The organism is uncultured Bacteroides sp., assembly GCF_937912035.1.
In the GTDB taxonomy this organism is placed as follows: domain Bacteria; phylum Bacteroidota; class Bacteroidia; order Bacteroidales; family Bacteroidaceae; genus Phocaeicola.
Genome location: NZ_CALDPF010000031.1, coordinates 230,687 through 288,357 on the forward strand (window position 1 = coordinate 230,687; position 57,671 = coordinate 288,357).

Genomic DNA, 57,671 nt, shown 5'->3' on the forward strand with positions numbered 1-57,671 from the left:
CATAGAGATAACACTTACCATAAAAAAATAACATATTTCCAATAATATTTCGTATCTTTGACCACATATATCATTAAAATTAAATCTCACCTTATGGAAAAAAACACTTTTCGTCTTGGACTGATTTCTGCTGCGGCATTGCTTGGAGCATGTTCAGGAGGTACAAAAAATCAATCTGAAACTAAACAGAAAAATCCTAATGTAGTATTTCTGATAGCTGATGACTTGGGAATTGGCGATCTCAGTTGCTATGGAGCGACTAAAATACAGACTCCAAACATCGACCGTCTGGCAAGTCAGGGACTGCAGTTTGCAAATGCTTATACAACTTCGTCTATAAGTACACCGTCTCGTTTCGGAATCCTTACAGGGATGTATCCTTGGCGTCAGGAAAATACAGGTATCGCACCGGGTAATTCTGAATTGATTATCAATACAGAGTGTACTACTATGGCCGATATGTTCAAGGCTGAGGGTTATGCCACAGCTGCCATAGGCAAATGGCACTTGGGACTTGGCCCAAAAGGCGGAACAGACTTCAATACTCTTATCAAGCCAAACACTCAGGATATAGGTTTCGACTATGAATATATAATTCCTGCGACAGTTGACCGTGTGCCGTGTGTGTTTGTAGAAAACGGTCGTGTTGACGGGCTTGATCCAAATGATCCCATCACTGTAAGTTATAAAGAAAAGGTAGGTGACTGGCCTACAGGTAAGGAAAATCCTGAACTTGTAAAATTAAGACCAAGTCAGGGACACGATAATACTATCATCAACGGTATTCCGCGTATCGGATGGATGACAGGTGGTAAGTCTGCGCTTTGGGATGATGAAATGATTGCTGATGTCATTACCCAGAAGGCCAAGGATTTTATAGTAAGCAACAAGGATACAACATTCTTCCTTTATATGGGAACTCAGGATGTACATGTCCCTCGTGTTCCTCATCCTAGATTTGCTGGAAAGAGCGGTATGGGCGACCGTGGCGACGTAATACTTCAGTTGGACTGGACAGTAGGCGAGATAATGAACACTCTAGACAGTCTGAATATTGCCGACAATACTATCTTCGTATTCCTGAGCGACAATGGTGCCGTGATTGACGATGGTTATCATGACCGTGCGGCAGAGCTACTGAACGGACATACTCCTATGCTTCACTACCGTGGCGGAAAGTATAGTGCGTTCGAGGCTGGTACACGTACACCGCTGCTCGTCAGATGGCCTGAAAAGATTAAGCCTGCCGTACAGGAAGGTATGTATTCAGCTATTGACTTCTTCGCATCGTTTGCCGGTCTGTTGGGCTATGAAATACCTGAAGGACAGGCGCCTGACAGCCGTAATTATCTGAATACTCTTATTGGAACAGATACCAAAGGATGCGACTATGTAATACAGCAGAATCTTAACAATACTCTTTCAATCGTTAAGGACGGTTGGAAATACATTGAAACAAGTGATAAACCTGCCATTGAGTACTGGACCAAGACTGAACTCGGCAACAATAAGGAGGAACAACTATACAATATAGTGGACGATCCTTCTGAAAAGAAGAATGTGGCTAAGGATAATCCTGAGAAGACACAGGAACTTGAAAAACTGCTAATGGCCGAAAAAAACAAAATTGAGAAGACAAAGATGTAAAATAATCTTTTAATTTCGAAGAAAATAACGCCCGATAAACGTTCATTATACGTTTGTCGGGCGTTTGCTACATATAAGAACTATATTGTAAGAAACAGTGAGATTATTTATTTTTGTATCGGATTTGAATATTGATATTATAAATGAAACGCATCACCTGGAAAAAACATCATAAATGGTTCGGCTTAATATTTGCATTCTTCATGCTTATGTTCTGTCTGAGCGGAATAGTTCTAAATCATCGTGAGCTGGTAGCAGATATAAATGTAGGTAGAGATTACCTACCAGATGATTACAGCTACCAGAACTGGAATCTTGGACTTCTTCGTGGCTCTGTCAGATGCAATGATAATAATGTATTTATCTATGGAAACGGCGGAATCTGGAAAACTGATTCAACCGGACAGTATATCTCAGATTTCAATGCAGGGCTACCAATAGGTGCAGACCTCCGCAATATCAAGGCTATGGTTCAGACTCCTGACGGCTCTCTTTTTGCAGCAGGACAGTTTGGCCTGTACAGGAACGATGGAAAAGGTTGGGAGAGTACTTCTCTGATGCTTTCGTCTCACGAACGTATATCTGATCTGGTATTAAAGGGAGATACTCTGGTGGTAGTAGGACGTTCGTATCTATACACTTCTGTGAGCCCGTACAAAGAATTTCACAGATTGCAGATAAAGGCTCCTGCCGGATATGATAGCAAAGTTTCACTTTTCCGTACCGTATGGCTGATGCATAGCGGAGAGATGTTTGGAACAGTTGGAAAACTGGTTATGGATGCTGTGGCAGTGATACTTATAGTGTTGTGTTTTACAGGGATTGTCTACTGGATTCTTCCTAAATATATCAAAAGAATCCGTAGGAGCGGTAAAACAGCCAAAGGAAGTACTCTATTAATGAAGTCATCACTTAACTGGCATGATAAACTTGGTAGATATACTTTTATCATACTTATGTTCGTTGCTTTGACAGGTTGGTGTCTCCGTCCGCCTGTGCTTATAGCGCTCGTTTCTTTCCATACTCCGGCTATACCTTTTACAACTGCTCATAGTGATAATGCCTGGAACGACAGATTGCGCATGCTTCGTTATGATACTGAATTTGGAGACTGGCTCCTTTCTTCCTCCGAAGGTCTTTTCTCTTTGACTACATTGGAATCTGTTCCTGTAAAATTAGAAAATACTCCTCCTGTAAGTGTCATGGGGCTTAATGTGTGGCAGAAAGATACCTGTGGTAATTGGCTTACCGGTTCTTTCAGCGGAATGTATGTGTGGGATAGAAGCAAACAGTTTTCTACTGATTATTTCACAGGTGAGAGGGCAGAAAATGTGGCAGGTCCTCCGTTTGGGAAGTATGCCGTATCTGGCTATTGCGATAATATCGGTAAAGCCCCTTTCGTTGTGGAGTACTATAAGGGTACATCTGTTTTAAGTATGCCGGAAAATCTTTCTTCTTTGCCTATGTCTTTATGGAATTTTGCGCAGGAGATACATACGGGACGTATATATACTATCCTCGGACAAGGAACTCTAGTCTATATCTTTTTTGCCGGACTGGCAGCACTGTGGTGCATTTATACAGGCTTCGTTATAAGGAGGAAAAAGCATGGATAGATAATAGTTTCTGGAGCATATATATAGTGTGTTGTAATGAAAAATCTAAAATTTTATTTGTATGTTTGAATATTATTCGTAATTTTGCGAACAATATTCAAACATACAAATAATGGCGAACAAAAACTATACAGAAGAGCAGGAGAGAATGGCACGTTTTGCCAAGGCCATGGGGCATCCTGCACGTATGGCTATCCTGGAGTTTCTTTTGCGTCAGGAGACATGTTTCTTTGGTGATATCCACGAAGAACTACCTATAGCCAAGGCCACAGTGTCACAGCATCTTAAGGAGCTTAAGGAAGCAGGTCTGATACAGGGAGAGATAGAAACTCCGAAGGTGAAATATTGCATAAACAGAGAGAACTGGGAACTTGCCGGAAAGATGTTTTCTGCGTTCTTCGGTCAGTCTGTTTGTAAGAAAGAGAGTTGCTGCGGATGAGCAGCATCTTTTTTTGATTTCTTTGTTCGTAGTTTGACGAAATACTAATAACATCGATAAACTAAAAGATATATGAAGAAAATTGTATTAATGGCCGTTGCCTGTCTGGCTTTGGTATCGTGCGGAATGGGCACAAAGAATGAATCGTCTGCACAGGGAATGGAAGTGGGAGTTCCTGCCAGCGATTGTGTAGAAGTGTTGTACTTTCATGGCAAGCAGAGATGTGCCACATGTATGGCGATTGAGAAGAATGCTTCAGAAGCAGTATCAAAAGAGTTTGCCGAAGAGATTAAGAAAGGCGATGTGGTATTCAGGGTGATAGATATCACAAAAGAAGAGAATGAGGCTATAGCCGAGAAGTATGAAGTCACATGGTCATCACTCTTCGTGGTAGGACATAAAAATGGCAAGGAAAATGTGGAGAATATGACAGACTTCGCATTCAAGAATGCCAGACAGTCGCCGGATGAGTTCAAGAGCGGAGTAATAGCCAAAGTAAGTGAAATGCTTAAATAACCTGTCATTATGGATTGGCTTCAGAATTTGCTTGATAATAGTTCCACTCCTGTTCTTACGGCTTTCCTTTTAGGATTGCTAACTGCCATTTCTCCTTGTCCGCTAGCTACAAACATAGCGGCTGTTGGTTTTATAGGCAGAAATATCGAAAACAGGAGGCGGGTATTCATTAACGGACTACTATATACTTTGGGGCGAGTACTTTCATACACTCTCCTCGGAGTAGTACTGATAATGATTCTCAAAGAAGGTTCCAGCATGTTCGGCATTCAGAAGACTATTGCTACGTGGGGGGAGCTCCTTATCGGACCGATGCTTCTCATAATAGGAATGTTCATGCTTTTCGGTGACAAACTCAATCTGCCTAAGTTCGGTTTCAACGGTAATGCCGAAGGGCTTGCCAGGAAGGGTGGAGCAGGGGCATTGCTCATTGGGGTATTGTTTGCCCTGGCTTTTTGTCCTACAAGTGGTGTGTTCTATTTCGGGATGCTTATACCTATGTCTGCCACAGCTACCGCAGGCTATCTGCTTCCTGCCGTATTTGCCGTTGCTACAGCCATTCCGGTGCTAATTGTGGCTTGGATACTGGCTTTCAGTGTACAGCAGATGAGCAGCTTTTACGGACATATAAAGACCGTACAGAAATGGTTGAACGTGATAGTTGGGATACTCTTTATCGTAATAGGAATATATTATTGTTTTGTAATGTTTTTTTAATTAATAAATTTATAGAATTATGGAAATTAAAGTATTAGGACCGGGTTGCAGCAAGTGCAAGACAACCTATCAGGTAGTAGAGAAAGTAATCAAGGAAAACAATCTGGATGTGAAACTTACCAAGGTGGATGATATCATGGAAATGATGAACTACAACATCATGACCACTCCTGCCATAGTAGTGGATGAAGTAGTAAAGATAAAGGGTAAGGTTCCTACAGAAAGTGAAGTAAAAGAACTTTTAGGCATCTAAGTATATGATACAGGATTTTGCCGACTGGCTGGTTTATGGCATATTCGGTCTTGATGCCGGAACATCTCTTGGAGTTGCCGTAAACTTCTTCTTTTACGATACGATAAAGATTCTGATACTGCTGTTTTTTATCAGTGTTCTGATGGGAATAATCAACGCTTATTTTCCTATCGAACGTTTGAGAAACTATCTTGTCACACACAAGATGTACGGACTTCAGTATCTGCTAGCCTCAGTATTTGGAGCCATAACTCCTTTCTGTTCCTGCTCGTCTATACCACTTTTTATCGGTTTCGTTAAAGGAGGAATACCTTTGGGAGTGACATTTGCCTTTCTGATAACTTCACCGTTAGTCAATGAGGTGGCAGTTGCCATGTTCTTAGGCTCATTCGGCCTGAAAGTTACTTTGATTTATGTTATCAGCGGTATATTGCTGGGTGTGATAGGCGGTTTCGTATTGGGAAAGATGAACCTTTCTCCATACCTTAGTGATTGGGTAAGGCAGATACAGGCCAACTCGTCCGTACAGGCTGAGGAGTGGGAGAAAGAACATACTACGTTCCTCAAACGCTTGCCTTCAATCGTACGCGATGCCTGGAAAATAGTTAGCGGTGTACTAATCTATATCATCATAGGTATCGGAATAGGAGCCTTTATGCACGGTTTCGTACCCGAAGGTTTCTTCGAGCAGTACATGTCGAAAGACAATTGGTATGCAGTTCCACTTTCAGTGATTCTGGCAGTGCCTATGTATGCCAATGCCGCAGGTATAGTTCCGGTGATAGAGGTGTTTGTGGCAAAGGGAGTGCCTATGGGAACAGCAATAGCATTTATGATGGCCGTAGTTGGTCTGTCATTACCTGAAGCTACACTTCTTAAGAAAGTTATGACATGGCGATTGATAGGTATATTTTTCGGAACTGTAGCCTTTTTTATAATTTTGTCAGGTTATCTGTTTAACTATTTACTATAGAATATAATATGAGAATACTTATACTTTGTACAGGAAACAGCTGCCGTAGCCAGATGGCTCACGGTTTCCTGCAATCGTTCGATGAAACTCTGGAGGTTTATTCCGGAGGAACAGAACCTGCCGCTCAGGTCAACCCTAAGGCTGTAGAAGTGATGAAAGAAGTAGGAATAGACATAAGCAACCACATTCCAACGCATGTAAATACATATCTTGACAGTGAATGGGACTATGTGATAACCGTATGCGGAGGAGCCAACGAGAGTTGTCCGGCATTTACTGGCAAGGTAGGGAAACGCCTTCATATAGGTTTCGATGATCCGTCGCATGCCACAGGCACTGAGGAGTTCATCAACTCAGAATTCCGCAGAGTACGCGACGAGATAAAGAACGGTTTCGCCCGTTTTTATATCACAGAGATAAAGAAACAGGAACTTCCAAAATGTTCTTGCGGTGGTAAGTGCTGATAAAAGATAAAATATGGTGTTACGATGCAGATGTATTACGATTTGTGTCGTAACACTTTTTCTGTAGTATTATTTCAAATAAAATTCAGAACACAGTTCTATCTCCTTATAATTACCGTTACCAAAATTGTCATAGAAAGTCTTTTTTATTCTATATCTACCTGACGTAATCTCATAAATATGTATTGGAAAGCTGAATACCATATATTCAGGGATATTGATTGGCAGAAACTCATCGTCGAATTTCAATACAGGTTTTTTATTTCTGGCTTTAATCCATACGCTGTCTTTCATATACTCCAGTTCCCAGTCGCGTCCGAAACTTAGTTGCCGCTTTTGAGGGTTAAAGACTATGGCATAGACTTCTTTAGTCGATGAATAATAATTCCCTTGAATTGTTTCCATTCTTACTTCCTGTCCTATGCTGTCGCTTATCAGGATTGTAGCATCGCCTGTTGTGCCCTGATATTCAGTTGCTTCCTGGTATTTATTATCTTTACATCCAATGGATAAAAAGGTAATCAAAGTTATTATGAACAGAAAAAATAAATTACAGTTTTTCATATAAAAATATTATTTGATTATTCTAACTTGAATTCTGCCGACATATACCATTCTTTCCTGCTGCCGTCAAAACCTATTCTCTTATAGACCTTATATGTCCCTGGCTTGTTGTCGTTAACCAAGTTGTACATATGAGCCTTGAAATTGTAGTCACGACCTTTCTGTATAAGGATACCAACGGAATTCCAGACGGTGGAAGTGTTCAGAACAAGCCATTCGTCCCCTTCCTTTCGGGCAATTCCATAGTCAAGACCAAAAAATAGCATCCGGTCGTTATTGTTGGATATTTTTACCGGAATTTCTTCTGTACCAACAGGGTAAACAGGCTTTTCCGTTCTCATGCTGATGTCCATAGTGTCCGATGTCGTAGTGAAAGTGAGAGGTTGAGTTGGAGTTATCTTTCCGAAATCAAGGGCAGAGTAGTTCAGTATTCTTCTTCTGAACAATTTCTGATACGGCATGGCATTATTTATCAGACCAACCGATATCGTATCGCCGTCATAGAGCTGACATGCGGTTGAGATGTTTTCACGTATTGTATCTGTGCGTGGAAGGCTCGTAACTTTCTTCCACATACTGTCCATTAGTTTGCGGACACCCTTGTTGTCAACCATTTCAAACTCCGCAAATGCGACTTCCGTATCGTCGTTGAACGGCTTGTATATACGATATTTTCCCGGACTGTTGGGAACGATGTCGGTATAGATGTGTATGGTCTGCATTCTGACATTATGGTATGGCGATATTATCCAGAGCATATCCTCACTAATAGGATTTATAGGTAACGGTTCCCAGGTTTTGTCTTTCTCGTTATAATAGGCTATGCTGTACTCGTCTCCGCAAGTGTACTCCCTGCCTGATTTGTTGGTTATGAACACTGTTATTTCATTTGTCGGGAGAGGGTAGTAGTCGAATTCTGTGCGCAAACTTAAAAGGGTAGGGCTGATTTCCTTGCCTTTGGGGATGTCATTGCAGTAAGGCACGATGACGGGTATGAAAACTTCAGCACTGTCATGTCTGGCGGTATCGGCAAGGATAGTGTCCGCTACAGTTTCTTTCTGCAGCATAACGGTATCTGCTCGCAGTGTGACGGAATCTGCATGGCAGGATTCTGTTTGTCTTTTCCCTGCATTGTTGCAACCTGTCAGTAGCATTATGAGGACAAAGAGTAATGTGGTTGTATTTTTCATCTGGCAACGGATTTTATCTCTTCTAAGATAGATGAAATTTATGATAAATGCAAGATATATATCAAAATGTTACTATCTTTGTCGTTAGAATGATAAAAGAACAAGTGAAATGATTATTATGGAACATACTTTTAGAAATCTCACGGAGGCTGAGATTGATACACTTATTGTACAAGGGTGTTGTGCTGAGAACTGGTCGGATGTAACTGTAGCCGAAAGCTTTGACGCTTCAAAAGTTTGGCATGTAAGGATGTCCGGCAAGATAAGGATAGGGGAGTTGAACGGCGAGTTTACCCTTGCCGGTGGAGTAAAGAAGTCATCTGGAATAAGAAATGCTACTCTGCATAATGTAACTGTAGGCAACGGCTGTTGCATAGAGAATGTAAAGAACTATATCGCGAATTATGTCATTTCGGACAGAGTCTTCATCGAGAATGTTGATTGCATGATTGTGGATAAGCGTTCCACTTTCGGAAACGGTACCGAAGTATCCGTGCTGAGTGAAACCGGTGGTCGTGAGGTTATAATTCACGACAAATTATCAGCTCACGAGGCTTATATAGCGGCCATGTACAGACATCGTCCTGACCTGGCTGCAAAGATGAAGTCACTGGTCATGAAATATGCCGATGAGATAGCTTCGGAATATGGCTATGTAGGCAATGACGCGATGATTGTAGATACAGGATATATCAAGAACGTACGTATCGGAAGTTTCTGCAAGATTGAGAGTGCGGGAAGATTGAAGAACGGTAGCCTTAACAGTAACGAGAGTGCGCCTATTCATATCGGTTTCGGCGTAATCTGTGATGATTTCATCATTTCCAGCGGTTCGCATATCGAAGACGGTACTATGCTGACAAGATGTTTTGTAGGTCAGTCATGCCACATGGGACATAACTATTCTGCATCCGATTCTCTGTTCTTCTGCAACTGTCAGGAAGAAAACGGCGAGGCTTGTGCCATCTTTGCGGGTCCTTTCACCGTTACACATCATAAGTCAACACTTCTCATAGCCGGAATGTTCTCATTCATGAATGCCGGTTCCGGCTCAAACCAGAGCAACCACATGTATAAGTTGGGACCTATCCACCAGGGTATTATGGAGAGAGGCGCCAAGACCGCTTCCGACTCTTATATCCTATGGCCTGCACGTATCGGAGCCTTCTCCCTCGTTATGGGACGCCACGTGGCTCATCCTGACACTACCAACCTGCCTTTCTCATATCTTATAGAAGAGAAGAATACCACATACCTAATGCCAGGTGTAAACCTCCGCAGTGTGGGTACTATCCGCGATGCCCAGAAGTGGCCTAAGCGTGATAACAGGAAGGATCCTTGCCGTATGGATAAGGTGAACTACAATCTTCTGAGTCCATATACCATACAGAAGATGTTCAAGGGACGTGATATTCTGAAAGATCTTGCAAGGGTATCGGGCGAGACATCGGAGACATATTCATATCAGAGTGCCAAGATAAAAAATTCGTCTCTAAATAAAGGTATAAAGTTCTATGAGACAGGTATAACCAAGTTCCTTGGAAACTCTGTGATAAAACGTCTTGAGATAACCGAATTCAAGACAGACGAGGAAATTCGCGAAAGACTCAAGCCTGATACTGCTATTGGTACGGGAGAATGGGTTGACGTTTCCGGACTTATCGCCCCTCGTAGCGAGATAGACCGTCTGATGGCTGATATAGAAAACGGAGTGCTTGATTCTGTAGAAAAGATTGATGCCCGTCTGACAGAGATGCACAATAACTACTATACATACGAGTGGACTTGGGCATACGGCAAGATGCTTGAATTCTTTGGTCTGGATGCCGATAAAATAACAAAAGAAGATATTATAAGTATCGTAGAAAAGTGGAAAGAGGCAGTAATCGGTCTTGACAGAATGGTTTACGAAGATGCCAAGAAAGAATTCTCTCTTTCAGCCATGACTGGATTCGGCGCTGACGGAACCAGAGAGGAACAAAGGCTTGATTTTGAACAGGTGAGAGGCGATTTTGAAAGTAATCCTTTCGTAAAAGCTGTATTGGAGCATATAAAGATAAAGGGCGAGCTTGGAGATGAACTGATAGCCAGAATGAACAAGGTGAAATGAAGGGTTGACTGACCTGTTTCTTGTTTTTTTCATAAACAATGTTTATATTTGTGTATAAGCATTTTGGATTATGGAAATGTACACAGAATTTATTTTAAGGTTGGTTGTAGCCAGCCTTATGGGAGTTATAATAGGTCTGGAGAGGGAATACCGTTCAAAGGAGGCTGGATATAGAACTCATTTTCTTGTAGCCTTGGGAAGTGCGCTGATGATGATTGTCTCGCAATATGGTTTTTCTGATGTGCTTGAGGCTGATCTCGTGAGGCTCGATCCTAGTCGTCTTGCTGCCCAGGTAGTGAGTGGAATAGGTTTTATAGGTGCAGGTACTATAATACTGCTACAGAAGCAGATTGTGCGTGGCCTGACTACTGCTGCAGGGATATGGGCTACATCTGGAATCGGGCTTGCCATTGGTGCCGGTATGTACACTATAGGAATAACCGCCACAGTGCTTTTCCTTATTGGTGTGGAAGTTCTGAATTATTTCTTCAAAGGTATAAGCCTGAGGAGCATGATTGTGGAATTCTCTACACACGATCAGGATTCTCTGAAAAAGATTTCCGCATTGTTCAGCTCCCGTAATTTCATTATCAGTTCGTATGAAATGGAAGATAGGACAGACGGCAGCGGTAACCCCATACATTATGTTACTATGGTCGTAAAAGCCAAAAACATGAATGAGGAAGGCGTATTGCTGATGCTGCTCCATGATTTTCCTGAAATTACAGTTCATAGGATTATATAAACAAGAAAAGTCCGGATTTTCCGGACTTTTCTTGTTTATTGTTTGTTTGAAATGTAAAGTTTTGTTTTACCTTTTTCTGATACTGATGGAGGTATGTCTGACGGCTTAGTGCCTCTCTTGAAATTCGCCTTGTCGCTCATTATAAAATGAACTGTTATTCCATCTTTAATGTCCTCATATTTTAAGTAAGACTTGGTGTATTTTTTTCCGTTGACAAACATTTCCTTGATATAGACATTTTTTTCTGACCAGTTTTCTGTTGTCATCTTGATGTATTTGTCATTACTCAGTTTTACAGTAAGTCCCTTTACGCAAGGTGAACCGATATTGTAAATATTGCTTGACGGTGCTACGGGGTAGAATCCGAGACAGTTGAACATGTACCATGCTGACATTTGTCCGCAGTCGTCGTTTCCACTCAAAGATCCCGGTTCAGTTCCATAGAACCGTCTGGCTATTTCTCTTATCCATTTTTGACAGTTCCATGGCTCGCCAAGGTAATTATAAAGGTATGTCACATGGTGACATGGCTCATTCCCGTGCCAGTATCCTCCTATACGTCCCTGTATGTCGTGTGCACCAGGAATATCATCAGGTAGTTCCAGTGTGAATAAATTGTCAAGGTTTTTCTTAAATGTTTTTTTACCAGCGAGGTTAATATACCCCTGAATGTCATGAGGTACAGTCCATGTGTATTGCATTGTAAATCCTTCCGTGATATCTCCCCAGCCGTTTTCTGAGCCGGGTCCCTGATAGGCTACAGGCGCAAAAGGTGTACGCCATTTGCCATTGATGTCTTTTCCGCGCATGAATTTTGTATCAGGGTCTATCAGTGTCTGATATCCCATAGACCTGTTAAGGAAATATTCGTAATCTTCTGTCTTTCCCAATGCTTTTGCAGCCTGTGCTATGCAATAGTCATCGTAAGCATATTCCAAAGTTTTTGATACCGATTCTGCTTCTTTGTCGAAAGGAACATATCCGTTCATTCTGTATTCTGGCAGGCAGTCATAGTTGTTATTCATGGCTGTAGTTCTCATTGCTTCGTAAGCTCTTTCGTAGTCAAATCCTTTCACGCCTTTCACAATCATGTCCGCAAGTACAGATACTGCATGGTAGCCGATCATGCACCATGTCTCGTTTCCATAGAAAGACCATATTGGGAGCATCTTCTCTACACTTTTGTCGTAGTGTGCCAGCATGGAATTTGCTATGTTTGCATTAAGTTCCTGGTTTACGAGGTTTAGCCATGGGTGAAATGCCCTGTATGTATCCCACAAAGACAGCACTGTATAGTTGGTAAATCCGTCTGCTTTTTCAATGTTCTTGTCCAGTCCTCTGAATTTGCCGTCCGAATCCTGGAATATAAACGGATGCATGGCAGCCCTGTATGCGGCAGTGTAGAATGTGATTTTATCATCTTTTGTTCCGTCAACCATATATTTCGAAAGCTCCTTTTCCCACAGGTCAACACCTTTTTGTCTCAATTCGTCGAAACTTACTCCGTCAAGTTCCCTGAGGTTTTCTTTTGCTCCGTCAGTGCTTACGGCAGAAATTGCTGTTTTCACTGTTACGGTTTCATTTTCTTCTGTTTCGAAAGAGATACATGCCATAAGGTTCTTTCCCCATGCTTCATAACTGCTTCTGAACCTCATGGTATTGTATATCACGGGCTTCTTGTCCTGCATTATTCTGAAGTTCTTCAGCTTTTTCGAGAACACAGCAGTGAAATATATATGTCTTTCAGGTCCCCATCCTTTTACCAACTTATATCCGGTAATTGTAGAGTCATTTTCCATTCTCAGGTTTGACCATTCGCAGTTTTGCCACAGTGTATGGTTCATGTCTATCATTATGAACGATTTGTCGGATTTGGGATATGTAAATCTGAAAATTCCGCTTCTTACTCCCGATGTCATTTCAGCCTTGACATTATAGTCCAGCAGGTTTACCGCATAATAGTTGGGTGATGCCCATTCCTGTTCATGCGAATACCTTGAACGGTAGCTTCCTTTCATGTTTTCCCTCGTTCCCGGATCAAGTTTCATCTCTCCGGTACCCGGTATGAACAGGAAATCTCCAAGATCAGGTATTCCGGTTCCACTCAAATGTGTAAGGCTGAATCCCAGTATTGACGTGTGGTTATATTTATATCCTGCCGCAGCATCATAAAATTTTGCGTCTGTATCCGGGCTTATCTGTATTCCCCCGAATGGAATTTGTGCTCCGGGATATACATTGCCGTAGCCGTCTGTTCCGATGAAAGGATTTACGTAGTCCACCAACTTTTTCGCGCTCATAAGTCCCGGACTGATTGTAAGGATTAAGGTTAGAATTTTTTTTGATAGGTTCATGATAAAGAGGTTTAATGCAGCAAGCTGCGTTCTACATTTTTGTTATTAAGGTTTGTGCAAATATATATAATGTATGGTCATTTATTGTTCTCATGAGTGACAGATTGAAGCTCTGGATAACAACGTCGCATTTGTGTAGTATATCATAAATGTAAAGTTTTGATTATTAAATATTTATATTGTAATATATAAACCCTTGGCATAAAAGAGTACACTAAAATGCATAAATGGATAATAAAATATGCCCAAAAGTTGTATGTTATTTATAAAAATATTAATATTGTACATATTAACCTATAATAACCTTGAAATCATAATGGGAAGAAAAATATTTATATTTGTAGTCTGCTTGGTGTTTACATCATTTGTTTATTCGAATAATAAATATGTAATAAACAGTATAGCCTCTGAAAAAGGACTTTCAAACAGTGCGGTTCTGACGATATTTCAAGATTCCAAAGGTTTGATGTGGTTTGGTACTTATGACGGATTAAATTGTTATGACAGCAATAATATGGAGGTCTTTCGTTCTAAAAGTCCGTATAATGAAGAATTTACTTTCAAGAGTAATATAATCCAAAAGATATCACAGGCAGATAACGAATGTCTTTGGGTCAAGACATTTTTAGGAGTGGCCAGGTTTTCTATTTCCGAGAAAAGCATAAAGGATATTTATCCTAATTCAGAATATTATTCTGTGTATTCCAATTCGAATGGTGACACTTGGATCATAAATTCGTCAGAACTTCTGTATTATAATACTTTCCATAAAGAGTTTGTTTCTTTGGGAGAGATTGTTCCAGATGCAAATAAGATAAGCAACTCGATAGTAACCGGGAGCGGTGAACTGTGGATAATGTATTCCGGAGCATCAGATATAATATCATTCAGGCTTCCATCCTTTAATAATCCGGATAAAGAAACAAATGTCCGAAAGGATATCATACCCTTGCATGGCATGTGTATAGACGAATATTTTGTACAGCCTGACAATACTTTCAGTTTCATCGACGCAGACAAAAATCTTTATTTGTATGATATTGCATCTAACACCAAAGTGTTTGTCAGGAATATTTCTGCTGTGATACAGAAATATGGAAAGATAGAAAATATTGTATCTTTTGATGATGATGTGATATTGGCATTCCATTTGAATGGCCTTGTCAGACTGGACTTCATGTCCGGTTATAGTGAAGAGGCAATTGACAGGAGCATTAGAGTCTTTTCTATGACAAAGGATAGAAATTCTAATATTGCATGGGTTGGAACTGATGGTCAGGGCGTTCTGATGCTTTATAAGAACAATTCAATAGCCAGCACCCTTGAATTGTCTTCTCTTTCTCCATTATTGAAACGTCAGGTCAGAAGTATATCAACAGACAGATATGGAGGCTTATGGATAGGAACCAAAGGTGATGGACTTATTCATTTGCCGGATTACGAAGAAAACTGGAATAAGAAAACGGCTGTAGAAATCTATTCAGGGGCGTCAAGGCAGTCTTTGTCGGATTACGTGCCATGGAAACATGACAAGAGAGTGTTTAGTATTAATGAAAGTAGATTTCATGACGGTATGTGGATTGGCGGAACAAACTCCAATTTGCTTTATTTTTATTCTTTTGCTTTATCAAAGATGATTGAAGTGTCAGGATTTGATACAAAGGGTAAAACAGTAGAAATAAAAGGTGTTTATGAAGAAAATGAGAATACATTATGGGTATCTTCTACATTGCTGGGACTTGTAAGGATAGAGCTGGATATGGAACGTTCTGGGGCTATAAATATTTCAAAACAGGAAGTAAAGGAAATAATAAATGATGATAGGGACACATTATCTGTATTTTATTCGATGATTAATCAGGGAGATTCCATATTATGGTTGGGTGACAGAGGTAAAGGATTGATTATGTATAATATGAAGAATAATACATATAAGGTATTTTCTTTTCAAAAGATTCTGGGACGTCCTGTTGATGATATATTGGCTATTTGTCGATACGATGACTATAAGTTCTATATAGGGACTTCTACTGGTATGGTTTCGATGAAATACATCAATGATAGTGTAAAGAATATAACTTATATAGGTCAGGAACATGGCTTATCTAATGATATGCTTCACGGAATTCTGTCCGATAAGAATGGTTTTCTTTGGATAAGCAGCAATAGGGGATTAAACAAGTATAATCCTATGAACGGCAGGATACATACATTTTATGGAAATGGTATAAATATAAGTGAATTTAGTGATGGGGCATTTTATAAATGTCCATACACAGGTCGGTTATTTTTCGGTGGAGTAAATGGCCTGCTGTATTTGTCAGATAATACAGCAGTTCAGAATGCTCAATTTCAGGATATTGTTTTAAGGGATTTCTGGATTGAAAATGAACGTATTTCTGCTCCCGATTATTCATATGATGGAATGAAAGGCTTTAAACTGGATGTGAGAAAAGGTTATTTCAGACTCAAGTTTATTGTACCTGATTATGTAGGTGGTGAAAATATAGAGTATTCATATCTTCTTGAAGGATATGATACTGACTGGTCACTTTTCAGTAAGAATAATGATGTTACATATTCAAATGTTCCTTCTGGAAAGTATTTATTTAAAGTCAGGTATAAAAAGGATATTAATGAGAATAATGAGAAAATCTTAACTGTACCTATATATATAACCCGTCCCTGGTATATGTCGCCATATACATATATTGTACTCTTGATTATAGTTTTATTATTAGGTGGGCGTTGGTTTTATATGTATTTTCCAATAGAGAAAATGCCAATAGGTTTATTCAACAAACGAAGACGCTCTAATGAAGTATTGTCAGAGAATTTATATAACGATGTGGCTCATTACGGAATAAGGTTCGGCATCAATAACGATGAACAGTATAAGTTCGTTGCGAAACTCGTGTCAATAATTGAGGCTAATTTGAATAATGAATCTTTGGGTATACCATATCTGGCATCAGAATTGAATATGAGTACAAGACAGTTTTATCGTAAGTTCAATGACGTTTCTGCCGATGTTTCTCCTAATGAATTTATTAAAATATGTCGTTTGGAAAAAGCAGCAGATTTGCTGAAAAATTCTGATTTGTCTATTCAGGATATAATATCAAGTGTGGGTATTAATAGTCGTTCGTATTTTTACAAGGAATTTACCAAAAGGTATGGAAATACTCCAAAAGATTTCAGAAAGACTACAGAATAATCATTACTCATCTGTCTGTTATGGATTTTATTGCGACATATATCTGTATGAAGTCATGTCTTAATTCAGCATAAGCTGTGCTTTATTGCGACAAAAGTCTGTATTCTCCTGATAATCAGATGTTGAATTAAGAACATATTATTTTGCTTTCTCATATTACGACTTTCTTTTGCAAGTGTTTCATTTGGCATTATGCGGGACATTTCAGTCGTAGTTTTTTTATTTCTTTGCATTGTCCGAAAGATGTTTCGGATTAGTAACACAAAGAAATGATTTAACTTTAAATTCAGTAGTATGAGAACCATCCTAAAAACAGCAGTTCTGGCTTTGGGTACATGCATAACGGTATCCTGTGCAGACCTCCAGACTAATACTGAAAAGAGTATTATCCCTTTACCAGTTGAGGTAGCCAAAACCGGTGGCGTGTTTACCTTCGAAAATGGAATGTCTCTATACATTAATAATGAGTTGCTGTCGCCTTTACGTTTGCTTATACAGGAAGTGACAGGCAAAATATTCAATTTCTCAAATGACGAAAATACTTCAGAAATAAAAATCTACATTACAGAGAATATTAAAGAAGAAGGCGGATACCGTCTTGATATCAGTAAAGATAATATAGTTATCGAAGCATCCGATTATAATGGTGCTGTATCTGCACTATCTACAATTCGTCAACTTCTTCCTGTTTCAGTACATGATAAAGCCGTAGTTCCATGTGTGGAGATTAATGACTATCCCGAATATCATTGGAGAGGGATGCATCTTGACGTTTCACGTCATTTCTACAATAAAGGAGAAGTAATGAAGCTTCTTGACCTCATGTCGTTATACAAGTTTAATAAGTTTCATTGGCATTTAACTGATGATCAGGGCTGGAGAATAGAGATAAAGAAATATCCTCTTCTTACTGAAAAAGGTGCTTGGCGTAAATTCAATGATCAGGACCGCACATGCATGCGTCTTGAAAAAGAACAGTTTAATCCGGACTATAAAATACCTGAAGATAAGTTATCTGTAATAGAGGGCGACACTATTTATGGTGGATTTTACACTCAGGAAGATATAAGAGAAGTTGTTAAATATGCAGCCGACAGGGGCATTGACATCATACCTGAAATAGATATGCCCGGACATTTCCTTGCCGCTATCAGTCAATATCCTGATGTTGCATGTAACGATTTGATAGGCTGGGGGGAAGTTTTTTCTTCTCCTATATGTGTAGGCAAGGATTCTACACTCGAATTCTGTAAGAATGTATGGCGTGAGGTATTCCAACTCTTTCCTTACGAGTATGTTCATTTGGGTGGAGACGAAGTAGAGAAAGTAAACTGGACAAAATGCAAGTACTGTCAGAAAAGAATTAAAGATGAGGAATTGAAATCTGCTGAAGAACTTCAGGCATGGTTTGTCAGGGATATGGAAGAATTCTTTCATCAGAATGGGAAGTTGATGATTGGTTGGGACGAAGTTGTAGAAGACGGTTTGTCGGACAGAAGTGTTATATCTTGGTGGAGAAGCTGGTGTCCTGACGCAGTGGCAAAGGCTACTGGCAATGGAATGAAAGCCATTATATGTCCTAATTCGTATCTGTATTTCGATTATGAACAGAAATCTGATTATCTCAAAAATATATATAATATGAATGTAATACCAGACGGACTGTCGGGCAAACAGAAAGAACTTGTTTGGGGAGTTCAATGTAATATTTGGACAGAATGGATTCCTACGATTGACAAGCTGGAATATATGGTTTTTCCTCGAATGATGGCAGTAAGCGAAATAGCCTGGTGTGATAAATCAAGATTGAATGATTTCAATGGTTTTGATGACAGGGTTATGGAACATTTCGTTAGGTTGGATAATATGGACGTAAACTATCGCATTCCAGATCTTACAGGTTTCTATGAAAAAAACGTGTTTATAGAAGATGCTATGTTAAATATAGAGTGTGCTTTGGAAAATGTTCAAATAAGATATACCACTGACGGTACCATTCCAGATTCATTTTCTCAACTTTACACGCAACCAATTATAGTGACAAAAGACACTGAGTTCAAATTTAGAGCATTCCGACCTGACGGATCATACGGAAAGTTATATAATGCAGTGTACACTAAGGATGACTATTCTCCTTCTGTTCAGCCGGAAAAAACATTGGAAAAAGGCCTCATGGCTTCATTGTTTGATTTCTCTGGTAATAAATGTAGTGATATCTTTTCTTCTAAACTACACAGCACATATATAAGTGAGAAAATAACTTATCCAGATAAATGTAAAGGTAATCTGGCTGTCGTATATAGAGGATATATTGACATACCTGCAGATGGAATTTATACTTTTTCTTTATTGTCCGATGACGGAAGTCTTTTAAGAATAGATGGTGAAATAATTATTGATAATGACGGATTACATTCGGCTGACGAGAAGAATGCCCAAAAAGCTTTGCGTAAGGGATTACATGAACTTGAAATATCTTATTTCGATTATTATGGGGGCATTTTGAAACTATTTATCATTGACGGAAATGGAGAAAAGACCGAATGTCCAGCTGAGTGGCTTAAACATTAACAAAATAGATTTAACGGTAAACTGGTGACTAATTTTAAAACATTGTATTATGAAAAAACTCGCTAAAGATTTTCTCAGGGAAATGAGAATAGGTGCTTTATCGCTAACGGCTATCGCTGCACCATTTTCTTTTTCTGAACTTAGGGCGGATGTTTTGGAAGTTGATTCTGAGATAGCCCAACAGAGTAATATCACGGTACAAGGTACTGTGATTGATGAGCATGGTGATCCTGTGATTGGTGCTAATGTTCTGATTAAAGGTGTAACAGGTGTAGGTTCTATAACCGATATGGATGGAAAGTTCACTATTGTAGTCCCTTATGCCAATGCTACTCTTAACATTTCATTTATTGGTTACACACCCGTGGAATTGCCATTGAAAGGTGAAACAGTAGTAAAAGTGACTCTTAAGGAGGATACAAAAACTCTTGAAGAAGTTGTAGTAGTAGGTTTCGGTACACAGAAGAAACAGACAGTAACAGGCTCTATGACTTCAGTGTCTGTTAAGGAACTTAGCCAGAGTCCATCGGCTAATGTATCAAATGCTTTGGCAGGACGTTTGCCTGGTCTTACAGTAACACAGTATGGTGGTGGCGAACCTGGTAAGGATGTTGGTTCGTTGACAATTCGTGGATTGTCTACATATAATGGTGGTGCACAAGCTCCCATTGTCATTGTAGATGGTGTAGAACGATCGTTTACAAACCTATCTCCTGATGAAATAGAAACATTCTCCATATTGAAAGATGCTTCCGCTACAGCTGTATATGGTGTAAGAGGTGCTAACGGTGTAATTATAGTAACCACCAAGCGTGGTAATAATTCTGAAAAGCCAACCGTAGAATTCAAGGCACAGATGGGTATAACCCAACCTGTAAAATTCTCTGAATATCTTGGTTCTGCCGATTATGCAATGTTGTATAATCAAGCCTTGAAGAACGATAACCCAGGGTGGGCTACTGATCCTTCAGTACAGGCTAAGATGTTTCCACAGGCAATGATTGACAATTGGCGGAAGGCAAAAGGTGACAATTCTGATGGTTTAGGTTATAACATGAATTTATTCGATTTTGCATTCAAGCCTGCATTACAGCAAGATTATAGTCTTTCTGTCCGTGGGGGTAATGAAAGAGCACGTTATTTTGCCATGATTGGTTTCTTTGATCAGGGCGGTAACTATAAATACACAGACTTAAATCCTACCTACAGTACAAATGGTGGATATACACGTTATAATCTGCGTTCAAATATCGACGTTGATATTACTAAGAATTTCTATGTACGTTTGGGGTTGGGCGGACGTATTACCAAGACAAATGAGTCTGGTGGTGGTTCAGGCAATATCATATTTACTGCAAACACAGTTCCTCCAATGTATCCGGTGGTTTTGGAGTATAATGGTTATCCTTCTAATGATGACTACTATATAGACAATTCAAGAGGACTTCTTTTCGGTGATACACAGTTCAGAAAGAATATTCTTGGTGAAATTGCCTTTATGGGTTATAAAATGGGGCAGCAGACTAATTTCGACGGTACATTTACTATCGGACATAAATTGGATTTCATTACAGAGGGATTGAAGATTGAAGGATTGTTCTCGTATGATATGGCTGAATCGCAGTACACATCACGTGTTCCTGGACGTCCTACGGTTAACAATGAAGAATATGGAGGTTATGCGACGTTCTATCCTGTGTCTGGTAGTTCTGCATTTTGGAATCCTGATCAACCTCATTATATGGGAGCATACGTTCCTGCTGTAAACAATCATACTGTAAATACACCTATTGGAAATGCTTTCAGTCATGGCAGTTCTACTGGAAAAACATATTATCAGATAAAACTTGATTATGCCCGTAAGTTCGGTTTGCACAATGTGGCTGCAATGGTTATGGCAAACAGGTCTGAAACAAGAATAGACAATCAGGTTCCATATCGTTATCAGGGTCTTGCTGCACGTGTTACATACGATTATCTTAATAAATATCTTTTTGAGACCAATCTTGGCGTAAACGGTTCGGAAAACTTCTCAAAAAAACATCGTTATGGTATATTCCCGTCAGTGTCGGTAGGTTGGATCGTAACAGAAGAATCTTTCATGATGGGTACACAACATTGGCTTGACCACTTGAAACTGCGTGCTTCGGCAGGTATCTCTGGTAATGATCAGGGTATCGGACGTTTCCTTTATGCCCAGTATTACAATAATACCAACGGAAATGGTTGGGGATTAGGTCCAAACCTCGATCAGGGTATGGGCGGTGGTCTTGAAGAAGGCGATCTTGCAAATCCTGACTTGACATGGGAAAAAGGTCAGAAGGTAAACGTAGGTATCGATATGGATATGTTTAATAACCGTTTGTCTTTTACCGCTGATGCTTTTTATGAAAGACGATATGATATTATAACCAATACCGGTGGTTCCGACGTAATCGGTATTCCTGATGTGTTAGGCAAAGTGTCTTCATGGGTAAATGCCGGTGAGGTTATAAACAGAGGTATTGATGTTGAAGTTAGCTGGAACGACCGAATCAACAGAGACTTCTCTTACTATGTAAAATTTAATGGTGGTTTTGCCAGAAACAAGATTATTGATATGATGGAAATAGATAGAGAGGTACCTTGGATGCAGCGTACAGGACATAGAATAGGTGAAAACTATGTATATGAGGTAGACCATTTTGTAAAAGATCAGGCTGAAGCCGACCGCCTGAATGCAATGAACAATGGTACCGGATTCCAGAAATGGGGTAAGTTGGTTCCAGGAGATGTAGTTTATAAAGACTTGAACAATGATGGTATTATTGACGAGCTGCATGATATGCGTCCTATGGGTAATCCTAAGATACCTGAGTTCCAGTTCGGTATTCCTATGGGCTTTTCATACAAGAATTTCGATGTCAGTCTCTTATGGCAGGGTGCGGCATTGACATCAATGATGCTTAACGGTCCTGCAGTATTTGATTTCCCTGTAATGGGTGCTCAGGGTAATGATATGGGTAAGGTAAAACCAATGCACCTTGACTCGTGGACACCTGAGAATCCTGATGCCAAATATCCGGCACTTCACTTAGGTAATCATCCAAACAATAAGAATGCAAGTAGCAGCCTCTTCCTGTACAATGCTTCTTACGTAAGACTGAAGAATATCGAGATAGGTTATAGCCTTCCTCTCAAATGGATAAAGAACGCATACCTGCAGAGGGTAAGAATATATGCCCAAGGACTTAACCTTCTTACATTCGACGGTCTGGGAGATGTTGATGTTGACCCGGAGACAAAAGATGGTGACGGTACATGGTATCCGATACAGAGAGTTATTAATTTTGGTATTAATGTGACATTCTAAAATATACGATATATATGAAATTACTGCATAAAATATCAACAATAGCGTTGTCTGTCTTTATAACCGGAGCTATGGCTTCATGCAGCGATTTTCTTGACAGACAGGACGACGGTAAACTGCAGGAGGCGGAAGTCTTTAATAAGTTTACAGAAGTAGAAAAACTTGTGACTCAGCTTTACACTGATATGTATGACCGTTCAAGAGGTCTTGAACTTCTATATTCTCATAATATAGGTACTATTTGTGATGAATTGGATTTTAATAAAGCCGATTCTGATGCCCCATATAAAATTCTGAATGGTGAGCTTAGTGCAGATCCTAGTTCTATATCTCAGGTTAATGGTGGTGGATGGTGGTGGCAACAGTATCAATCTATTAGAAAAGCCAACAAGATTATTTGGGGTGCTGAGAATTATAATACTCCAGATCATCCTTCCAAGCCTGGCCTTTTGAAACAACGTGTTGCCGAAGCCAAATTCTTCCGGGCATATTTCCATTATATGCTTTTGAGATGGCATGGTGAGATGGTTTATATGGACAGATTGGCTAGTCCTGATGAGGATCCAGCTACATATGCTGTGCGCGAATCTGTACACGCAAGTGTGGAAAAAATATGCAAGGATCTTGATGAGGCTGCAGCTGATTTGCCGGTACAACAGTCTGGTATGGAAATAGGACGTATTGACAAAGGTACATGTCTTGCGGTCAAGGCAATTGTAAGGTATATTGCTGCACAGCCATTATATAATGGTGGTGAATCTGGAGTTTCTCCATTGGGTAACAATGATACCAGAGTCGGCGCCGAAGAATACAGGGAGTTCAAGCCTGAAAGATGGAATGCAGTGCTTCAGGCAGCCGAAGAGTTCTTCACTGAATGCGGAAACAGATATTCGCTCTATTCCAAATATTCTGAGACAGATTTCGTGGACGACTTGAATGACAAGTCTAAATCCGACAGAAAGGTTTACACACGTTTGAGCAAGATGTTTTCTGATGTTGACTTCTATCTTACAGAGTCAATTCTTACTCTGAAAGGAGGTAAGGATACCCGTTGGATACAGGACAACTTGCCAGACAGAAACGATTTCGGAGGCCAGACCCGTAACCAGCCTACACAGGAACAGGTCGACCAGTATGAATACATTGTAGGTGATTACGGATACAGCATATTCAGCAACGAAGCTAAAGATGGAGGTTATGATGATGAAAATCCTTATGTGAACCGTGACCCACGTTTCTATCGTGACATTATATATGCAGGAGCAAAATTTCAGTCAATAACATACTCTCCGCAAGTAGGTGGCGAAGATGAAATAAATCATTCCACATTACGCGACGGTAAAGATACACGTACCGGTTATGCACTGAGAAAATTTGTTTATGAGGATTACGATAAGGAAGGTTCCGTTACAGCGATGTTCTTCCCTCTGATACGTCTTCCTGAAATGATGCTCATATATGCCGAAGCTCTTAATGAGACAGATAATTCTGAGGCTGGTCAGAAAGTCTATGATCTGTTGAATCAGATAAGAAACCGTTCTTTCATGAAGAAAGTTCCTGAAGCAGTAAAGGATAATAAGGAATTGCGCCGTGAGTATATACAGCGTGAGCGCCGTGTGGAATTGTTCTTTGAAAATAACAGATACTTCAATCTTCGCTATAAAGGTATTCCTACATCGTCAGAAGAACTCCTGAAGGAAGGAAGATATCTCAGTCTCTCATCCGACGGTGACGAAAGAGCACAGAAATGGGTGGAAAACGGCAATGGTGAGTATCCTCAGACACAACATTACGTGCATGGTATGATACCTGTATCCGATCCGAATGGAAAGGTTACTATCGGTAGTGGCAAATATAAGATGAAACGAATAGAAGGAAAACAAATGGTAAGACAGTTCACTTACAGAAACTATTTCTTCCCGATCAACAGTAATGAAATAGCCAAGACTCCTTCTTTGAAACAGAATCCAGGTTGGTAAAATTATATATAAACATAGATATATGATGAGATTAAAATTCATATTGATGACAGCAGGCTGTCTGGCTATAAGTAACATTATAGCCCAGACAGAATATGTCAACCCTATGATTGGCACAAATGGAATGGGGCATACTTTCCCGGGGGCATGTGCTCCTTTCGGATTGGTACAGCTCAGTCCTGATACTGATACCTTGTCACACAATGTCGGTGGTGTCTATAATAAGGATGTTTATGCCTATTGTGCCGGTTATCAGTACGATGATCCTACTATTGTAGGTTTCAGCCATACACATCTTAGCGGTACAGGACATTCTGATTTGGGTGATATACTGATAATGCCTACTGTAGGCGAACTGAAATTGAATCCCGGTCGTGCCTTAAATCCTGACGAAGGCTACAGGTCACGCTTCAGTCATGATACTGAAATTTCAAGTCCGGGCTATTATGAAGTGATGCTTGCCGATTACAACATCAAGGCACAGCTGACTGCAACACAGCGTACAGGTGTACATAAATACACTTTTCCAGAAGGAACTAAGGAGGGCCGTATAATTCTTGACCTCATACATGGAATATATAATTATGATGGCAAGACATTGTGGGCATCATTGAGAGTGGAAAACGATACTCTTGTTACCGGCTACAGGATTACGAACGGTTGGGCACGTACCAATTATACTTATTTTGCCATGTCTCTTTCCAAACCTATAAAGAATTATGGCTATAGGGACATGGAGGAAGTCAAATATAACGGTTTCTGGAGAAGATTCGATATCAACCGTAACTTCCCTGAAATGGCAGGCAGAAAGGTTGTGTCATATTTCGAATTCGACTTTACTGATGATAAATCCCTTGAGGTTAAGGTAGCTCTCTCAGGAGTCAGCACGGAAGGTGCCTTGAAGAATCTTATGGCAGAAACTGGTGGAAAAAATTTTGACACTATTTCATCACAGACACTCGACAAATGGGAAAACGAGCTTTCTACTATCAAGGTAGAAGGAACAGCCGATCAGAAGACAATGTTCTACACCTCGTACTACCACACTATGATAAACCCTTCGGTTTATACAGATGTTGACGGCTGTTACAGAGGTCTGGACGGAAATATCCATAAGGCAGAAGGATTTGTCAATTATACAATCTTTTCCCTTTGGGATACATATCGTGCAGAACATCCGTTCCTCAATCTGATGAAGTCGGACAGAAACAGAGATATGGTTGTTTCCATGATACGACATCAGCAGCAGAGTGCACATGGCATGCTACCAATATGGAGTCACATGGCGAACGAAAACTGGTGTATGAGTGGTTATCATGCAGTATCAGCACTCGCAGATGCAATATCTAAGGGAGCCGATATAGATAGGGTAGAAGCTTTGAAAGCTATGATAAGGACTTCAAAAGTTCCTTATTATGATGGACTCGACGATTACATGTGGTTGCATTATGTACCGTTCGACCATTCATCCACTTCTGCATCCACCACTTTGGAATATGCCTACGACGACTGGTGTATATATAATGTAGCAAAGCAGGCTGGCGAAGAACGTATAGCCGAAGAATATCGTAGGAGAGCATTGAACTACCGCAATCTGTTCGACACCTCGATAGGTTTTATCCGTCCCCGATATGCGAATGGTTCTTTCAAGAGCGATTTCGATCCGCTACAGACACACGGAGAAGGTTTTATAGAGGGTAATTCATGGAATTTCTCTTTCCACGCTCCTCATGATGTCAATGGTCTTATCACATTGATGGGAGGTGACAGAAAATTCATCAAACGTCTTGATGATTTGTTCGAAATGGAACTTCCTGCATCATATTATGAGAAGAACGAAGACATAACAAAAGACTGTCTCCTCGGAGGATATGTTCATGGCAACGAACCAAGCCATCACGTGCCATATCTGTATGCCTGGACATCACAGCCGTGGAAAACACAGTATTGGATACGTGAGATAATGAATCGCATGTACAAGAACGATATAAAGGGTCTGAGTGGCAACGATGACTGCGGACAGATGTCAGCATGGTACCTGTTCTCTTCTCTTGGCTTTTATCCTGTATGTCCCGGAACAGACCAGTATGTGCTTGGAGCTCCATACATGCCATATCAGGAACTATCGTTGCCTAATGGCAGAAAATTCGTCATCAAAGCTCCCGGAGTAAACGATAAGAGACGATACGTCCGTTCTGTCAAACTTAATGGTAAACCTTACTCAAAGATGTATATCACCCACGCAGACATATTGGCAGGAGGAGAACTTGAGTTTGTTATGTCTTCCAGTCCGAACAAGTCCCGTGGTTGCCAGTTGGCAGACAAACCTTATTCTCTCACAGAGGGCAAGATAGAAGATAGACTGGCTGCATGGAAAGACTATAATGTAGGTGAAATAGAGTTCTTCGACAAGTCACCAGAAACAAAAGGCTCTGAAATCTATAAAAAGATTGTTCCTGAACCTGAAAAATATATAGCCGACAAGGCACGTAAGGTTCTGGCTACATTATATTTCTCTCCTGAAGACAGTATAACTCCTGTACGCAAGTTGGACTACACTGTTGAAAAGGTCGACGGAGTATCGGCAAAGGGTGGTGGAAACGGTGAGATAGCCATATGGTATAGCACCAACCATATTGAGAAGTCATTTGCAAAGAACGATACAGCCAGACTTGATTATGAAACCCGCGGAGTCCTGTTCCATGAGCTTACACATGCCTATCAGCTGGAACCGCAAGGCATAGGAACATACGGTACCAACAAGACATTCTGGGCATTTATAGAAGGAATGGCAGATGCCTGTAGGGTAGCCAACGGATGCTTCACAGCCGACGATCGTCCACGAGGTGGAACATACATGGATGGATACCGCACAACAGGCTTCTTCATAGCATGGTTACAGAACACTAAAGATCCGGATTTCATCAGGAAGTTCAATAAGTCTGCGCTCACTGTAGTACCATGGTCATTCGACGGAGCTATAAAATATGTGTTGGGAGATGAATTCAGTGTAGATGAGTTGTGGGAAGAATACCAGAAAGAAGTAGGAGACAAGTGATTTTATTATATTAAAAACATTAAAGTAAAACAATTATGAAAAAGTTATTTTATATATGTGTTATGGCTGTTTTGGGACTTATCTCATGCAATGATGGCGATCCTTTCAATGGTCAGGGCATGCGTCCTTCGCTTCCTGGCGTAAGTGATGCGCAGATAGTAGAGATAGCAGAAGCCAAATACGAGCCGACATTTAAGGAATTGTACCTTTACTGGAAACCGGTTTCAGATGAGCTGAAGGCAAATTTCCTTGGAACAGAGGTTACTTTTACTACACATTCCGGTAAGCCTTTGACAACAAATATCATGCGCGACAAGAACTTTCCTCAGGCATACGAGAGAGTTGCCATTGCTACAAAAGATTTTTCATCAGTTATCTACAGAAGTATATGGCGTAATGAAAAAGGTGAACAGATTTTCAGTGATTATTGTAAGCTTAAAGACCTTGGCCTTGATATTAAGAATGTGAATATAGGTCCTGAAGAAACATTTAAGGATATGCATATGCCGGAATGGAAGGAAACCAACGATTTCCCGGGAACAGACGCAAGTAACCTTTATTATCAGGTTGTAGGTACTCCTCCTTATTCGTATTATGAAAATTCTCTTAAGACAGTTTGTGGAGCGATGTGGTTTAATGAGAATGACCCTTACAGAGAGCTGGTAGAGATCGATTGTTGGTTTAAGAAGACAAATGATCCGGGTATAGTAGCCTATGTGACAGGGGCTGGAAATACCACAATAGTATGTATAGGTCAGGAAGCTGTGTCAAATCTCATAACTAAACCTGTAGCTGAAGCAAAAGCAGAGATAGACGGTGTTTGTTATCATGAATTGACTCACACAATGCAGGTAAACAATCTGAATGCGGGTGACACCCACAACCATTATTGCTTCGTCGAGGGAGGAGCAGATGCTTCCAGATTGATTTGTGGAGGTTTCAGCGACAAAGAAAGAATGGCTAGAGCAAAAGTTGCAGTGGCAAAAGCTGAGGATCAGACTGAAGATCCTAAACGAGCACCTCATCCATGGCTCGAACAGTATGATCCTTCAGGATTTTTTATCGCGTGGCTTAGAAGATACGACGGTGATTTCTGGAGAAAATTCAATTATTCAACTCAAATTATAACATCAGGATGGACTTTCGAGGCTGCTGTGAAACTTATATTTGCTGACAATACGGCTGTTGCAGCCGATATTGCTGCAAAAGACTGCAAGAGTGACATCCTCCGTGGATTATGGAGAGTATATAAGGAAGATGTATTGTCAGAACAGATAACAGAGTAAAATAACCTTGAAACTGATATACTTATGAAATCTAATATTTTAAACAAATGGAAGAATATATGTCTGGCAGCCGGATTGGTGGCTGCCGGAGCATGTACTCCCGAGGAATACATTCCTGGAGTAAAGATGATGGACATACCTGTGAGCCAGTCCAATGTAGATCCTGACGTTAAGGCACAGTGGAAAGTCGGCGATTCAGTCTCTGTATTTTTCGATGGTATTAAGACTCCGAAATATTTCACAGTTACATCAGTAAGTGCTGATCTGGAAAGTGCGACCATACGTGGCGATTATCCTTACGGTTTAAAGGAGGGAACTAAAGTAACGGCAGTATATCCTCATAGAGCCATAAGCACAGACATATCTGCGATACCTGTTGATTTGACGGATCTCATATATAAGAATGGTGCCATTGATTTGTCTTCTATGGTATATTCGTCTTCAGGCATTTACAATAATGATCAGATAACAACACTCGGATTTAATGCAGAAACATCTAGATTGACGATTGATCTGGAACCTTTCGAAGGTTTTGATCCAGCTTTGTTAAGTAGAGTTGATATTGTGGCTCCGTCTCTTACGACGTCTGCCAGTCTGAATTTGTTGGCAGGTGAGGATGAAGACAGGTGGAGACTGAGGGTGAACAACGGATTGTCTGTCACTCTGAAAGAACCTGTAACGGCTACAGCACGTACTGAAAATGGAGGGGTCAGGATAGACCTTATATGTATCCCTACTGAAGAAGGTAAAAAAGTTGACAAGCTGAATGTATATCTTACAGCCGGCGATGACATGTTCTATGCCGAAGTGAATGAAGGTTTCGACATAAAGCAGAACATGCACATCACATCGCAGAAAACAGATATGCTGAATAAGTCTGAAAGCGGAGCATTGATATTCTGGCGAAAGCTTGAGGAAAAACAGATGACCTCGGGTGTTATACGCGATTCTGAAGGAGTTTTCAGGGCATATTATGATATAAATTATGCTGATAGGAAAGTTAAGTTCATACAGTTGTCTAAAGAAGATTTTGAGCAATATAAACCGGCTGAAATCACAGAACAGGATCTTACCACAGGTTACTATTCATTGGATTGGCAGATTCCCGTTTGTGGAGTCAAAGGAATGAAATATGATACTGCTACAGGTACAATTTCCCTTACAATGGACGAAGGTGCTTCCTCAGCCTCAATTGACGGTAATACTACGGCTGCAACGGAATTCCTTAAGGGAAACGGTGTGCATTACGAAATAAAGCTAAACCGTGGACAACAACCTTCATACGGTAGGGGAGCCATGTCCAGAGCATTATGGGAGGGAGCTATGTCACAAGGTTTCATGAATGTGATAGAACTTAACTCAGGAAATGGCTGGACATTTGTAACTTATCCTAATAATTATACATCATATCAGTCGAAATATACTGTTCTTTCCAAGGATATGATAAAGGCTGAATGGACTGGAAGTTTTTTGCCAGACAATTTTACAACAGATAAGGATTTGAATGAGCAGACTATTCGTCAGACCATTTTGGACACTTATTATTCCGAAAATCTGTTTATTCCTGCAATGGAAGGTTCGCATATCTTCTTTGTAATAAATTTGTCAAGCGGAGAGTGGTTCAAATTCCAGCCTCAGAATGAGGACGACTATAGTGTTGTAGAAGGTTCTTCAATAGAAAAACGTATTTTGCTTGGTAAATTTGATTCTGGAGTATTCCGTAAGAATGGCGAATTTGCCGCATATTATGATATGGATCTGAATGCTGGCACTGTAAACTTTTATTCCTTGAATAATGGAGAAATCGAATTCAAACAAGGTGTAGCTTTAAATAAGTCTGATAGATCGATTTCATGGACAGAACCCGTACAGGGGATAACAGGAATAGAACTTGATGACAATAATAATCTTGTATTGAGCGGAGATAATTCATTGTCATTAGATAATAATCCTACAGCATCAACTGAGTTTCTTGATAAGAATTCAGGGCATCATTATACTATAGTAATCGATAGGAATTCGGGAAAGTGCAGTCGTGGTAATATGCCTGCCAAATTCCTGGAAATGGTAAAACAGCATCCTAAAATGACTACCATTGAAATAAATAAGGATTGGAATTGGGACTTTGTCATATATCCTGCAGGCCCTAATGGTTATGCATTCTATAAGACTGTGTATGAGTCCATATCAAATGATGAGATTCGTTTCACAAACAATGGTTTTGATTCAGGCTTTACAGACGATGAAAACGGTAAGAATGCCATACAAGGTATCTTGGACAGTTTCTACGACGTAAATATAGTTGTTCGTCAAAAAGTTGGCGGTTATAAACCGTTCTATGTAATCAATAAGTCTGGTAAAGGATGGTTCTTGTTTGAACGAGATTGATAGATAATGCTAACGGTGTTCATCTTTGGTTTCAAGAGATGAACACCGTTAAACTTTATTATTACGGATATCACCTTTATTGCAAATCTCACTGGAAATGACTATATTTATAGTTTTATTTTTCTGTCCCTGATTTTTATATAATCAGTATTATGTTTAATTAGAAATATGGAAATACGCCAGGGGCTTCCCTTTCTCATAAAACTTGTTTGATTTCTATTTTTATTTCAAATTGCTGAGAATCCGATTTTTTGGATGAAATGAAATCTTGTCTGAAAATATTGAATCTACAGAAAACGAAAAATGCTTTATCCTTCGGTTTGAACGATAAAGCATTTTTCCTGTATTATTGATTTATTGTTGTTCTAGCATTTCACTTTCAATCCTTCCAGAACCTTACGCATTTCTTCGTAAGTAGTGATTCTTGTAGGAACCAATGGAAGTCTCAGTTTGTTTTCTATCATGCCCATCATGCTGAGCATCGCTTTCACTCCTGCAGGATTTCCGTCCACGAACAGAAGTTTGAATAGTTCCGTAAACTGATGATGTATTGTCAGTGCGCTGTTGTAGTCGCCAGCCAATGCAAGTCTTGTCATACGGCTGAATTCTCTTGGGAACGCATTACCTATTACAGAGATTACACCTACAGCTCCCAAAGTTATCAACGGGAATGTTATTCCGTCATCTCCGGAGATTACATCGAAGTTCTCAGGTTTCTTCTTGATTATTTCGTCCATCTGCGAGATATCGCCCGATGCTTCTTTTATGGCTACTATATTGTCGAAATCATGTGCGAGTCTTAATGTTGTGGCTGCTGTCATGTTTACTCCCGTACGTCCAGGAACGTTGTAAAGTACGATAGGAAGCTTGGTTGACTGTGCAATAGCCTTATAGTGCTGATATATGCCTTCCTGCGAAGGTTTGTTGTAATATGGTACAGCTATCAGCAATGCGTCAACACCGGTCATGTCGTCATTCTTGATAGTGTCTATTACAGTCTGTGTACAGTTGCTGCCCACACCGAGAAGTATAGGAACACGTCCGTTAACTCTCTCTATTACAAGCGATTTTATCTTCTTTTTTTCTTCAGCTGTCAGTGTTGGAGTCTCTGCTGTTGTACCCAGTACACAGAGAAAATCTATACCGTTCTGCACCTGATATTCCACCAGTCTGAGTAGTGCATCGTAATCAACGCTTCCGTCTTCTTTGAATGGTGTGATTAGTGCCACTCCCATTCCTTTCAATCTTTTTCGTATCATAAATTAATGAATTCCTCGTTTGTGAATTACAAAAGTACTAATATTTTCATTTAAAACTATATTTCTATCACTTTTTTTGGTTAAGTTGGTAAAATTTTGAATTAAAATAATTCCAACTGTATGTTCCCTTTTGCTTTTTGGGGTTTTTCTTCCACCGTTTCCGTAGCTACAGGTTCTGCTGGCTTTTCTTCCTTTACTGTAGTCTTTTCCGCATTTTCTATCAGCTCCAGAAATTCTTTTTCATCCATAATCTTTATTCCCAGTTTCTGTGCCTTTTCCAGTTTGCTGGGACCCATATTCTCACCTGCCAGAATGAAACTTGTCTTCTTTGAGATACTTCCCACATTCTTTCCGCCGTGCTTCTCTATTATGTCCTTGTATTCGTCCCTAGAATGAACGGCAAATACTCCGCTTATCACTATCGACTGCCCCTCAAGGACGTTCGATACAGCTGCTGTTTCTTCGGCTTCCATTTCCATTTTCAGCCCTGCAGCTTTCAGTCTGGCCACCAGTTCACGGTTCTTTTCGCTGCTGAAGAAATGTATTATACTCTCCGCTATTTTCTCTCCTATCTCGTCTATGGCCATAAGTTCTTCCTTGGTGGCCGACATCAGAGTGTCAATATTTTTTATTGAACGTGCAAGCTTTTTCGCCACTGTCTCACCCACGAATCTTATGCCCAGAGCAAACAATACCCTTTCGAAACTTACCTGTCTCGAAGCTTCCAGACCTGCCATTATGTTTTGTGCCGATTTCTCTCCGAATCGTTCCAGACGTGCAATATCCTGCTCGTGCAGATTATACAGGTCGGCTGCATTGCCTATCATTCCTTCCTGATAGAACAGGTCAACCGTTTCAGGTCCCAGTCCTTCTATGTTCATGGCCTTACGGCTTATGAAATGCTCTATCTTGCCCTTGATTTGCGGAGGACATGAATCCTCGTTCGTGCAATAATGTGCCGCTTCATCTTCAAATCTGGTCAGCGGTTCTCCGCATTCCGGACAGTGTGTGATGAATTTCACAGGCATGCTGCCGGGAGTTCTCGAAGCAATATCTACACCAGTTATTTTCGGGATAATTTCGCCTCCCTTTTCCACATAAACCATGTCCCCCTCGTGCAGATCCAGACTCTCTATAATGTCCGCATTGTGCAGCGATGCTCTTTTCACTACCGTACCCGACAGCTGTACCGGATCAAGATTTGCCACCGGTGTTATGGCTCCCGTACGTCCCACCTGGTATGTCACCTTCTGTAGCTTCGTCAGAGCCTTTTCCGCCTGAAACTTATACGCTATTGCCCAACGAGGCGATTTCGCCGTATATCCCAGGTTCTTCTGCTGTCTGATAGAGTTCACTTTCAGTACAATTCCGTCGGTAGCCACAGGCAGGTTCTTTCTTTCCGTATCCCAGTATTTTATGAAGTCGAACACCTCCTGCAGAGTCTTCACCTTGCGTGTAGTGTCCGAAATCTTGAATCCCCATTTGCGTGCTTCCTGCAGATTTTCGTAATGTCCGTCACATGGCAGGTTGTCGCCCAGAAGATAATAAAGATATGCGTCAAGCTTTCTCGATGCCACTACAGACGAGTTTTGCAGTTTCAGCGTACCCGAAGCCGCGTTTCTCGGGTTGGCAAACAGAGGTTCCTCACGTGCCTCACGTTCCTTGTTCAGTTTCTCGAACACTTCCCACGGCATAAGTATCTCACCTCGTATCTCGAATTCCTTCGGATAGTTGTCACCTTTCAGAACCAGAGGAATGGTACGTATAGTCTTCACGTTGTTTGTCACATCGTCACCTTTCACTCCGTCTCCACGTGTCACTGCTCGCACCAGCTTGCCGTTCTCGTAAGTAAGTGATATCGAAGTGCCGTCGAATTTCATTTCACAGCAAATTTCGAAGTCCTCGTTAAGCGATTTTCTAACCCTCTCGTAGAAGTCCGTAACCTCCTCCTCAGAGTATGTGTTACCCAGCGAAAGCATAGGATATTTGTGTTCCACCTGCACGAAATCCTTGTTGATATCGCTTCCCACCCTCATCGTAGGCGAGTTCTCGTCATACGTTTCCGGATATTTGGCTTCCAGATCCTGCAGTTCGCGCATCATGCGGTCAAACTCGATGTCGCTTATCACAGGCGAATTCAGTACATAGTAATTATAATTATGCGTGTGAAGTTCTTCACGCAGCTGATATATTCTTTCAATTTCAGGATTTGTCATAATATTTACGATGTTAGCAATGCAAATTTAGCAAAAAAACTCATCCTGCCGCCATAAGTACGGAGGATAATGTGTATTTTTGCAACTACTAACAACTAAAAACAAAAAACTCCCAAACTATATATGAGAATAGACATTATAACAGTATTGCCTGAGATGATTGAGGGCTTTTTCAACTGCTCGATAATGAGCCGTGCGCAGAAAAAAGGTATTGCAGAGATTCACATCCACAATCTTCGCGACTATACTCTCGACAAATACCGTCGTGTTGACGATTATCCTTTCGGCGGTTGTGCCGGTATGGTGATGAAGATAGAGCCTATCGACCGTTGCATCACAGCCCTGAAAGAACAGCGTCATTACGATGAAATAATCTTTACAAGTCCCGACGGCGAGAAGTTCGACCAGCCTATGGCCAACACTCTTTCCCTGAAGGAAAATCTCATGATTCTTTGCGGACATTTCAAGGGAATCGACTACCGTATCCGTGAGCATTTCATCACCAAGGAAATAAGCATAGGCGATTATGTCCTCACCGGTGGCGAGCTTGCAGCAGCTGTCATCACCGACGCTATCGTACGTATCATTCCGGGAGTGATTTCCGACGAGCAGTCAGCCTTGTCCGATTCTTTCCAGGACAATCTTCTGGCTCCTCCCGTATATACCCGCCCTGCCGAATACAAAGGCTGGAAAGTTCCTGATATCCTTCTTTCAGGTCATGAAGCGAAGATACGTGAATGGGAATTCCAGCAGTCGCTCGAACGTACTAAACGTCTTCGTCCGGACTTGCTTGGGGAGTAAGTCTTTTATAAGTATTATGGTAGTAATATAATATATAATAAGGTATAAAAAACAGAAATCCCGTGGAGCCTGAGTTCCACGGGATTTCGTATTTAATATGAGAAGGCAAGTAACCTTATACTTCCAGTGCCCCGATAATATCGCGTACCGATGAATATCCGTGACGTTCCAGATAGTCGTTGATACCTTCAGCCACTTTCACTGTAATGGCAGGATCGATAAAGTTTGCGGTACCAATCTGAATGGCAGTTGCACCTGCAAGCATGAATTCTACAGCGTCCCTCCAGTTCATGATACCTCCCAGTCCGATTACAGGAATCTTTACAGCCTTAGCCACCTGCCAAACCATTCTCAGTGCGATAGGTTTCACTGCGGCACCGCTCATACCTCCTGTTATAGTCGAAAGTACCGGTTTGCGCTTTTCTGCATTGATAGCCATACCCAGCAGAGTATTGATAAGCGACACGCTGTCCGCACCCGCACCTTCAGCCGCACGTGCTATTTCAGTTATGTCAGTCACGTTAGGCGAGAGCTTCACGATAAGAGTCTTCTTGTAAACATCTCTTACTGCTTTTACCACCTCTTCGGCCCCCTTTGCAGTCACTCCGAAAGCCATACCTCCCTGTTTCACGTTAGGGCAAGAGATGTTCAGCTCGATAGCCGGAATGTTCTCCAGTTCGTTGATGATACGTGCAGTTTCCGCATAGTCTTCAATCTGCGAACCCGACACGTTCACTATCATGTTAGTCTTGATATCCTTGATCTTCGGATAGATGTTTTCCACGAAATAATGTACACCCTTGTTCTGCAGTCCCACAGCGTTCAGCATACCCATCGGAGTTTCTGCCATACGCGGATAAGGGTTACCTTCGCGGTGATGCAGTGTAGTACCTTTCACTATGATACCGCCAATCTTTTCCAGGTCCACGAAATCTTCGAATTCCAGACCGTAGCCGAAAGTTCCCGATGCAGTCATCACCGGGTTAGCCATGTTCAGCTTTCCTATGTTTACGCTTAAATCTGCCATAATAATTTCTTATAATTAAATACCGGACCCTCTTTACATACACACACGTGACCTTCCTGAGTGTTTTCCACGCAACACAGACATGCACCTACACCGCACGCCATTGTATTTTCCAATGACACCTCACATTCAATGTCGTTCTCCTTCGCATATTTTGCCACAGCCATCATCATAGGTTTCGGACCGCATGTATAAATCATGTCGAACTTCACATTCTTCAATACACTGTGCATTGTCACATAACCCTTTTCGCCGGCCGAACCGTCTTCGGTAGTGGTATAAACCTCACCCAAAGCCTTGAACTCGTCAAGTTGCAGAAGGTCGTTTGCCGAACGTGCTCCCAACAGGAATACAGGCTTGCAACCCATCTTCTTCAGAGCCTCGCCCATGTACAGCATAGGAGCGGTACCAACACCTCCGCCCACAAGCAGAAGCTTCTTATCTGTACTTTCAGGCATTGTGAATCCGTTGCCCAGCGGAAGAACCACGTTTACAGTATCGCCCTTTTCCACAGTGGCAAGCTTTCTTGTTCCGTCGCCTACCAGTTGTACAAGGAACCACACTTCGTTATTCGCGCGGTCAACATAGTTTATTGAAATCGGACGTCGCAGGAAAGTCGTGTTCGAACCGTCGATACGTATTTCCGCAAATTGTCCGGGAAGCATTTCAGGAAGCGGTTTGTCCTGTGTCAGCTTTATGAGAACATAGTTGTTGTGCAGACGTATGTTCTCTGTTACAGTCAAATCTAAAATGTATTTTTTCATAAAAAACCGGATAAAATCGTTTTGTAATGCAAAGATAGTGCAAACCGAGTGAAGTACAAAGTGAAAACTCCGTTTTCAACTTTTAATTCCGAGGTGCCGCCTATCTTATCTAAAGATAGTGCAAACCGAGTGAAGTACAAAGTGAAAACACTGTTTTCAACTTTTAATTCCGAGGTGCCTATATATAAGGTGTAGTCCCTCTGCAAATCGGCATTTTTTTCTTTAAAGTTCGGCCCCGCGTTTACTTGCTTTCCGGTTTGAACACCTCAAAAGTACCGTTATCGTAGAAAATTCTTATTTCAGTGATTTTCGGAGCAGGTTTTTCTATATATCTAACCACCTCTTTTTCAGATTCTTTAGGTGCATAAACAGGCGTTTCCGACGGCTTCTCCTTGCGAAAATCGAAATAAAACTGTCCGCTGCCCGTGTTTTCCGGATTCTCGGCGTTTTCAAACAGAGGCATACTGCCTGTTCTTTCCTGGCTGTCGTCAGCTGACCTGTTGTCGTTATTGTCCGTTGCGCTTTTACCGGCTTCGTTTTCGTACATGCTTCCTTCGCCGTACATTATCCAGTTCAGGCTTATGTCGGGGAAAGACTTGTGCAGTCGCTTTACCATGTCCAGACTCGGATTGTTCCTTCCGCTGAAAATATGCGATAGCGACGATGTGGAAATTCCTATCTTTTCAGCAAAATCAGCGTTGCTCAGACCCGTCGAACGCATGATTTGGATTATTCTGTCCTTCATTTACAAATGGAATTATCAGTTTAAACAACGTTACAAAGGTAAACATAAGATTTTACAAAAGCAAATTTACATTCATAAATGTAACAGATACAAATGTAAATACAAATGTAAACAATTTACATATTGTATCATTTACAGTTGTAATTCATTTAAACAATACATTTGTATAATTCATATAATATATTGATTATAAGTGTATTATTCATGCCTATATTCATACAGACCTGTATTTGTCCCCCTTTTCCCTCTTTATCCGCATATTTATTCTAGTAAATTCTAGATATATTCCTTTAAATACCTAGAATATAAGTATATAGCCTTCTATATACCACACGGAATAATATACATTTACAAGTATAAACACTGAACCTGAATTTTCATTACAACCGTATCTTCTCCCCTATTACATTTGTATATCCAGTTATAAATGTAAAATTTTGCCATCTGCTTTGTACTTATGTAATTAGATTACAATTGTAATTTACAAATATAAACCTATTGTCTACTTACATATGTAAACTAAATTCCTGTTTTTTCCCAAAATCGCTGAGAATTGAAAATTTTCGTCCAAATGTACAGTTGCCTGTAAATTTTAAAATCTCGTGCCATTTGCCTTTTGTATGTTTACTGGCACAAAAAAAGCCCCATCCTCTTACGGATAGAGCTGTTTATATGTGTTTTTCCTGTTGTTTATCCCGTCTGTATGCCGGAAACATCAGTGTAGAATGAAATAGATGAGTTCTCTGAGTATTTCTCCTTGCGTAAGTGTTACGTTATCTATTCCTTTCGATCGTGCGTCAGAGAGCCTTATTTGCGATATTATGTTCATTACCTTCACTCCCGAATATGCTTTCATTCCCAGCATATACTCTTTAGCCTGCCATGGAGATTTCAGTCCCAGGTATGCCGCCACTCCGTTTTCCGTTCTTTCCGGAGCGTAGAAAGCCACCATCAGGTTCGAAAAGTAGTTGAACAGTAAAGTCAGTGTCGGCTGTATAGGATTGTTTTTCGGGTTGTCGTTGAAATATTTCACAATCTTGTTTGCCTTCAGCAGATCCTTTGCTATTATGGCGTTCTTCAGTTCGAAGTTGTTGTAATCCTTGCTTATTCCGATGTTCTTTTCTATCTCCACCGGAGTGATCCTGTTCTTTCCCTTAGGCATTGTAATTATCAGCTTCTCCAGTTCGCCTGCCATTCTGTTCAGGTCGTTGCCCACGAATTCGGCCAGCAGTTCAGCCGCGTTGTCCTCAATCTCCATTTTTCTTCTTTTCAGATATGCCGAAATGAATCCTGGAAGCATGTTTTCCTTCAGTTTTTTCGATTCGAACACCACGCCCTTCTTTTCTATCTCTGCCACAATTTTCTTCCTTCTGTCCAGATTACCGTGCTTGTAGCATATCACCAGTATCGTACTTTCCAGCGGTTTCTGCATGTAGAATCCCAGTTCATCCCATCCCCTGAGGTTTTGCGCCTCCTTCACCAGCACTACCTGGCGTTCCGACATCATCGGATACCGTTTCGCGTTGTTCACTATAGTTGCCGGTTCCGTATCCAGTCCGTACATCACCGTCAGGTTGAACTCCCTTTCATTTTCGTCCAGGGCCTTTTCCACTATATAGTCCGCTATTCTGTCTATGTAGTAGTCCTCTTCACCCATTAGCAGATATACCGGTGCGAATTTCCCGTTTTTTATGTCCTTGGCTATCTCTTCGTATGTCATTGTGCCTGTTGTTTCTTTAATTTGTTTGTTATAGGTTTTCCCGTTTCCGTCTGTTTTACTAATTTTGTTCCTGATAAATTTCCGTTACAAAATCCAGACGGAACAACTTTAAATGCAAATATACGAAATGTTATCATTAAACCTGCCATCAGCGTCTCTTAAAATTGCCGATGTAAGCGGCAAGAAACAAGTGTTCGATATTCTGAGGAAGAAATATGTGGCCCTCACTCCCGAAGAATGGGTACGCCAGCATTTTGTCCATTACCTCATCCGTCATCTCGGTTATCCTTCCGGACTTCTGGCCAATGAGGTAGGCATAACCCTCAACGGATGTTCCCGACGTTGCGACACCGTTCTTTACGACACCTCTCTTTCTCCCCGTATGATAGTCGAGTACAAGGCATCCGATGTTCCCATTACACGCAAAGTTTTCAGTCAGATCCTCCGCTACAACATCGTCCTCCGTGTCGATTATCTCATAGTCAGCAACGGACTCAACCATTATTGTTGCAAGGTCGATTATACCACCGGCACCACCACCTTTCTTACCTCCGTTCCCCATTACTCCGAATTATAGTGAAAAAGAAGGCGGGGCTGTTGAAAATCTTTTACAGAAAAAAATTCCAGCAGTCCCGCCTTCATGATAATTGACTTGTTTTTTATTCTGCCGAGCTTGAAAGTCTCGATCTTCTTGTTTTTGTTTCTTTTGGAGCTTCAGTTTCTGCAGGAGCCACACCGGCCAGTTCCTGGTCAACCATAATTCTACCGCAGTATTCGCACACTATGATTTTCTTTCTCATTCTGATGTCCAACTGTCTCTGTGCCGGAATCTTGTTGAAGCAACCGCCGCACGCGCCTCTCTGCACGTAAGTGATTCCCAATCCGTTTCTTGAGTTTGATCTGATACGTTTGAAAGCCTGCAGCAGTCTTGGTTCAATTGTGCTTTCAATGCTTTTCGCGTTTTCTCTCAGTCTTTCCTCTTCCTGTTTTGTTTCAGCTACAATCTCATCCAGTTCGTTCTTCTTGTCTTCCAGATCCTTTGTTCTTTCTTCCAGCAGATTTTCGCTTTTAACTATTTCTTCTTCCTTCGCCTTGATTGAAGCGTTAGCCTCTTTTATTCTCTTTTCGTTCAGTTCCACTTCCAGCGACTGGAATTCTATTTCCTTAGTCAGCACGTCATATTCGCGGTTGTTTCTCACGTTGTCCTGCTGTGCCTTGTATTTTTCTATAGAAGCCTTGGCCGATTCTATGTCAATCTTTCTTGTTGCCACATTCTGCTTCAGTTCTTCTATTTCGTTTTTGATTTTCTCGATACGTGTGTGCAAACCTGTTATTTCGTCTTCCAGGTCTCTCACTTCAAGTGGCAACTCTCCTCTGAGAGTCTTGATTTTATCCATTTCCGAAAGGATAGTCTGCAGTTTGTACAGAGCTGAAAGTTTCTGTTCTACGCTAATTTCCGGAACGTCTTTTTTTACTTCTTTAACCATAGTTTTTATAAATATTTTATAGGGTTCGTATTAATTCTTGTAATTTCAATTCTCAGGTTAGGGAACTTTCTGTTCAATACCTCCTTTATGATATCTTTCGTATACTGTTCGCTTTCGTAGTGACCTATTTCCGCTGCCAGAATGCTGTCCTCATAGTAGAAATAGTCGTGGTATTTTATCTCACCCGTCACGAAAGCGTCAGCATGTTCCTTCACCGCCTTTTCCATTAGGAATGCTCCGGCGCCTCCACAAAGTGCCACTTTCGAGATCAGTCTTCCTGTCAGTCTCGTGTGTTTCACGCATCCTGCCTCGAAAGTTTTCTTCACATGTCTCAGAAAATCTGTTTCGGTCATCGGCTCTTCCAGTTCTCCAATGGCCCCCGCTCCTGCGGTCAGCCATTCGGCCATATTGTTCTTGTCGCCACCTTCATCCGTTGGTGTCTCCTGCTGCATATACTCCTTCGGATCTAGCACCCTCACGTTTTTCAGACCTATCTTTTCAGCTATCTTATAGTTCACTCCGTTCGGTGCGTTGTCCAGGTTCGTATGCATGGCATACACAGTAATCTCGTTTCTTATGGCATTCATTATACACCTTTCCGTATAATCCTTGCCCGTAATCGATTTATATCCTCTGAACATCAGCGGATGATGCGAGATAATCAGGTTAATACCCTGGTTTATAGCTTCTTCCACCACGTCTTCAGTAACGTCCAGACACAACAAAGCCCCTGTAGCTTCCACGTCTGTCAATCCCACTTGCAGTCCGGCATTGTCGAATCCGTCTTGCAGGGGCAGAGGCGCGAATATCTCAAGGGCGTCAATAATTTCCTTAATTTTCATATTTGCGAATAAAATCACTGCAAAAATACAAACAAACTGCGTTGAATAAATTATGGCGATGAAAAAATTAAGATTTTTTTGCACGTGCTTATGAAAAAAGCGTATGGTTCATATAACCACACGCTTTTTCTATGCTGTTTTATATAAAATCAATAAGCTCTTGCGAACAATACTCTTCTTGCCGAAGGCTTTCCTGTCACCATATCCACACCCGGAGTCAGGCTTTCCTCGTCAGCTTCGAAAGGCAGACATCTGATAGTAGCCTTAGTTTCATCCTTGATGCGTTCCTCTGTTTCTGTAGTACCGTCCCAGTGAGCCAGGATGAATCCGCCCTTCTCAATCTGTTCCTTGAACTCATCGTAAGTATCCACCTTCACGATATGCTCGTTTCTGTACTTCAGAGCCTTCTGGTAGATGTTGTTCTGGATGTCCTCAAGCAGGTTCTTTACATATTCTTCTATGCCGTCGCATGAGCGTGTTTCTTTCTCCAGAGTATCACGGCGCATAACCTCCATAGTGTTGTTTTCCAGGTCGCGTCCGCCCATTACCAGTCTCACAGGCACACCCTTCAACTCGTAGTCAGCGAATTTGAATCCCGGACGCTTGTTGTCAGCGTTGTCATATTTCACAGAGATACCCATGCTTCTCAGCTTGTTCACAATGCCGTCAACTTTCTCGTTTATCTGGTTCAGCTGTTCCTCGTTCTTGTAGATAGGAACGATAACCACCTGTATAGGAGCCAGATGTGGAGGCAATACCAGACCGTTGTCATCAGAGTGAGTCATGATAAGCGCACCCATCAGACGTGTAGATACACCCCATGAAGTAGCCCAAACGTAATCCAGTTTGTTGTTCTTGTCCACGAACTGCACGTTGAACGCCTTCGCGAAGTTCTGTCCCAGGAAGTGAGAAGTACCGCACTGCAGTGCCTTACCGTCCTGCATCAAACCTTCTATAGTGTAAGTGTCAAGAGCACCCGCAAAACGTTCGTTGGCCGATTTCACACCCTTTATAACAGGCACAGCCATGAATTTCTCAGCAAAGTCGCCATACACGTGCAGCATCTTCTGAGCTTCAGCTTCAGCTTCTTCTCTTGTAGCGTGAGCAGTGTGACCTTCCTGCCACAGGAACTCTGCTGTACGCAGGAACAGGCGAGTACGCATTTCCCATCTCATTACGTTTGCCCACTGGTTGCACAGTATAGGCAGGTCTCTGTACGAGTTGATCCAGTTTTTGTAAGTACTCCATATGATAGTTTCCGAAGTAGGTCTGATGATAAGTTCCTCTTCCAGTTTTGCGTTAGGGTCTACTATCACTCCCGATCCGTCTTCGGCATTCTTCAGTCTGTAGTGTGTCACCACTGCGCATTCCTTTGCGAATCCTTCCACATGTTCAGCCTCGCGGCTCAGGTATGATTTAGGGATAAGCAGCGGGAAGTAAGCGTTCACGTGTCCGGTAGCCTTGAACATGTCGTCCAGCTGTCTCTGCATTTTTTCCCAGATAGCATATCCGTAAGGTTTTATCACCATACATCCTCTCACAGGCGACTGTTCTGCCAGGTCAGCCTTAACCACCAGGTCGTTATACCATTGTGAATAGTTCTCACTTCTTTTGGTAAGTTCTTTAAGTTCTTTAGCCATAGCTGTTTTTATTATTTAGATAGCTTTATGTTATTTGTTTTTATGAGAGTGCAAAATTAATAAAAAAAGCGTACAGTGTCATTCTGTACGCCAAAAAAGTTATTGCTGATAGTCATAATACCACCAGAAAGTATCTCCGAAGTCCCGCCTCATGATGTTTCTCTCCTCGTCCTCCGACTTGTATCTTTCCTTTTTCCTTTCCAGATACCTCAATCTGGCGTTGTGGCATGCGCTGTCTCTGTCAGCTATTTCATAATCCCATTTAGGGTTCATCCCCTTGTACATTATTGCCGCCTCCTTGAAATACCTTTGCAGCGAGTCGCTTCCCGTTCCGTATTCCGTCAGCGCCTTTGCGAATCCTTCCAGATCCTTGTCCAGCATCAGTCCCGTCAGGTAGTACGTTCTGGCATATCTGCAACTGTCCTCCTGTGCGGCCATTCTCTTCAGATACTCCATTCTCTTTTCTCCGTATTGCGGTTTCCCGCCCAGCATGCAGTAAATAGAGTCGTTTGTAAATCTCAGTGTCTTGGTCGAGTCTGAGTCGAAAAACATCCCCTCCACCTTATAGTATTGCGGATATCTGAACACCGCTTCTCCGGCTTTGCCTTCCCTGGTCATGGCCATCATCCTCAGTGCGGTCATCGTTCTGGTGGTTCTGAGCGATTTTTCCGCCACTCTCATGGCCTCTGCGTTGTTTCCTTTGGCTATATGGCTTTCCATTCTCAGCTCGTTATGGAAATATCTGTCAGAGTTTCCCAGACACACCGTGGCTACACTCATCAGTGTCATCAGTGCCACATTCCATATCACAGTCGATATTGCATCCGGCTTTTCCGTACCGGCGGTCCTGAATTTTTTCGTTGCCGTCACCAGTGTCACGAATATGGCCGTAATCGCCGGCATCAGCCACCACCATGCGTGATAGAACTCCCCCATGTACACATCTCTTCCGAATCCGGTCAGTGTCACCAGCCCCATGAACGAAGGCAGATACGCCAGTGCGTGTGTCTTGCCTCTCAGTCTCATCAGCAGGTTCAGTCCCCACTTCAGTATCATCAGTATCACCAGTGTGATAATAGTTGCCGGAATAATCTTGAACACCGTGTTGCCTTTCGACATCGACAGGTGTATAGCCTCCAGCAAGTCCTTCTGGAACACCGCCAGATACACGGCAGCGAATATAATAAACATCAGGCTGCACACCACCGATGCGAGGCGTGCAGTCTTTCTGTTATTGCTATTATATCTGTTATAGTAATATCTGTTATTGTTCCATCCCATAACTATTTGCTCACTCTTTTCAGGACAACAGCAGTTCTTGCCGGCAGATAAAGTTTAAGCCATTCCTTTCTTTCCTTGGCATACAGAGGATCGTAGCATGTAAAGTGTCTCACAGTGTCATCGTTGAATCCGAAACCTCCGAAGTCCTTGCTGTCAGTGTTCAGAACCACCTCATACTCACCCTTCGGCACCAGGAATCCATAGTCGGTGAACGATCTTGTCGGGTTGAAGTTGAACACGAACACCAGATCCTTTCTTCTGTACGCCAGAACCTGGTCACCGTCATTGTGCCATACTTCCACCACATCCGTCTTCTGGATGTTCTTCACGCTTCTTATCAGTGCCACCATCTTTTCGTCGAAGTCTCCCAGATAGTGATAGCACAGTTCCTTGTCATCCACCAGGTGCCACTGTCTTCTGGCATATTTGTGCGACCATCCGTTACCTTCCCTCGGGAAGTCAATCCATTCCGGATGACCGAATTCGTTACCCATAAAGTTCAGGTATCCGCCGTTAATAGTCGAAGCGGTGAGCAGTCTTATCATCTTGTGCAGTGCCATACCTCTCTGTACCACACCGTTCTCGTCGCCTTTCTTGAAGTGCCAGTACATATCGGCGTCACACAGTCTGAAAATGATTGTCTTGTCTCCCACCAGAGCCTGGTCGTGGCTTTCGCAGTAAGAAATTGTCTTTTCGTCCTTTCTTCTGTTTGTCACCTCCCATAGCAGGCTCGACGGTTTCCAGTCTTCATCTCTTCTCTCTTTGATAATCTTAATCCAGTAGTCAGGAATGTTCATTGCCATTCTGTAGTCGAAACCGTATCCTCCGTCCTGGAACGGTGCGGCCAGTCCCGGCATACCCGACACCTCTTCGGCTATTGTTATCGCTCTTGGATTTACAGTATGTATCAGCTTGTTTGCCAGTGTCAGATAGCAGATTGCGTTGTCGTCCTGATGTCCGTTATAATAGTCTGCATAGTTGCAGAAGGCCTCTCCCAGTCCGTGGCTGTAGTACAGCATCGATGTCACCCCGTCGAATCTGAATCCGTCGAACTTGTATTCTTCCAGCCAGTATCTGCAGTTCGACAGCAGGAAGTGCAGCACCTGGTTCTTGCCGTAGTCGAAACACAGCGAATCCCATGCCGGATGTTCTCTTCTGTCACCCTGGTAGAAATACTGGTTAGGGTCACCTGCAAAGTTGCCCAGTCCTTCCACTTCGTTTTTCACCGCATGCGAGTGCACAATATCCATTATCACCGCAATACCCATCTGGTGTGCTGTGTCGATAAGCTGTTTCAGTTCGTCCGGTGTACCGAATCTTGACGACGGAGCGAAGAAGCTCGACACGTGATATCCGAAGCTTCCGTAGTACGGATGTTCCTGAATTGCCATAATCTGTATGCAGTTATATCCGTCCTTGGCTATTCTGGGCAGAATGTTTTCTCTGAATTCGTTGTAAGTGCCCACCTTTTCCGCATCCTGTGCCATACCGATGTGACATTCGTATATCATCAGCGGTCCCACATTAGGCATGAACACCTTTTTCTTGAATTTATATGGTTTTGCCGGATCCCACACCTGGGCGCTGAAAATCTTTGTATTTTCGTCCTGTACCACTCTTGTAGCCCAAGCCGGTATACGTTCTCCGCATCCGTTGCTCCAGTACACTTTCAGTTTGAACAGGTCTCCGTGTTTCATCGCCTTTGCCGGCAGTTCTATTTCCCAGTTCTCTGTTTTTTTGATTTTATTCAGTTTGAACGCCGGAGTCTCCTTCCATCCGTTGAAGTCTCCTATCAGATAAATGGCTGTGGCATTCGGAGCCCATTCCCTGAGCACCCATTTGAAGTCCTTTCCTTCTTTTACTTTATGTAGTCCGAAGTACAGATGTCCCGAAGCGAAATCTTCCAGCGAGCATCTTTTGGTAAGTTCCTTTTCTTTTCTTTCCACCATTTCATGCCTTCCGTTTATCGCGTTGGCGAACGGTTCCAGCCATGGGTCATTCTTGATTATGTTCAAAACTTTCTCCATATTTTTTAGGTTTTTAAGTTTACAAAATCCACTTGTTACAAAAATACATTATATTTTTAAGAAAAGGAAGAAAAAAGTATAAAAAAAGCTTTTTTTATTTCATTTCCCGTTATTCCGGATTTTTTTTGTCATCCAATAGTCTTCCGTTTTTGAAAGAGCCCTGTCTGATTATTTTCCCCGTCTGGTCCTTTTCCACGAACTCACCGTCCTTCTGTCCGTTCTTGAATTCCCCTTCGAACACAGTTCCGTCTTTTTCCCTTATCACTCCTTTGCCGTGTTCTTTTCCTCTTTCGAAGCTTCCTTCATACACCGATCCGTCCGTCATCGTCAGTCGTCCCTGACCTTCGGCCATATTGTTCTTCCACTCGCCTTCGTACACATCCCCGTTGGCCCATACATATTTACCCTGTCCGTTTCTCATGTTGTCTTTCCATGCTCCCACGTACACGGCACCGTTGGCCCATTTGAATGTTCCGTGTCCTTCCTGCTTTCCGTTTCTGAAGTGTCCCTCATACACGTCCCCGTTCGGGTATGTATACACCCCTTTTCCGGTTCTTTCGCTGTTTGAATACTCTCCTGTATATTTCTCTCCGTTATGGAAGTAGTACACACCTTTTCCGTCCTGCACATCCTCTTTCCATTCGCCTGTATACTTGTCTCCGTTAGTATATACGAAAGTACCTTTGCCGTGTCTCAGTCCGTTTTTCCATTGTCCTTCGTACGTCGATCCGTCCTCCCATGTCATCTTTCCCGTGCCGTCCTTCAGGTCGTTTTTCCATTCACCATCGTATGTAGCTCCTCCTGCCCAGACATATTTTCCCTGTCCGTTCCTCTTGTTTCTGCTCCATTCGCCGTTGTAAGTGTCACCGTTGAAGTAGTCCATCATTCCCTTTCCTTCCTGCATGTCCTGCTCCCACTGTCCTATATACATATTGTTGTTGGTGAAGTAATACGTTCCCTCACCCTGCTTCATGTCCTCACTCCACTGTCCTATATATCTTTCGCCGATGTTCAGCATCATCGTTCCCTGGCCGTCTCTTTTTCCTTTTATGTACTCACCCTCGTACATGTCCCCGTTCGGATACACGGTCCTTCCCATTCCGTTCGGTCTTCTTCTTTTCAGCTGTCCGGAGTATTCGGCTCCGTTCTTGAATTTATAGTATCCCACTGATAGTTGCGCTTCAGCAACTCCCCAAATCATCATGGCGCATACAGCCAGTCCGTATTTCATTCCATTCATTATTCTCTACCCGGTTATAAATTGGTTAAACATTACCTGCCACTACCTTCACCATACTGTTCCAGTCCAGATACCTGTCGGCAAGTTCCATTATTCTTTTTCCCGAAATGTTTCTGATTGATTCTATTGATTTGTCGAAGAAATCCATGTCCAGCCCTGCGGTCATCACATATATCCATGCCTCCGACACCGACAGCGCGTTCTCGTACGCCCTGCAGATGTCTCCCATCATATAGTTTTTCACCATATTCAGTTCCTCTTCGTCGGGCATTTCCGTTTTCAGCCTGTCTATCTCCACCTTCATTTCCTTCATCACCTCTTCCACATATTCGTTGGCCGTTTCCGTACTGATAATCATCATGCTGCTTCCCGGATAAGCCACTATCCCCGAAGCCACACCGTACGTGTATCCCTTGTCCTCTCTGATGTTCTTCATCAGTCTGCTGCCGAAGTATCCTCCCAGCATAGTGTTCATCACCTTCAGGTCCTGAAAGTCCTCATGCTTTCTGTCCGGCATGAAGGCTCCCACCTTCACCGAGCTCTGCATGGCGTCCTTCTTCTCCACCTTCACAGTCACTCCGGTGTTCCCTTTCGGCTCAGGGATAGTCTTTTCGGCGTTTCTTCCGCAAGTGCCCCATTTCTCTTTTCCAAGGCACTCCTCTATTCTCTCCAGCACCCTGTCCGTCACCATTCCTGCCACGAACAGCGTACAGTTGTCGCTCGAGTAATTCTCTTCATAGAATCCCCTCAGCATCTCCGTCGAGAGGTTGTCATAGTCCTGTTCCTCGGCAAATCTTCCCAGCGGATGATCCGCTCCGTACATCTCTCTGCCCAGTCTTTTTCTGGCCATAACGTCCACCCTCTGCGCGTTCACCATATACATCTGCTTGTTTGTGTCCGCCACTATTCTGAGTTCCCTGTCCGGGAATACCGGACATTTCACCATGTCTGCCAGCACCTCAATGGTTTTGTCGAAGAATTTTCCCAGCGAGTACAGTGTTATGAATCCGCAGTTCACTGACGACGACAAGTCCAGCCATGCCCCGTAGAAGTCCAGTTTTTCGGCAATCTGTGCCGATGTCATATTCCTCGTACCTTCCCTGAGCATCCTGTTGGTCATCATGGCCTGCAGCGGAAATTTCTGGTTCAGCTGTCCGCTTCCTATCACCAGGTCCAGTCTGATCACATCTTCCTTTCCTGTCTTTATCACGTTCATAATCATGCCGTTAGGCATAATCATTTTTTCTGGTCTCTCTATGTTAAGTTCGGCGATACCGCTGATAGCCGGAATAATCTTTCTGTCCACTTTCAAAAACTATAAATAATCATTTATATGCAAATTTACGAAGAAATTCATAAATTTGTATGCAAAATAATGCAAAAGAATACAATTCCTTTTCAAACCCACCGACAAAATGAAAACATGCGTCATCTGTATCGGGTCCAATCATAACCCGTCCGTCAATATCACAAAGGCTGTAGAAACGCTCTCCGGCATGTTTCCCGGTATACTTTGGGGCGAAACGGTAGTCACCCCGGCCGAAGGTTTGTCCTTTCCCGTGCCCGACTATCATAACCGTGCAGCCGTTTTCAGTACAGACATTGACATTGCCGGTCTCAGGCAGCGTTTCAAGGAAATAGAAAAAGCCTGCGGACGCGGTTCAGATTCCAAGTCCACAGGCATTGTTCCCCTCGACATTGATTTGCTCAAGTACGACGGTCAAATTCTCAAACCCCAAGATATGCAGACTGACTATGTCCGTCAGTCACTGTTTTCTTTATTTCCTTTCCTTTAATTCTTCAATCACCTTCAGCAGATACTGTCCGTACTGGTTCTTCAGCATAGGTTCCGCGTTCTTTCTCATCTGTTCTTCAGTAATCCAGCCCTTGCGGTATGCGATACCCTCCAGACATGCTATTTTCAGTCCCGTACGCTTCTCCAGTACCTCAATGAATGTCGAAGCCTCGCTCAGCGAGTCATGCGTACCCGTATCCAGCCATGCGAAACCTCTTCCCAGAGTCTGCACTTTCAGTTCCCCGTCCTCCAGGAAACGCTGGTTTACGGTAGTAATTTCCAGTTCGCCTCTGGCCGACGGTTTGATATTCTTGGCCACATCCACCACCTTGTTCGGGTAGAAGTACAGACCCACCACCGCATAGTTCGATTTCGGTTTCGCCGGTTTTTCCTCAATGCTCAGGCAGTTGCCCTCCTTGTCGAATTCAGCCACGCCATATCGCTCAGGATCGTTCACCCAATAGCCGAATACGGTAGCCTTCTTTTCTTCCTCTGCAGTGCGTACAGCCTCTTTCAGCATACCGCTGAATCCGGCTCCGTGGAATATATTGTCACCCAGAACCATACATACTGAGTCATCACCTATAAATTTCTCGCCTATGATGAAAGCCTGTGCCAGTCCGTCCGGACTAGGCTGTTCCGCATATTGGAATTTCACTCCGAATTCCGCCCCGTCGCCCAGCAGACGTTTGAATCCCGGCAAGTCATGCGGAGTGGATATTATCAGAATATCCCTTATTCCTGCCAGCATCAGCACGGAAACAGGATAATAAATCATCGGTTTGTCAAAGATAGGGAGCATCTGTTTGCTCACTCCCTTGGTGATAGGATACAGTCTCGTTCCGCTACCACCGGCCAGTACGATTCCTTTCATATTATTATGAGTTTGTGAGTTTTTAATTTTTAATTTTTAACTCAATAAAGTTCTTCATTATAGTCAAACAGCCATTCCGCGTCCTTCAGTCTCGGATGATGTTTGTCCTTTTCGCTTAGTATAACCTTGTCTGCCGGTATTCCCCAGTCTATTCCCAGATCCGGATCATCCCAAGCAATAGCCCCTTCTGCCTGCGGAGCATAGAAGTTGTCACATTTATACTGGAAAATCACTTCCGGAGTAAGCACGGCGAACCCGTGTGCGAATCCTCTCGGCACAAAGAACTGCCTGTGGTTATCCTCTGTCAGTTCCACAGCCACATACTTGCCGAATGTAGGCGATCCCTTTCTGATGTCCACAGCCACATCCAGCACTGCACCCTTTATCACCCTCACCAGCTTGCTCTGGCAGTAAGGCGGTTTCTGGAAATGCAGTCCCCTGAGCACCCCATATTGCGATTTGCTTTCATTGTCCTGCACGAATTTCACTTCCCTTACCTCTTTGCTGAAGTCTCTTTCAGAGAACGATTCGAAGAAATATCCCCTCTCGTCGTTGAATATACGGGGTTCTATAATCACTGCTTCTTCTATATCAGTCTTTATAACGTTCATATTAATCTATGAAGATTTCTTTTCTACAGACACAAAAGTAACCCAAAAAAACTTAATCCCCAAGGAATATCAATAAAAAGCGGCAGTAATTCCCCTCTTTGAACATTTATCAGTATATTTACCCGCAAAAATAAATACCGATGAAAAACATATCCATTATAACAATATTTCTCCTTTTGTCTTTTGCATCCTCTTTTTCGCAGACACAAGGCATATCACGCAATCTGTCATACGGTTTCGGTTTCGAGCGCGGCAGTCTCATTCCCGGCGACAAGTTCGGCAAAGAGCTTATCCGTGAGAACGGCTTCGGCAGTATGGTTTTCAGTCTCACCTACCGTGCCGACAGTACCAGTGCCACTCCCTACGACCTTACGTTCGGCTGTCCGGGTCTCGAGGCCGGTTTTGTCATATCCGACTATACACGTTCCTCCCTGTCACGTCCCGGACGCGAACATCTCTCCCGTATAGGCCATATCTTCGGTCTGTACGGCAAGTTCAACCGCGACCTTCTCAACACCGGCGAGTTCCGTCTGGGCTATTCCATAGCAAACGGCATAGGCTATTGCACCCATCCGTATTCCTATCCCGACAATATCGACAACGAGTTCATCGGTTCACCTCTGTCCATATACTTTGCTTCCGGACTATATGCCGCCTACAGGTTTCATCCCCGTTTTGAGCTGATAGCCGAAGGCGGTCTCCGTCATTTCTCCAATTCTGCTCTCGGACGTCCCAATAAGGGCGCCAACACCGTAGGCGTATCAATAGGAGTGAAATACTACCCTTCGGCCAAAGAAATCCCCGTCTATAGACTCTACAACCGTACCGAACCAGTCAGTGATATATATTTCGACCTCAGTGCAGGCTGCAATCTCCACACCATGATCGAGACATGGTATCTCCACCAGTCATCACCCGCCACCGTACCTGCCAGCTTCCCTGTGCGTCCATCCTTTGCCACCTCCCTGTCAGCCATGTACCGCTATCATCTCAAGTTCAGTTCCGGTATAAGCTTCGACTATATGTATGCCGGCTATTATGCCGAAGCATCCCGTATCGACCATGACAAAGGCGTTACCGGCTACAGCTACAGCCCCCATGTCCTCGGCCTCTCCCTCCGCCACGAAGTCCGCTACCACCGCATAGGTTTCAATGTCGGTTTCGGCTGGTATCTCCACCGTCACCTCGGCGAATTGGGCAAGATAATGGCCAAACCCTATTACGAGACAATAGGTCTGCGTTATTACATCCCGTCCACTCCCCTGTATCTCAGCTATAATGTCCATGCCCACCTTCTCCGTGCCGATGCCATGCAGTTCAATCTCGGTATAATACTGTAATACACAAAAAAATCCCCCATGCCGTCACTCAGCATGGAGGATAAATTCATATTGTCGGCCTAGTAGCCGTTTTCCAGCCATTCCTTTACGTCGAAACACGGACACTCCTTGATCCATTCCTCCGGTTCTATAGTCCCGTCCCCGTCCAGGTCAGGGCTGAAATCCCTGTGTCCGCCGATATGTTTTATGTCGAACTCCCTTTTCAGACATTCCACGAGCCATCTCATCGCCTTCTTCTGCTCCGCTGTCCTTGTGTCCGCCGGTGTTCCCGTCGCATCCAGTCCCCCTTCGTAGCAGATACCTATACTCCCCTCGTTATGTCCTTTGCAGTGCGCCCCCACCTTCTCTATCGGCCTCATGTCGCAAATCTCGCCCGTTCTTCTGATGTAGAAGTGATAACCACATCCGTTGAACCCCCTCTTTCTGTGCATTCTTGTCAGTTCAGCAGGTTCCAGTCTTCTGTTCTTCTGCGTGGCCGAACAATGAATGATTATGGTGTCAACATGCCGCATTGTCACCTCCGTTTTTCCTGTTAGCAAAACCACCGGTGAGAAAGCATATTACGCATTTCAGAATTCGTACGATAATGTTTTTCATTTTAATCATAATATTAATACTTTTAAAAACCTCCCACACCCGGTTTCCGTTCCGGCGTATGGGAGGTTACAGTTCAAAATTCTGATCAGCCAGTCACATTAAGGGATCGGTTCACCTTCCTCTTCCTTTTTGTACTTCTGTTCCACCTTCTCATATTTCAGTGTGGTGAGTGTGTTCGACAGAGTCTTGCCTCCCCTGAACAGGATTCTCGCCTTCTTTATCAGTCCGTCGTGGTAATCCTCTTTTGCTTCACTTCCTTCACCGCTCAGGCTCACCTGCAATGATCCCAGTTCACCAAGTCGTACTATTTCGCCGTTTGCAAGCGAGTCTGCCACCACGTCCTCCAGTGCAATAAGCACCGCCATAACGTCCGCTCTGGTCACCGTACACATCTGCTGTATTCTTTGCGAAAGCTCTCTGATTCCCGCTTCTCCTCGGGCCTGAGCCTGTGCGTAATACTTACCCTCCACATCAGGGTTCTTAGGGTCTTTGCGTTCCACTACCGAATAAGTCAAATACTTGTCCATAAAATTTACCTTTCCTTTTTAAATCATTAATACTAAGTTTATTTGATATTCGGTCCGGTATCACGACCTTCGGCACGTCTGTCGGGCCCTGTGTCAGCACACCTCGTATCGTCCTACCTTTCCGATTACGATACAAAGGTATATCCCTTTCCCCACTCACAGTTCCTCTTAGTCCTTTCCGGTACGGACAAGTATATATTTATTTCAATTTATTCCTTCACAATCCACCTCTCCACATTTCTCTTCTCATAGCTGAAGTTCACACCCACCTTCACCAGCTTCCTTCCGTCACATTCGAAAGGCAGCGCATATTCCTTACTTTCAATCTGCTGCATAGCTTCTTCCGCCGTACCGTCCAGTTTGAACTCCATCACGTATATGTAGTCCTTTGTCTTCACTACCATGTCTATTCTTCCCTCCGAGGTATGATACTCCGCCTGCGTATAGAATCCCAGCAGCTTGAACAGAATGAACATCACGTTCTGGTAGTGCAGTTCCAGGTCACGAGCCAGTTCGTACGGAGTGTCCGCAAAGAAAGTTGTCAGGCGTTTCATGAAAGACTCCGTATCACCGTTACGAACATCTCTGACGAAATTCACAATCTCGAACGTAGCCTCCGAATTGTCCATTTCCGTATAGCTCGGCAACAGGAATCTTATGAAACCGTTCTCCACCTCCATGTTCGGGAACCCCAGTATATAAGTCTTGAATTCCTTGTCATAATCCTTGATTGTCAGATAGCCGCTCTGATACAAAATCGGCACCGGGTTCTTCCTGAAAGTCTCCAGCCCGTTCAGCGAATCAGCCGTGGCATACTCCCTCATCAGTTTCTTCAGGCTATATCCGCACTCCTTCATCAGCTCCACTAGGAAAGTAGGCGTACCCGTCTCGAACCAATAATCACCGAACTCGTTACTTGCAAACGTATTCAGTATGCTGAACGGATTATATATATCCACACATCTGTCGTTGAAGTGATACCCGTCGTACAGTTCCTTCAGTTTCGCTTTCGTCTCCTCCACAGACATATCATTTGCTGCCCCCAGCTCCTTTACTCCATCTTTGAATACAGAGTGCAGCTCCTCCTCTGTGATACCGCAAATCCTTTCGTAAGCCTTAAGCATCGATATATCCCTCAAGTTATTCAGGTCGCTGAACACGCTCACCTTTCCGAACTTCGTCACCCCCGTCAGCAGGGCGAAACGTATATACCTGTCCATCGACTTCAGCGCTCCGTAGAAAGCCTTCAGCGTGTCTCTGTATTCATTCTGCAGTTCATTATTGTCTATGGCCTGCAGCATCGGCTTGTCATATTCGTCCACCAGGATAACAGTGTTCCTTCCCGTCTTTTCCGCCGCCCTGCGTATCACCCCCTCAAATCTTGTCGCCAGCGAATACTCATCCGGATTCTTGCCATAAAGAGCTTCACACTGTTTCAGAAACAAGTCAAGTTTGTTCTCCAGATCCTTTGGAGTGGCATATCTTTCCGTGTTCAGATCCAGATGCAATATCGGATATTCCGTCCATTCCTTTTCCAGTTCCGCAATCTTCAGCCCCTCAAACATCTCCCTCTTTCCGCTGAAATAAGTCTCCAGCGTAGAAATAAGCAGACTCTTACCGAACCTGCGCGGACGGCTCAGGAAGTAATACACACCATTCTTTACCAGATCATATATCATGTCCGTCTTGTCAATATACAGATACCCGCTTTCGCGTATCTTTTCAAAATTCTGTATTCCTATAGGGTATTTCATTCTTTTTAGAAGTTATAGAAGTAATGAAGTTGGGCTTCGAATACAAAATTACGTAAAAGTTTCCGAAATACCAATCTTATAAACACTGAAATTCCCCCACACCTGGCTTCACTCTGCCGGATATGGAGGAATCCCCTATATTCTAAAATTATTCTTATTCTGCATATTGGCATTGTGGGTATTCATAATAATAACTAATGCTATTATAGAATTTCTGTGAAGAACTATGTTCACCCCATAATGTAAATCCGTTATTATTACGACTCTTATGTATTCGAGATCTAAATATTACTAATGTAATATAGTTTCCATGAGCCTCCACACTACTTTGATCTGAATACATTTTTGATAAATCGAGAGTGGTGATTTTATTGTCTTTACAAGACAACCACGTTAAACTATAATTATTCGGAATCTCAATGGATGTTAATAGATTGTTATCACAATATAAACTACTAAGTTTATTCAATGTAGAAACATTCAAAGTTGTCAATTGATTCCAACCACAATAAAGTTCCTGCAATGACTTACACTGATTTATATCTAAAGAAGTCAATTGGTTACCTGTGCAATATAATTTATATAGCAAAGGCAATTCACCTAACTTCAATGATGTCAATCGATTATTATCACAATAAAGCTGTTCCAATTTATTACATGATGAAACATCTAACTCTGTTAATTCACAAGAAGTACAATATAATGTATTCAGTTCAGTACAACCTGTCAAGTAAATCTTGCTTAATACCATTCTTTCGTCTGACTTATTGATTTCTATTTTCTTCAGTCTCGAACAGCCAGAAACATCAAGTTCTTTTAAATTAATATTAATCGCAGATTTATTAATATATTCCAATGCAGTACATCCAGATAGATTTAATGTTTCCATATGTTCATAGATACCAAAAGATCCGGCCAAACTTATACATCCCGACAGATTGGTATTTTTCCCATAATTAAATGGAATTCCTAACCCCCAATCAGATGTATTTGTATAATTTTTGCAACCGGCAAGGTTTACATAATCTATGGAGCTTGTTCCGTTTACAGAACTTGATTTTGAATAATCTTCAATGCATTTTAAGCGCATTAGTCCGGACACATCCAGACTTTTCAAATGCACACCGTTTATCTCCAAAGTGGTAAGACTATCCAATCTTTGCAAATTGATATTCTCTACCTTTTCAGAAAATTCAGGGAAAGTCAGTTTTGTCACTCTCATATTACCATCTAAAATAGATGTTGTTACATTGGCCCATTCACTGATTGGCTTATCCGTACACCAGTTCGTTCTGGCATCAGCATTCCAATTATCTCCGTCAGCTTGATAATAATAATCAATCAAGGCTTCTCTATCCATTTCTGCTCCGGTCGTAAACTCACATACGTTACCATAGTAATATTTTGCTCCATATTTAAAGCCTAAGGTAAATTGATAATCCGTTTCTGGATCCAGATCATATATATTTAATGTAAGATTGCCTTCCTGATCCAATGGCTTCGGATAGGCGTACTCACCAAAGGTTGCGAATTCTACATCAGGGTCAGATGGGATAAATTCAGAATTGTCCTTTTTACGATAAAAGACTCCATATTGTATACCTTGCTTTTTCAAATTGTTATATCCATTAAATTTACCAGTGACTTTTACTCCACCAAATACCCCATCCATATGTTTTACAGGA

General features: G+C 42.2%; 42 protein-coding genes and 2 pseudogenes (1 of these 44 cut by a window edge). 22 read left to right on the plus strand and 22 right to left on the minus strand.

The annotated features are described in order from the left end of the window. Positions 1–93 precede the first annotated feature (93 nt). The 8 genes from Q0486_RS06655 (at position 94) to Q0486_RS06690 (ending at position 6,625) form a co-directional block, all read left to right on the plus strand. Positions 94–1,647: a sulfatase-like hydrolase/transferase gene (locus Q0486_RS06655; RefSeq protein WP_299231410.1), complete on the plus strand. Its 1,554-nt coding sequence runs from the start codon at positions 94–96 to the stop codon at positions 1,645–1,647. A 143-nt stretch (positions 1,648–1,790) separates the two neighbouring features. Continuing rightward, a complete protein-coding gene (locus tag Q0486_RS06660) occupies positions 1,791–3,263 on the plus strand; it encodes a PepSY domain-containing protein (protein WP_299231412.1) in 1,473 nt (490 codons plus the stop codon). A gap of 112 nt (positions 3,264–3,375) precedes the next feature. After that, on the plus strand, positions 3,376–3,702 hold the full coding sequence (locus Q0486_RS06665) for a metalloregulator ArsR/SmtB family transcription factor (protein WP_154042743.1): 327 nt from the start codon (positions 3,376–3,378) through the stop codon (positions 3,700–3,702). A 72-nt stretch (positions 3,703–3,774) separates the two neighbouring features. Beyond that, entirely contained in the window at positions 3,775–4,218 is a 444-nt protein-coding gene (locus Q0486_RS06670; protein WP_299231415.1) for a nitrophenyl compound nitroreductase subunit ArsF family protein, read from the plus strand. A gap of 9 nt (positions 4,219–4,227) precedes the next feature. Beyond that, positions 4,228–4,935, plus strand: coding sequence for an aromatic aminobenezylarsenical efflux permease ArsG family transporter (locus Q0486_RS06675; protein WP_299231416.1), 708 nt, complete (start codon positions 4,228–4,230; stop codon positions 4,933–4,935). Positions 4,936–4,954: 19 nt separating this feature from the next. Next, a complete protein-coding gene (locus tag Q0486_RS06680) occupies positions 4,955–5,188 on the plus strand; it encodes a thioredoxin family protein (protein ID WP_235328679.1) in 234 nt (77 codons plus the stop codon). 4 nt (positions 5,189–5,192) lie between these two features. Next, positions 5,193–6,161 (plus strand): permease, encoded by a 969-nt coding sequence (locus Q0486_RS06685; RefSeq protein ID WP_299231417.1) that lies wholly within the window; start codon positions 5,193–5,195, stop codon positions 6,159–6,161. An 8-nt stretch (positions 6,162–6,169) separates the two neighbouring features. Next, entirely contained in the window at positions 6,170–6,625 is a 456-nt protein-coding gene (locus tag Q0486_RS06690; RefSeq protein WP_299231418.1) for an arsenate reductase ArsC, read from the plus strand. A 69-nt stretch (positions 6,626–6,694) separates the two neighbouring features. Here the strand turns inward: Q0486_RS06690 and Q0486_RS06695 are convergent, their stop codons facing one another. Further along, positions 6,695–7,189 (minus strand): immunoglobulin-like domain-containing protein, encoded by a 495-nt coding sequence (locus Q0486_RS06695; protein ID WP_299231420.1) that lies wholly within the window; start codon positions 7,187–7,189, stop codon positions 6,695–6,697. Positions 7,190–7,206: 17 nt separating this feature from the next. Beyond that, positions 7,207–8,379 (minus strand): immunoglobulin-like domain-containing protein, encoded by a 1,173-nt coding sequence (locus Q0486_RS06700; protein WP_299231423.1) that lies wholly within the window; start codon positions 8,377–8,379, stop codon positions 7,207–7,209. A gap of 118 nt (positions 8,380–8,497) precedes the next feature. Between Q0486_RS06700 and Q0486_RS06705 the strand changes: the two genes are divergently transcribed. Beyond that, the gene (locus Q0486_RS06705) at positions 8,498–10,489 is read left to right on the plus strand and encodes a DUF4954 family protein (RefSeq protein ID WP_299231425.1); all 1,992 of its coding nucleotides are present in this window, start codon (positions 8,498–8,500) and stop codon (positions 10,487–10,489) included. 70 nt (positions 10,490–10,559) lie between these two features. Then, entirely contained in the window at positions 10,560–11,234 is a 675-nt protein-coding gene (locus Q0486_RS06710; protein ID WP_299231427.1) for an MgtC/SapB family protein, read from the plus strand. 35 nt (positions 11,235–11,269) lie between these two features. Here Q0486_RS06710 and Q0486_RS06715 read toward each other — a convergent pair whose 3' ends face one another. Next, entirely contained in the window at positions 11,270–13,534 is a 2,265-nt protein-coding gene (locus Q0486_RS06715; RefSeq protein ID WP_299231818.1) for a GH92 family glycosyl hydrolase, read from the minus strand. 370 nt (positions 13,535–13,904) lie between these two features. On the opposite strand from Q0486_RS06715, the gene Q0486_RS06720 reads away from it, so the two are divergent. From Q0486_RS06720 to Q0486_RS06755, 8 genes and pseudogenes are all read left to right on the plus strand, one after another. Then, positions 13,905–16,805 (plus strand): helix-turn-helix domain-containing protein, encoded by a 2,901-nt coding sequence (locus Q0486_RS06720; protein ID WP_299231429.1) that lies wholly within the window; start codon positions 13,905–13,907, stop codon positions 16,803–16,805. A 294-nt stretch (positions 16,806–17,099) separates the two neighbouring features. Continuing rightward, positions 17,100–19,376: a family 20 glycosylhydrolase gene (locus Q0486_RS06725; RefSeq protein ID WP_299231431.1), complete on the plus strand. Its 2,277-nt coding sequence runs from the start codon at positions 17,100–17,102 to the stop codon at positions 19,374–19,376. A gap of 49 nt (positions 19,377–19,425) precedes the next feature. Further along, positions 19,426–22,728: a TonB-dependent receptor gene (locus Q0486_RS06730; RefSeq protein ID WP_299231433.1), complete on the plus strand. Its 3,303-nt coding sequence runs from the start codon at positions 19,426–19,428 to the stop codon at positions 22,726–22,728. 14 nt (positions 22,729–22,742) lie between these two features. Next, on the plus strand, positions 22,743–24,707 hold the full coding sequence (locus Q0486_RS06735; protein WP_299231435.1) for a RagB/SusD family nutrient uptake outer membrane protein: 1,965 nt from the start codon (positions 22,743–22,745) through the stop codon (positions 24,705–24,707). A 4-nt stretch (positions 24,708–24,711) separates the two neighbouring features. Next, positions 24,712–27,054, plus strand: a pseudogene (locus Q0486_RS06740) (GH92 family glycosyl hydrolase); the annotation flags it as partial. Between the two features lie 48 nt (positions 27,055–27,102). Further along, positions 27,103–27,765: a basic secretory protein-like protein gene (locus Q0486_RS06745; protein ID WP_299231820.1), complete on the plus strand. Its 663-nt coding sequence runs from the start codon at positions 27,103–27,105 to the stop codon at positions 27,763–27,765. Between the two features lie 35 nt (positions 27,766–27,800). After that, complete coding sequence (locus tag Q0486_RS06750; protein WP_299231437.1) at positions 27,801–29,051, plus strand: basic secretory protein-like protein; 1,251 nt, start codon at positions 27,801–27,803, stop codon at positions 29,049–29,051. A 24-nt stretch (positions 29,052–29,075) separates the two neighbouring features. Beyond that, on the plus strand, positions 29,076–31,439 hold the full coding sequence (locus Q0486_RS06755) for a hypothetical protein (RefSeq protein WP_299231438.1): 2,364 nt from the start codon (positions 29,076–29,078) through the stop codon (positions 31,437–31,439). Positions 31,440–31,804: 365 nt separating this feature from the next. Here Q0486_RS06755 and dapA read toward each other — a convergent pair whose 3' ends face one another. Both dapA and ligA read right to left on the minus strand, forming a co-directional pair. Next, positions 31,805–32,698, minus strand: coding sequence for a 4-hydroxy-tetrahydrodipicolinate synthase (gene dapA, locus Q0486_RS06760; protein ID WP_299231440.1), 894 nt, complete (start codon positions 32,696–32,698; stop codon positions 31,805–31,807). Between the two features lie 218 nt (positions 32,699–32,916). Continuing rightward, positions 32,917–34,914 (minus strand): annotated as a pseudogene (ligA, locus tag Q0486_RS06765) (NAD-dependent DNA ligase LigA); the annotation flags it as partial. A 123-nt stretch (positions 34,915–35,037) separates the two neighbouring features. Between ligA and trmD the strand changes: the two are divergent. Then, entirely contained in the window at positions 35,038–35,715 is a 678-nt protein-coding gene (gene trmD, locus Q0486_RS06770; protein ID WP_299231442.1) for a tRNA (guanosine(37)-N1)-methyltransferase TrmD, read from the plus strand. A gap of 115 nt (positions 35,716–35,830) precedes the next feature. Here the strand turns inward: trmD and Q0486_RS06775 are convergent, their stop codons facing one another. The 4 genes from Q0486_RS06775 to holA all read right to left on the minus strand — a co-directional run bounded on the left by Q0486_RS06775 (position 35,831) and on the right by holA (position 39,971). Next, positions 35,831–36,742: a dihydroorotate dehydrogenase gene (locus tag Q0486_RS06775; protein ID WP_204393594.1), complete on the minus strand. Its 912-nt coding sequence runs from the start codon at positions 36,740–36,742 to the stop codon at positions 35,831–35,833. Next, positions 36,730–37,506: a dihydroorotate dehydrogenase electron transfer subunit gene (locus tag Q0486_RS06780; protein WP_299231445.1), complete on the minus strand. Its 777-nt coding sequence runs from the start codon at positions 37,504–37,506 to the stop codon at positions 36,730–36,732. The genes Q0486_RS06775 and Q0486_RS06780 overlap by 13 nt, the downstream gene beginning before the upstream one ends. A 241-nt stretch (positions 37,507–37,747) precedes the next feature. Beyond that, positions 37,748–38,251 (minus strand): helix-turn-helix transcriptional regulator, encoded by a 504-nt coding sequence (locus tag Q0486_RS06785; RefSeq protein WP_299231447.1) that lies wholly within the window; start codon positions 38,249–38,251, stop codon positions 37,748–37,750. 715 nt (positions 38,252–38,966) lie between these two features. Then, positions 38,967–39,971, minus strand: coding sequence for a DNA polymerase III subunit delta (gene holA, locus Q0486_RS06790; protein ID WP_299231449.1), 1,005 nt, complete (start codon positions 39,969–39,971; stop codon positions 38,967–38,969). Positions 39,972–40,098: 127 nt separating this feature from the next. Here holA and Q0486_RS06795 point away from each other — a divergent pair, with 127 nt between their 5' ends. Beyond that, entirely contained in the window at positions 40,099–40,548 is a 450-nt protein-coding gene (locus tag Q0486_RS06795) for a type I restriction enzyme HsdR N-terminal domain-containing protein (RefSeq protein ID WP_299231450.1), read from the plus strand. A gap of 82 nt (positions 40,549–40,630) precedes the next feature. On the opposite strand, the gene Q0486_RS06800 is transcribed toward Q0486_RS06795, so the two are convergent. The 7 genes from Q0486_RS06800 to Q0486_RS06830 all read right to left on the minus strand — a co-directional run bounded on the left by Q0486_RS06800 (position 40,631) and on the right by Q0486_RS06830 (position 49,794). After that, a complete protein-coding gene (locus Q0486_RS06800) occupies positions 40,631–41,458 on the minus strand; it encodes a C4-type zinc ribbon domain-containing protein (RefSeq protein WP_299231452.1) in 828 nt (275 codons plus the stop codon). 5 nt (positions 41,459–41,463) lie between these two features. Beyond that, complete coding sequence (locus Q0486_RS06805) at positions 41,464–42,300, minus strand: Nif3-like dinuclear metal center hexameric protein (protein WP_299231453.1); 837 nt, start codon at positions 42,298–42,300, stop codon at positions 41,464–41,466. 149 nt (positions 42,301–42,449) lie between these two features. Next, positions 42,450–43,940, minus strand: a complete 1,491-nt coding sequence (gene proS / locus Q0486_RS06810) for a proline--tRNA ligase (RefSeq protein WP_204507355.1) — start codon at positions 43,938–43,940, stop codon at positions 42,450–42,452. A gap of 99 nt (positions 43,941–44,039) precedes the next feature. Further along, complete coding sequence (locus Q0486_RS06815) at positions 44,040–45,221, minus strand: DUF6057 family protein (protein WP_299231458.1); 1,182 nt, start codon at positions 45,219–45,221, stop codon at positions 44,040–44,042. 2 nt (positions 45,222–45,223) lie between these two features. Further along, positions 45,224–47,248 (minus strand): alpha amylase C-terminal domain-containing protein, encoded by a 2,025-nt coding sequence (locus tag Q0486_RS06820; protein WP_299231460.1) that lies wholly within the window; start codon positions 47,246–47,248, stop codon positions 45,224–45,226. A gap of 109 nt (positions 47,249–47,357) precedes the next feature. Then, positions 47,358–48,488: a phosphatidylinositol-4-phosphate 5-kinase gene (locus Q0486_RS06825; RefSeq protein WP_299231462.1), complete on the minus strand. Its 1,131-nt coding sequence runs from the start codon at positions 48,486–48,488 to the stop codon at positions 47,358–47,360. A 25-nt stretch (positions 48,489–48,513) separates the two neighbouring features. Next, positions 48,514–49,794: a pitrilysin family protein gene (locus Q0486_RS06830; protein WP_363317982.1), complete on the minus strand. Its 1,281-nt coding sequence runs from the start codon at positions 49,792–49,794 to the stop codon at positions 48,514–48,516. Between the two features lie 109 nt (positions 49,795–49,903). On the opposite strand from Q0486_RS06830, the gene Q0486_RS06835 reads away from it, so the two are divergent. After that, positions 49,904–50,284 (plus strand): 2-amino-4-hydroxy-6-hydroxymethyldihydropteridine diphosphokinase, encoded by a 381-nt coding sequence (locus tag Q0486_RS06835; protein WP_299231465.1) that lies wholly within the window; start codon positions 49,904–49,906, stop codon positions 50,282–50,284. Here the strand turns inward: Q0486_RS06835 and rfbA are convergent. Together rfbA and rfbC are read right to left on the minus strand one after the other, a co-directional pair. Then, positions 50,267–51,157: a glucose-1-phosphate thymidylyltransferase RfbA gene (gene rfbA / locus Q0486_RS06840; protein ID WP_299231467.1), complete on the minus strand. Its 891-nt coding sequence runs from the start codon at positions 51,155–51,157 to the stop codon at positions 50,267–50,269. The genes Q0486_RS06835 and rfbA overlap by 18 nt on opposite strands. Before the next feature lie 41 nt (positions 51,158–51,198). Beyond that, entirely contained in the window at positions 51,199–51,768 is a 570-nt protein-coding gene (gene rfbC / locus Q0486_RS06845; protein WP_299231469.1) for a dTDP-4-dehydrorhamnose 3,5-epimerase, read from the minus strand. A 140-nt stretch (positions 51,769–51,908) separates the two neighbouring features. Here rfbC and Q0486_RS06850 point away from each other — a divergent pair, with 140 nt between their 5' ends. Continuing rightward, positions 51,909–53,108: an acyloxyacyl hydrolase gene (locus Q0486_RS06850; protein WP_299231471.1), complete on the plus strand. Its 1,200-nt coding sequence runs from the start codon at positions 51,909–51,911 to the stop codon at positions 53,106–53,108. A gap of 59 nt (positions 53,109–53,167) precedes the next feature. On the opposite strand, the gene Q0486_RS06855 is transcribed toward Q0486_RS06850, so the two are convergent. The 4 genes from Q0486_RS06855 to Q0486_RS06870 all read right to left on the minus strand — a co-directional run. After that, positions 53,168–53,620, minus strand: coding sequence for an N-acetylmuramoyl-L-alanine amidase (locus Q0486_RS06855; protein WP_299231473.1), 453 nt, complete (start codon positions 53,618–53,620; stop codon positions 53,168–53,170). Positions 53,621–53,803: 183 nt separating this feature from the next. Continuing rightward, the gene (locus Q0486_RS06860; RefSeq protein WP_299231475.1) at positions 53,804–54,232 is read right to left on the minus strand and encodes an HU family DNA-binding protein; all 429 of its coding nucleotides are present in this window, start codon (positions 54,230–54,232) and stop codon (positions 53,804–53,806) included. Positions 54,233–54,441: 209 nt separating this feature from the next. Then, on the minus strand, positions 54,442–55,986 hold the full coding sequence (locus tag Q0486_RS06865; RefSeq protein WP_299231477.1) for an ATP-binding protein: 1,545 nt from the start codon (positions 55,984–55,986) through the stop codon (positions 54,442–54,444). Positions 55,987–56,140: 154 nt separating this feature from the next. Next, positions 56,141–57,671, minus strand: the final stretch of a protein-coding gene (locus Q0486_RS06870; RefSeq protein WP_299231479.1) for a hypothetical protein. It continues 1,826 nt past the right edge of the window; the window shows 1,531 of its 3,357 coding nt (coding positions 1,827–3,357); its start codon lies beyond the right edge, outside the window — the gene reads right to left on this strand; its stop codon occupies positions 56,141–56,143.

Coding starts and splice junctions, on each gene's coding strand:
- Q0486_RS06655 (WP_299231410.1), top strand. CDS start 94: ATGGAAAAAAACACTTTTCGTCTTGGACTGATTTCTGCTGCGGCATTG.
- Q0486_RS06660 (WP_299231412.1), top strand. CDS start 1,791: ATGAAACGCATCACCTGGAAAAAACATCATAAATGGTTCGGCTTAATA.
- Q0486_RS06665 (WP_154042743.1), top strand. CDS start 3,376: ATGGCGAACAAAAACTATACAGAAGAGCAGGAGAGAATGGCACGTTTT.
- Q0486_RS06670 (WP_299231415.1), top strand. CDS start 3,775: ATGAAGAAAATTGTATTAATGGCCGTTGCCTGTCTGGCTTTGGTATCG.
- Q0486_RS06675 (WP_299231416.1), top strand. CDS start 4,228: ATGGATTGGCTTCAGAATTTGCTTGATAATAGTTCCACTCCTGTTCTT.
- Q0486_RS06680 (WP_235328679.1), top strand. CDS start 4,955: ATGGAAATTAAAGTATTAGGACCGGGTTGCAGCAAGTGCAAGACAACC.
- Q0486_RS06685 (WP_299231417.1), top strand. CDS start 5,193: ATGATACAGGATTTTGCCGACTGGCTGGTTTATGGCATATTCGGTCTT.
- Q0486_RS06690 (WP_299231418.1), top strand. CDS start 6,170: ATGAGAATACTTATACTTTGTACAGGAAACAGCTGCCGTAGCCAGATG.
- Q0486_RS06695 (WP_299231420.1), bottom strand. CDS start 7,189: ATGAAAAACTGTAATTTATTTTTTCTGTTCATAATAACTTTGATTACC.
- Q0486_RS06700 (WP_299231423.1), bottom strand. CDS start 8,379: ATGAAAAATACAACCACATTACTCTTTGTCCTCATAATGCTACTGACA.
- Q0486_RS06705 (WP_299231425.1), top strand. CDS start 8,498: ATGGAACATACTTTTAGAAATCTCACGGAGGCTGAGATTGATACACTT.
- Q0486_RS06710 (WP_299231427.1), top strand. CDS start 10,560: ATGGAAATGTACACAGAATTTATTTTAAGGTTGGTTGTAGCCAGCCTT.
- Q0486_RS06715 (WP_299231818.1), bottom strand. CDS start 13,534: ATGAGCGCGAAAAAGTTGGTGGACTACGTAAATCCTTTCATCGGAACA.
- Q0486_RS06720 (WP_299231429.1), top strand. CDS start 13,905: ATGGGAAGAAAAATATTTATATTTGTAGTCTGCTTGGTGTTTACATCA.
- Q0486_RS06725 (WP_299231431.1), top strand. CDS start 17,100: ATGAGAACCATCCTAAAAACAGCAGTTCTGGCTTTGGGTACATGCATA.
- Q0486_RS06730 (WP_299231433.1), top strand. CDS start 19,426: ATGAAAAAACTCGCTAAAGATTTTCTCAGGGAAATGAGAATAGGTGCT.
- Q0486_RS06735 (WP_299231435.1), top strand. CDS start 22,743: ATGAAATTACTGCATAAAATATCAACAATAGCGTTGTCTGTCTTTATA.
- Q0486_RS06750 (WP_299231437.1), top strand. CDS start 27,801: ATGAAAAAGTTATTTTATATATGTGTTATGGCTGTTTTGGGACTTATC.
- Q0486_RS06755 (WP_299231438.1), top strand. CDS start 29,076: ATGAAATCTAATATTTTAAACAAATGGAAGAATATATGTCTGGCAGCC.
- dapA (WP_299231440.1), bottom strand. CDS start 32,698: ATGATACGAAAAAGATTGAAAGGAATGGGAGTGGCACTAATCACACCA.
- trmD (WP_299231442.1), top strand. CDS start 35,038: ATGAGAATAGACATTATAACAGTATTGCCTGAGATGATTGAGGGCTTT.
- Q0486_RS06775 (WP_204393594.1), bottom strand. CDS start 36,742: ATGGCAGATTTAAGCGTAAACATAGGAAAGCTGAACATGGCTAACCCG.
- Q0486_RS06780 (WP_299231445.1), bottom strand. CDS start 37,506: ATGAAAAAATACATTTTAGATTTGACTGTAACAGAGAACATACGTCTG.
- Q0486_RS06785 (WP_299231447.1), bottom strand. CDS start 38,251: ATGAAGGACAGAATAATCCAAATCATGCGTTCGACGGGTCTGAGCAAC.
- holA (WP_299231449.1), bottom strand. CDS start 39,971: ATGACATACGAAGAGATAGCCAAGGACATAAAAAACGGGAAATTCGCA.
- Q0486_RS06795 (WP_299231450.1), top strand. CDS start 40,099: ATGTTATCATTAAACCTGCCATCAGCGTCTCTTAAAATTGCCGATGTA.
- Q0486_RS06800 (WP_299231452.1), bottom strand. CDS start 41,458: ATGGTTAAAGAAGTAAAAAAAGACGTTCCGGAAATTAGCGTAGAACAG.
- Q0486_RS06805 (WP_299231453.1), bottom strand. CDS start 42,300: ATGAAAATTAAGGAAATTATTGACGCCCTTGAGATATTCGCGCCTCTG.
- proS (WP_204507355.1), bottom strand. CDS start 43,940: ATGGCTAAAGAACTTAAAGAACTTACCAAAAGAAGTGAGAACTATTCA.
- Q0486_RS06815 (WP_299231458.1), bottom strand. CDS start 45,221: ATGGGATGGAACAATAACAGATATTACTATAACAGATATAATAGCAAT.
- Q0486_RS06820 (WP_299231460.1), bottom strand. CDS start 47,248: ATGGAGAAAGTTTTGAACATAATCAAGAATGACCCATGGCTGGAACCG.
- Q0486_RS06825 (WP_299231462.1), bottom strand. CDS start 48,488: ATGAATGGAATGAAATACGGACTGGCTGTATGCGCCATGATGATTTGG.
- Q0486_RS06835 (WP_299231465.1), top strand. CDS start 49,904: ATGAAAACATGCGTCATCTGTATCGGGTCCAATCATAACCCGTCCGTC.
- rfbA (WP_299231467.1), bottom strand. CDS start 51,157: ATGAAAGGAATCGTACTGGCCGGTGGTAGCGGAACGAGACTGTATCCT.
- rfbC (WP_299231469.1), bottom strand. CDS start 51,768: ATGAACGTTATAAAGACTGATATAGAAGAAGCAGTGATTATAGAACCC.
- Q0486_RS06850 (WP_299231471.1), top strand. CDS start 51,909: ATGAAAAACATATCCATTATAACAATATTTCTCCTTTTGTCTTTTGCA.
- Q0486_RS06855 (WP_299231473.1), bottom strand. CDS start 53,620: ATGCGGCATGTTGACACCATAATCATTCATTGTTCGGCCACGCAGAAG.
- Q0486_RS06860 (WP_299231475.1), bottom strand. CDS start 54,232: ATGGACAAGTATTTGACTTATTCGGTAGTGGAACGCAAAGACCCTAAG.
- Q0486_RS06865 (WP_299231477.1), bottom strand. CDS start 55,986: ATGAAATACCCTATAGGAATACAGAATTTTGAAAAGATACGCGAAAGC.